Here is a 57,671-nt window from a genome sequence, read left to right on the forward strand (position 1 = left end):
TCCCAATTCAATAAATAAGCCCCTCTCGTAAGAGCTGGGGCTTTTTTATTGGCTGTGCAATGTTAGTACTACGCTAAAAGGCCCGCTCAAGCGTTTTAGTCGTTATACACATCTGAGTATTAAACAGCTTTGGTCTATGTTAAGTTATTAAAACAATCTTCGTTACGTACGTTTTATATGCATTTGAACTGTCTTATTCATATTTTTGCTTTACCTTTAAACAGTCTTTTGTATAATGACGCCTCAAACGTTAGGGGCATAGTTCCAATTGGTAGAACAGCGGTCTCCAAAACCGATGGTTGGGGGTTCGAATCCCTCTGCCCCTGCCACTTCTTTATATTATGAAAATAACTTCAAACCAGTCACAATTGCTCAAACAACTCAATATCAGGCCATTGCAGAGCAGGCCAGAGTTTTTTGTACAGTCAATTAGCCAACCAGATACTATTGCTACAGATCCTGCACGAATACCTGAACCGCATAATGCGTTATTAAGTCATGACATTTCGCTGCTGCTGGCGCAATCTAGTATAAAAAATTGGTTAATTGACCCCGCTACTGAACACTGTCGGTTTGAACATAATAACAACTTACTAATAACACCCAACCTGGTTTTTTTAAAGCAACCCGAATTAAAGCAACAGCTTTGGGCGCTGGTTCAACAGCAGCTAGCAGATAATGCAAATTAGACGCTTATTGGTAAGTGATATACCGGCTTTACTTGCAATTGAAGCGGTGGCCAATCTATACCCTTGGTCAGAGGGAGTAGTTAATTCCTGTTTTGGTAATCAGTATTTTAACTATGGCTTATTTGTTGATGCGCAATTGCTAGGTTTCTATTTTGGACAATTCATCACAGTAGAAAGCCAGTTATTTAATATATGTGTTCACAGTAAACATCATGGCAGGGGGCTTGGTGGAACGTTGTTAACGCACTTTATTGAACAATCAGCCAATCGTAGTGCGGCAGAAGCTTGGTTAGAGGTGAGGGCGTCGAATGCTGCCGCCATTCATTTGTATGAAAAGCATGGCTTTATTGAAGCGGGTCGGCGTCGGAATTATTATTCAAATGCAGCGGGAAAAGAAGATGCTTTGATGATGTGTTTGCCGCTTAGCCTGACTAATTAATCTCACACTGTGCCAGCGGCGGTGATGCTGCTATAATCTCCAGCAATTATTTTTCATCGTTTTTCAGCCAAGTCGCTGGTTGCTAACTAATATTGGATACCATGAATAAAGATAAATTTCTGCATGAAATTGAAAGCAGACGTACTTTCGCTATTATTTCGCACCCGGATGCTGGTAAAACTACCATAACTGAAAAAGTACTGTTGTTTGGAAATTTGATCCAAAGAGCTGGTACAGTGAAAGGCAAAAAGTCCGGACAGTTTGTTACGTCTGACTGGATGGAAATGGAAAAGGAGCGGGGTATTTCGGTTACTACTTCGGTCATGCAATTTCCTTACAACGATTGTCTAGTAAACCTGCTTGATACACCAGGGCATGAAGACTTCTCCGAAGATACTTATCGTACTTTAACCGCTGTCGATTCTTGTTTGATGGTAATTGATGGCGCTAAAGGTGTTGAAGATCGCACCATAAAATTAATGGAGGTTACCCGGCTGCGTGATACGCCTATTGTAACCTTTATTAATAAAATGGATCGTGACATTCGTGATCCGGTAGACCTGCTGGATGAAGTAGAGAGTGTTTTAAAAATAGCCTGTGCCCCTATTACCTGGCCAATAGCTTCGGGCAAGGAATTTAAGGGCGTGTATCACATTTTGCGTGATGAAATTATTTTGTATAAATCGGGAATGGGACACACCATTCAGGATCTGGATATTATTAAAGGGTTGAACAACCCTGAGCTTGATAAACGCATTGGCTACTATGCAGCACAATTGCGTGATGAAATGGAATTAGTTCAAGGTGCCAGCAACGAATTTGATCAAGACTTGTTCTTAAAGGGTAAGTTAACGCCAGTATTTTTCGGTACTGCCTTGGGTAATTTCGGGGTTGACCATATGCTTGATGGTTTGACCGAGTGGGCACCAAAGCCACAATCGCGAGATACTAATGTGCGCAAAGTTGAACCAGCTGAAAGTGGTTTTACTGGTTTTGTCTTCAAAATTCAAGCCAATATGGATCCAAAGCATCGGGATCGGGTGGCTTTTTTACGAATTGTTTCAGGTAAATACCAAAAAGGCATGAAAGTACGGCATGTCCGCATCGGTAAAGAGGTGTTGTTCCCACAAGCGTTAACATTCCTAGCTGGCGATCGCGAGCATCTGGACGAAGCCTACCCAGGGGATATCATTGGCTTACATAACCACGGCACCATTAAAATTGGTGATACCTTCACTACTGGTGAAGATATGCAGTTTAGTGGTATTCCAAACTTTGCGCCTGAGCTGTTCCGGCGCATTCGGTTGCGTGATCCGCTCAAACAAAAGCAATTACTTAAAGGGCTGGTCCAACTGTCGGAGGAAGGTGCCGTGCAAGTTTTCCGGCCGCTAGATACCAATGATTTAATTGTTGGTGCTGTTGGGGTATTACAGTTTGATGTAGTGGTAAGTCGTCTAAAGTCAGAATATAACGTTGATGCATTATATGAAAGTGTCAATGTTGCTACTGCACGTTGGGTGTATAGCGCTGATGCTAAAGCATTACAGGAATTTCAAAATAAAGCCAGTACCAATCTGGCATTAGATGGCGGCGACAACCTGACTTACATTGCGCCAACCATGGTCAATTTGAATTTGGCTATCGAGCGTTATCCTAAAATCTCTTTCCATAAGACCCGTGAACATTAACAGGCTGGCGAAATGAATATTAAGCAACTTCTTACGGACAAAACATTAGCGGCATTTAGTGTACTTGGTTTACCTGAAGGTACAAACCCAGCCGTTACTCAAAGTACCAGGCCAGAATTTGGTGAGTATCAAATTAATGGCGCTATGGCAGCTGCCAAGCTTTTGAAAACTAATCCAAGACAATTGGCTGAGCAATTGCTATCGACACTAGAACTAACCGATATAGCCGATAAAGTAACAATTGCTGGCCCTGGTTTTATTAACGTGTCTTTAAATGTAAATTGGTTAGCGCGGCAGTTAGCACAAGCTGCTGAAGACCCGCGTCTGGGGGTTAGCATTAACCAACAGCCTCAAACTGTTGTGGTTGATTACTCCGCCCCTAATCTGGCTAAAGAAATGCATGTTGGGCACTTACGTTCCACTATTATTGGTGATGCTGTAGTGCGTACGCTGGAGTTTTGGGGTGATAACGTCATCCGGCAAAACCATATGGGAGATTGGGGTACTCAGTTTGGTATGTTAATTGCGCATTTAGAGGATAAGTTGAGCGAGGGTGTTGATTTAGAGCACGTTGCGCTGGCTGATCTGGAAGACTTTTACCGTGAAGCGAAAAAACGCTTTGATGATGAAACAGGCTTTGCCGATAAGTCACGCCAGTATGTGGTAAAACTGCAAAGTGGTGACAGCCATTGCCAGAAACTATGGCAACTGTTTATTGATACCTCAATTAAGCACAGTGCTGAAGTTTATCAAAAATTGAATGTTACCCTAAAGCATACTGATATTAAGCCAGAAAGTGCTTACAACAGCATGCTAAATGGTATTGTCGCTGATTTAAAACAGCAAAAACTGGCCGTGCAGAGCATGGGCGCGTTGGTAGTGTTTTTAACTGAGCTTGCCGATAAAGAGGGTAACCCATCACCGTTTATTGTGCAGAAAACCGGAGGTGGATTTTTATATTCCACTACCGATTTAGCCGCTTGCCAATATCGAAGCCATGACTTAGCTGCTGACCGAGTTATTATTTTTACCGATGCCCGCCAGGGATTGCATTTTAAACAAGTTGAATTAGTCGCTCGTAAAGCGGGTTATTTGCGCGACAACACCGCTTACGATCATTGTCCGTTTGGAACCATGATGGGCGAAGATGGCACACCTTTTAAAACGCGGGCCGGTGGCACGGTAAAACTGATTGATTTACTGGACGAAGCTATAGTTCGAGCTAAGTCGGTGGTGCAGGAAAAAGCTACCGATTTAAATGAAGCAGAAATTGCCGACGTTGCCAATAAGGTCGGTATAGGAGCGGTTAAGTTCGCTGATTTATCCAAGAACAGAACCAGTGATTATATCTTCAGTTGGGATGCAATGCTTAGCTTTGAAGGTGCCACTGCTCCTTATTTACAATACGCCTATACCCGGGTACGCAGCATTTTACGTCGGGCACAGCTTGTCGAAAACTTTAGTGCGGATATTGTAATTGGCTCTGCGCCGGAGAAGCTGTTAGCAGTGAAGCTGTTGCGTTTTGAAGAAACGCTACATACGGTAATAAAAGACGCTCAGCCTAATTTACTTTGTAATTATCTGTACGAGTTAGCCAGTTTATACATGAGTTTCTATGAGGCATGCCCTATATTAAAAGAGAACGTTGAACCAGAGCTGCGCGATAGCCGTTTAATGCTTAGTATTTTAGCTTCACGGATACTTCAACAAGGCTTGGACTTGTTAGGTATAGACGTAATGGAACGGATGTAATGTATGAAAATCGACGCGATACGCCGCAGTTATACCAAAGATAACCTGGATTTAGATAAACTACATACTGATCCTATCATGCAGTTTGAGTTGTGGTTGAAAGATGCCATTGCGGCAGAGTTACCCGACCCTACTGCGATGTGTGTTGCCAGTGTCGATAAAGAGGGGCAGCCGTCGCAGCGACTGGTACTGCTAAAAGATGTCAGTCAGGAGGGTTACACCTTCTACACCAATCTTGGTAGTCGTAAAGCGACTGAGCTAAGTGCTAACCCAAAAGTGTGTTTACATTTCCCTTGGCATCCGCTGGAGCGTCAAGTTATTGTTTACGGTACGGCAGAACGTGTGTCCAATACGCAGGTGATGAAATACTTTTTATCACGTCCAAAGGAAAGTCAGTTAGCCGCCTGGGCATCAGAGCAAAGCCGGCCGGTATCAACACGTCAGGCGTTGCTGCAGAAATTTTCCGAAATTAAACATAAGTTTGCCCAAGGCGAAGTGCCTTTACCCTCATTTTGGGGCGGTTTCTTAGTGAAACCGTCTAAAATTGAGTTTTGGCAAGGTGGTGAGCACCGGTTACACGATCGCTTTATGTATTCAAAACAACCCGACAATAGCTGGTTTATTGAACGGTTATGCCCCTAAGCTGCGATAGGGCAGTTGCGCATAAGTTATTTGATACCCATTGCCATCTGGACTTGCCTGAGTTGTCAGCGTTGCAACAACAACATTGGCAACAAGCGCAACACAACGGTGTCGCTGCTTTACTTATCCCCGCAGTAGAACCTGCTGCCTGGTTAAATCTGCTGAATTTACGTCAACAGCAATCGAGTTGGTACATTGCTTTGGGTATTCACCCTTGGTGGGTTGCGGGTTGTTCGCTTGCAGCTATTGCTGAGCTTCAGCGTTTGTTAACAACACATGGCGCTGATATTGCCGCTGTAGGCGAGATTGGGCTGGATTTTGGCTTACCTGAAGCTACTTTTGCTCTGCAGCAGCAATTATTTACTGAGCAACTTTCGCTGGCAAAATTGCATAGAAAGCCGGTGATATTGCACCATCGGAAAAGCCAACCGCAGCTATTGGCCGAGCTTAAACGGCAGCAATTTACTGAAGGTGGTATCTTGCATGCCTTTTCCGGTAGTTCGCAACAAGCGCAGGCTTTTTTAGACCTGGGTTTTAAATTGGGGATTGGTGGCACCATTACGTATAATCGTGCTGAAAAAACCCGTAAAACGGTGCAGAAGCTGCCGCTGAGTAGTTTTGTGTTAGAAACTGACGCGCCGGCAATGCCCTTGGCTGGAGCGCAGGGCAAACCTAATAGCCCGGCGCAATTAGCAAAAATTTTTAAGGTGTTCTGTCAACTTCGTCATGAGAGCCCACAACATCTTAGTGAAGGGCTATGGCAGAATAGTTTAACCATTTTAAGACTTGTTGTTTAAGCGGATACTTTGTCTGGAAAAGCGTGAAAAACTGCGGCGTAGTAAATAGCCAATAGCGCCCGTTATGAGTAGTAACAGCATAAGGTGTTGCATTAGTTGCTGCCATCTGGCAAAACTGGGGTTAAGCTTGGTATCTAACTGCAAACTAATTTTTATATAACCGAGTATTTGTTGCTGACGACGAATTTCTTGAACCATCGGTACTAAAGGTCGTGTCGCAAACTTGCCATACATCAATCTGGCCGCCGAGCTGGCCTCTGACCAGCTTATTCGCACTCCGTTACTGTCGTAAATCACCACATCATACAAATAAGGGCTGGCAGCAATACTTTGGGTTAATTGCTCCAGACCATCAAGTTGATCATTTTCAATCAGGTACGCCGCAGCCTGAGATAAGGTAATTAAATTTTCCCGCATCAATTGTGTTGCCTGGCTTTGCAAAATTGCTTGGCCCTGGTTACTGGTGCTTACCCAGCTATGCAGTACAAACCAAATACCCACAACGGCAATAGTGAGTTGAATCAGTTTAATAACACTTGAAGTGGAGCTTGGTATTGCGATATTGTTCTGCATATTTTATGTCTAAACAAACAACTGCTACTGGCCCCTGATACTCTCAGCATGCCATGGTATTAACTTTAAGTATAGGTTGCCCAGTGTCGTTTTCTATTTCTGCCAGCCCAATGCAGCTGGCCAGTGCTGATATTATTGCGTTATTAACCGAGCAACAGGTATGTTGGGTAAAATCTGATACTGCAGGTCTTTGCCTGCAGTTTTTGCAGCCATCCTCTTTGCTTTCCAACGCTAAAAGCACTAGTTTTACCCCCCCGCGGCTTAATGGCAGCTCAATCCGGCTTTTTGGCAAGCCCGTTAATTGGTTATTACTGAATACTCTTAGTCAGTTACTATCTGACGGTAGCTGGCTAAAATTATCGCTGTTAGCACCACATCCGCAATTACCATTAGCACTGCTTATTCAGCTTAGTGATGTGTTTAGCACTGAGCAGCAACGTCAGTTGGACGGGGTTGCAGCTGAACAACATATCGAGATGGTCTATCTGGCCGCTAAGTCGGTGCAGCTTAACAAGCCAGGCTTGTTAGTAATGGATATGGATTCAACAGCAATTAGTATTGAATGTATTGATGAGATTGCCACGCTTGCTGGTGTTGGCACGCAGGTAGCTGCCATTACCGCCAGAGCAATGAATGGCGAGCTCGACTTTGCTGCCAGTCTACAAGAGCGAGTGGCCGCACTTAAAGGTACGCCGCAGTCTGTGTTACAACATGTCGCCGCGAACTTGCCGTTAATGCCAGGTTTAACAGAGCTGGTTAGCAGCTTGCAGCAACGGCAGTGGCGGGTAGCTATCGCTTCAGGCGGCTTTACCTTTTTTACCACTATACTGCAACAACAGTTATCATTAAGCGCTAGCTTTGCTAATGTGTTGGAAATAACAAACGGTTTACTAACAGGTAAGCTGGTTGGCGATATGGTTGATGCCAACGTTAAAGCCCGTGTGGTAACTGAGCTAGCTGCACGTTTTGCTATTGCACCAGAGCAAACTGTTGCTATTGGTGATGGCGCCAACGATATTCCTATGTTAAAAACTGCGGCACTTGGTGTGGCATTTCATGCTAAACCTAGTGTACAGGCAGCGGTAGCCGCCAGAATAAATCAAGGGTCACTATTGCAGCTATTATATTTATTGGATCCAGTATGAAGCATCAACAAAATTCCATTTTTGTTGATTTACAACAGTACCAGCTGCATTTGCGACGGTTAACACCGCTACAAAATACTGTTAGCCCTATTTTATTTTTACATGGTGCTATAGAAAATGGTCGTATTTTTTACAGTCACTCTGGCAAAGGTCTGGCCTGTTATCTGGCCGATCAGGGGTTTATTGGCTACTGTGCTGATTTCGCTGGTCGGGGCTTATCGCAGCCATCACTAAGCAGTGGTTTTAATCAGAGTCAAAATCAGGTTATTACTAAAGATATTCCTGCATTAATTAACTATGTTTATCAGCAACATCAACAAGCATTGACGGTAGTTGCTCATTCTTGGGGGGGCGTGTTGTTAGCGGCTACCTTAGCGCGTTTTCCAGAGTTAATGGTCAAAGTTAACGCTAAAATTTGCTTTGGTACCAAGCGGGTTATTAGTGTACAGAGTATTGAACGGAAAATGAAAATTGATTGGCTGTGGAATCGTTTTGCGCCATGGCTTGGCCGCAAGTATGGCTATATTCCAGCCAAAAAGTGGCGTTTTGGTGCCGATGATGAACCTACAGAATTCTTACTTGATACTGTTAACTGGATCAAGGGGGCACCATTTACTGATTTAACGGATGGTTTTGATTATGCTGCGGCCAGTCAGCAAGTCAATTGGCCTCCAAGCTGGCACTTTGCTGCAATTAACGATCGCATTTTGGGTAACCCGGCTGATGTGCAGCAGTTTATTCAGGAAACCAGCCAGCAACAGGCTAAATATACGTTACTTGGGCGTCAGCATGGGCATCTGCAAGATTACAATCACATATCAATGTTAACCTCTTCCAGCGCTAACAATGATCATTTTGTTCAAATCAGTGATTGGCTTGCCAGCTTAGCGATAAATTAACGTTGGCAGTAAATTCAGCTGCCTTGCAGCACCTGCTGGCGGCGTTTATCAGGCGCAGTATGGTCTAAATAGCGATAGCGCCAGGCGAGTTCTTTACTAATATTAACTGCATCGCCCACCCCAGCTACACTCCACAGTTCTTCTTCCAGCGTTTTTGCACGATGCAGAGCATAAACGCTTATATAGCTAATTTCTTTGGCAATATAATCGGTATCCGGTCGGCCGGTACGGGATAAAAATAACCGAAAAGCGAACAGTGTTGCGTCGCGAAGTGAAGAGGTAATAAACGCCTGTTTTTGCTGCTCATCAGTAAATTCATAATCATAATAACTTTCTAAAGTGGTCATCGATGCCACCTTGTGGCGCGGCACTTTAATATACAACTCATAGCTTTTAGGTGGGTCGAACCGCTTCATTGCTTTCAGTTGCTGGGCAAATTGCAAATTTGCTGTACTATTTTTTAATAAAGGTTCTAAATCTAATGGGCCATTATTACTGTGTTGTAACAGCAGGGTATGCAAGGCATTCGGCGTAGCGCCCTGGGCAATGACATTTAATTCATAACGGATGCCTTTACGATGCAAATAAAAAGCAAAGTTATTAAGCGCTTTTAAGTACATACTGCGTAATGCTTCAGACAATCCGGGATACTTAGGTGTTTCTTCTGCCAGGGTTAGTTTGGCCCGGTTATTCTGAATTAATTGTTGAAAAAATGGCTTACCGGCATGGCCGTTCTCAGTAGCAGCAACCCGTAAGTTCATAATGGTCTGACTTTTACTTACCGCCATCACTTCGTAGGGCAATTGAATGAGTTGGTGTTTAGTGGTTATTTTCTGCAGATCGACTAAATCTAATTGGATCACGTCACCCTTGCTGTACTTTACCGGCTCTACAGTTTCAATTTGTAATCCACCAGAGGAAAAATCGCGACTAAAACCGGCGATCATCTGGTTATTATGCTGCAATTGAACCGACGTTTTATATAAATAGCGCGACTCTGCTCGTAAGTTAATGTAATGCACCGGAATGGCTTCGCATGGTGGCGTTTGTGCAAGTTTACGGTGACCAAATTGGTTTAGCTGGCTGAGTTGTTCTGGTTTAAAAGTATATTGCTGGTAATAGCTGGCATTGTTGCTACTGATATCAGTTAGATTGACAATATAGCGCAGATTTTTTATCACGCTTTGAATCAATGGCGTGATACTGGCTTTTGCTACTTCAGGCTGATCTTTTTGTGATGTCACTGGCAGTATAAATTGCTCTATAGCATGTTGCGCTGACGTTTTAACTAGGTTTAAGTGGAATACCCGCCAGCTTGGTTTAGCAGAGCCAAAACCAAAAAAGGCATCACGTAATTCTGCTGCGTCAAGTAATTCTTCAGATGTTGCCGAGTAATAATATAATTTTCCTTTGGCGGCATGGGTAAAACAATACAGAATGGTCGAGCGTTCTGGCCCGGGTAGTGCTAAGAGTTGCTTTAAACGCTTAACCGCTAGCAAATTAACCAATACTGACTGCTGCAACTCATCCTGAAAGTAATGCCAGACACTTTTATTATAATCTGTGGTCATAGCAAAACGCGGACTTACCGTACCATCATTAACATTCAGATAGACTGGCAAACTGTTTAATCGTGGTAAGTAAAATTGCTCATAACCTTTAGTGGTGACGGCGTCTGTCGTATTATCTAAATTGACTTTATAACGCCGTTTATTGCCGTGAATAAATTTTTGCAAAAAAAGACTAAAGCCATTGTCTTGCTCTGAGGGTAACTTTTTTAAACGCCAGTAATTTACTTTTTCAAGTTGCTCAATATCAACCAGTTGATATTGAATGCCTTGTGGTATGTCGAGGGTAAACTCCTGCTCTAAACTTGTAAAGTTGATAGTAAGAATATCGCCTGCGCTGGCTAAGCGGCCTTTAGGTATTTTTAACTTACATCCCGAGATTGACAAATCACTTGTCGTTGCAATAAAGCGGCTGCCATTAACGTTCACTTCAACATCGATACCAAAATTCATGCGCTCTTCAGTACGATTAACGTAGTGGCCGAACGTAATGAGTTTGGCACCCTGTTGCTCATTTTGTGAGCTGACTGGATTGTCTTGGCTCGGCTCTTTGCCTTGTACTACTGATTTAACCCGTTGTGCGGTTTCTCTTTTATGGATTACCCGAAAATTGTTGTCGGTATTCATGACTTCTTCATAAACACCTAAGGTGTAATCACCGTACTCTTTTATGGCTGATTCAAAAATCTGGATGGCATTATCATCCATGAAGTGCGTTTTTTCCTGGTAATTAAACGGGCGAACTTCGCCATCGACGTGACCACGCAAGTCAATAAAATAGTTACATGGCTGAGCCAGGCGTCGTAATTCCATTTTTAATAAAAATTGTTTTGATTTGGGTAAATTAGCGGTTAGCGAACTAAAAACCTGATCAAACTCTGCCGAGTTAATCAGGCTTTTTATACGCTCAATAATACCGGCATACTCTTTAAAATCTTCAGCAGTCATAGTTTCGTTATTCAGATGCCAAAATTCAGGCGTCTTCTGGTTATAATCTGTAGTACGCTACGTTGTTATAAAATGAAAAGCAATATTTATGCCTTTCTTTCAAATTAGGATTTTTGGCAATGGCAAAAGTAAAAACGGCTTATGTCTGCAATGAATGTGGTGCGGACTTTATGCGCTGGCAAGGGCAGTGTAATGAATGCGGTGCCTGGAATAGTATTACTGAAATCCGACTGGGTGCGGTGAAGACTACTGGTACCCGTCAGGGCTATGCTGGTGCTGTGCAAGCAAGTGTTATGCGACTTGATCAGGTTGATTTACAGGAAGTGCCGCGCTTTAGCTCTGGTTTTGCTGAGTTTGACCGGGTATTAGGTGGCGGTATAGTCCCTGGTTCAGCCATCCTGATCGGTGGCGCGCCTGGCGCTGGTAAAAGTACATTATTATTGCAGCTTATGTGTGGTTTGGCTGAGCAGGGCAGCGCCTTGTATGTTACCGGCGAAGAATCATTACAGCAAGTTGCCATGCGTGCCCAACGGCTGGGACTGCCGACAGCGCAGTTAAATATGCTGGCAGAGACGAATGTCGAAACGGTTTGTTTATTGGCTCAGCAAGAAAAACCGCGGGTCATGGTGATCGATTCTATTCAGGTAATGCATCTTGCAGACATTCAGTCGGCACCTGGCAGTGTGTCACAAGTGCGAGAAAGCGCCGCTTTTTTAACCCGGTTTGCCAAACAATATAATATTGCCATTATTATGGTGGGTCATGTCACTAAAGATGGCTCGCTCGCAGGACCTAAGGTGTTGGAACATTGCATTGACTGCTCGGTAATGCTTGAAGGTGATACCGACAGTCGTTATCGCACCTTGCGTGGTAATAAAAACCGTTTTGGCCCGGTTAACGAGTTAGGCGTGTTTGCCATGACTAGCCAGGGCATGAAAGAGGTTAAGAACCCGTCCGCTATTTTCCTGACCCGAGGCAAAGAAGATCAGTCTGGTAGCATTGTGATGGTGCTGTGGGAAGGAACCCGGCCCTTACTGGTTGAGATCCAGGGGCTGGTTGACCATTCGCCACTCAATAATCCACGTCGGGTTACGCTGGGCATGGATCAAAATCGTATATCAATGTTATTGGCGGTAATGCATCGCCATGCCGGCATTCAGATGGCTGATCAGGATGTGTTTGTTAATGTGGTGGGTGGCGTTAAAGTTAACGAAACCAGCGCAGATTTAGCTACCTTGCTAGCATTGGTATCCAGTTTTCGGGATAAACCATTACCTAACGATTTGGTCGTGTTTGGTGAAGTAGGGTTGGCTGGCGAAATTCGGCCGGTGCCCAGTGGTTTTGAGCGTTTAAGAGAAGCCGCTAAGCATGGTTTTAAGCGAGCAATAATTCCACTTGGAAATAAACCAAAAGAACAGATTGCTGGTATGGAGGTAATTGCAGTTGCCAAACTGGCAGATGCTTTAGAAGCCATTTAATACAGGTTAAAGCACCCCGGCATTAGCCGGGGCAATTCAGCTTAAAAACGGTTATTAGCGGGGAAGTTATGTTTTAACACTTTATAAGTATCGGTTTGTAGCTTTTCTAAGCCAAGTTGTTGATAACTTTCTACCATCAATTCCAATGCCTGCTCAACATGCGGTGAGTCACGATAATATTCAACTACATATTTACCACGGTTAGCAGCAGCTAAATAAGCACCCCGGCGTAAATAATAGTCGGCAATCAGTAACTCATGCCGAGCCAAAGTATCTTTAATCTGCACCATGCGCTTTTTTGCTTCTGCGCTGTATTTGCTGTCGGGATAATTACTGACCAGAATTTTAAAATCATCAAATGATTGACGGGTACTGCTTAAATCACGATCGGCCCGGTCAACGCCAAAAAATTCTTGAAAGCTGTTCTGATCCGCTTTTAAGTTAGCTAAACCTCGCATGTAATACACGTAATCTAAATCGGGTTGGTTTGGATTTAGTCGAATAAAACGGTCGATACTGGCAAGGGCTTGTGGCAAATTACCCGCCTTATAATAAGCGAAAATTAAATCTAACTGTACCTGGCGTGCCAGTGGGCCAAAAGGGTAACGTGACTCGACTGCTTGTAATAATTCAACTGCTCTGTTGTATAAGCCGTTATCTAATACTCCTTTTGCCTGCTGATACATGGCTTGGGCGGTCTGACTACTTGGATCAGGCTGTGAAGGCTTGCCAGCACAGGCGCTTAAGGCTAAACATACAATGGTTATCAGTAAAAAATTCGCTTTCATGTAAAAATCCGTAACTACTTGGCTAAATGGCTGTCTAGTCGTGAGTAAAATCGCTAAAATAAACGCTATTGCAATTCTACCCCAGATAAGTTGGGGTTGCACACAGGATAACTGCTTCCGTCATGACAAAACAGATAAAACTTTCACAAATTGTTCCTGACCATTCTTATGGTATGCGCTTAGATCAGGTTTTAGCAGAAATGTTCCCGGATTATTCACGTTCACGCTTAAAAGAGTGGATCCTGGCCGATGCGGTGCAATTAGATCAATGCGTGCAGAACCTGCCAAAGTTTAAAGTCGTTGGTGGTGAACAAGTTGATATTGTTGCAGATATTGTAGAAGACCAACGTTTTAGTGCCGAGCCGATTGCCTTAAATATACTGTACGAAGATGAACATATTTTGGTAATAAATAAACCTGCTGGCTTAGTTGTTCACCCTGGTGCAGGCAATGCCGACGGCACTTTACTTAATGCCTTGTTACATCATTGCCCTACTATTGCTGCAGTGCCTCGCGCTGGCATTATTCATCGATTAGATAAAGACACCACAGGCTTAATGGTGGTGGCAAAAACCATTCCGGCTCAAACTCACTTGGTCGAAGCGATGCTGGCACGGGAAATTACCCGTGAATATGAAGCAATATGTTATGGCAAAATGACCGGCGGTGGTTTTGTTGACCAGCCAATTGGGCGTCATCAGACCAAACGTACCCAAATGGCCGTTATTGATGGCGGCAAGCCTGCGGTAACACATTATAGAGTGATGGAAAAATACCGTGGTCACACCCGCTTGCGTTTGCGGCTGGAAACCGGCCGCACTCATCAAATTCGGGTACATATGGCGTTTATTAACCACTCATTGGTCGGTGATCCGGTCTACGGTGGCCGGCCCAGACCGCCAAGAAAAGCCGCCGAAAGTTTATTAGTGATGATGCGTAATTTTAAACGTCAGGCTTTGCATGCGGCGATGTTGCGTCTGGCTCATCCGATCACTAGCGAAATTTTAGAGTGGCATGCGCCGTTACCGGATGACCTAGTTGAGCTAAATGCCGCCTTGCGCGCTGATACCTTGCTACATGGTATGGAAGACGTCTGAGTTGATTACACCATGTTGGCCGGCACCCCCAGGGGTTAAAGCAGTATGCTCAACCCGTGAGGGAGGTTATTCAGAACAGCCTTACCATAGTTTAAATTTGGGTGCGCATGTCGGTGATAACCCCGAGCGGGTTAAACATAACCGTCTGCAGTTTCAGCAAATGGCGGCAATGCCTAGCCAGCCGGTATGGCTTGAGCAGGTACATGGCACACGCTGTTTGACATTAACGCATAACATTGCTGCAGGTGTTCAGGCAGATGCCTGTTTTAGTCGCCAGCCTGGGGTAGTTTGCAGTGTAATGACTGCCGACTGTTTACCGTTGTTATTATGTAATCGGGCGGGTACCGAAGTTGCTGCAGTGCATGCTGGTTGGCGCGGATTATGTAACGGCATTATTGAAAATACTCTGCAATTATTTAGTCAGCCGTCAGATTGTATCGCCTGGTTGGGCCCCGCAATTAGCCAGCAGGCCTTTGAAGTGGGCCCGGAAGTACGTGACGCCTTTATCAAACATGCTCCTTTAGCCACATCTGCTTTTATTGCCGGGCAAAAAGGCAAATGGTTGGCAGATCTTTACATGTTAGCGCGTCAGCGCTTAGAGCACTGTGGGATTAATGCCATATTTGGTGGTGAGTTTTGTACTTATCAGCAATCTGAAACCTTCTTTTCATATCGTCGTGATGGTCAAACTGGCCGTATGGCTAGTGCCATCTGGCGCCAATAAGTCGTTTACTGTTAACACAAAAACGGTTTTGCTGATCTAAGTCAATTTTTTGACGTTTGTTGCTTGATATTTCACCAGAGTCACCCAATCTTATTACACATCTAGGTTACATGATGTGGAGTTACCCATGCGTTTAGAAAAATTTACCAGTAAATTTCAGGAAGCTATCGCTGATGCGCAATCATTAGCTTTGGGCCGTGATCAGCAATATATTGAGCCGGTTCACCTTATGTTTGCTTTGCTAAATCAGGAAGGCGGCACCGTCCGTGAGTTACTGAACAAAATTGCTATTAATTTTAACGAGTTGCGCTCTAAAATTAGCAAAGCGATTGAACAGCTACCGCGGGTAGAAGGCGAGGGTACCAATCTGCAACTATCAACGGCTACTGCCCAGTTGCTGCAACAATGCGACAAGTTTGCCCAAAAGCGTAAAGATCAATTTATTTCCAGTGAGTTGTTTGTATTGGCCGCTACCGAGGATAAAACCGAATTGGGTAATATCTTGCGGTTACTCGGGGTCAGTAAAGATAAAATAAATGTTGCAATAGACGATATTCGTGGCGGGCAAAAGGTAGATGATCCAAATGCAGAAGACAGCCGGCAAGCCTTAACAAAATACACTATCGATTTAACGGCCCGCGCCGAAGCCGGTAAGCTTGATCCGGTAATTGGCCGCGACGAAGAAATACGCCGTTGTATTCAGGTGTTACAGCGTAGAACGAAAAACAACCCGGTATTGATCGGTGAGCCTGGTGTTGGTAAAACAGCAATTGTTGAAGGACTTGCACTGCGGATTATTAATAAAGAAGTGCCGGAAGGATTAAAAAATAAACGGGTGCTGTCGCTGGATATGGGGTCGTTGCTAGCCGGAGCAAAATACCGTGGCGAATTTGAAGAGCGGCTCAAAGCGGTATTAAATGAACTGGCAAAAGAAGAAGGCCAGGTTATTCTGTTTATTGATGAAATTCATACTATGGTTGGTGCCGGTAAAGCTGAAGGCGCAATGGATGCGGGCAATATGTTAAAGCCTGCGCTGGCTCGTGGCGAATTGCATTGTCTGGGCGCAACCACGTTAGACGAATACCGAAAATATATTGAAAAGGATGCTGCGCTGGAACGACGTTTTCAAAAGGTATTAGTTGAAGAGCCGAGTGTGGAAGACACTATTGCTATTTTGCGTGGTTTAAAAGAGCGCTATGAGCTACATCACGCGGTTGAAATTACCGATCCGGCAATCGTGGCGGCAGCAACCCTGTCACATCGTTATGTCAGTGACCGACAACTCCCCGATAAAGCCATCGATTTAATTGACGAAGCCGCGTCCAGTATCCGGATGCAAATGGACTCTAAACCAGAAGAGCTGGATAGACTGGAGCGGCGGATTATTCAGTTAAAATTGGAAGATAACGCACTGGCGAAAGAGTCGGATGACGGTAGTAAAAAACGCCGGGATATTATTCAAGAACAAATTCAAGAGCTAGAGATTAATTACAACGAGTTAGATGAAGTGTGGGAGTCAGAAAAGGCGGCGCTGCAAGGTACTCAGAATATTAAAACTGAGCTTGAACAGGCAAGGTTAGACTTAGAAGTCGCCCGCCGGGTAAGTGATTTACAGCGGATGTCGGAGCTGCAATATGGCCGAATTCCGGCACTGGAAAAACGCCTCGACTTAGCCAGCCAGGCTGAAATGCAGGAAATGACCTTACTGCGTCATAAAGTTACTGAGCATGAAATTGCCGACGTGTTGTCGAAAGCTACCGGTATTCCGGTGAGTAAAATGCTCGAAGGTGAACGCGACAAGCTGTTGAAAATGGAAGATGCCCTGCACAATAGCGTAGTAGGCCAGCATGAAGCGGTAACGGCAGTTTCTAATGCGATACGTCGTTCGCGTGCCGGTTTAGCCGACCCGAATAAACCCATTGGCTCCTTTCTATTTTTAGGGCCAACGGGTGTGGGTAAAACCGAGTTAACCAAGTCACTAGCGAAATTCTTATTTGACAGCCCTGATTCGATGATTCGGATTGATATGTCGGAGTTTATGGAAAAACATGCGGTATCCCGCTTAGTAGGTGCTCCGCCCGGCTATGTTGGGTACGAAGAAGGCGGCTATTTAACTGAAGCTGTGCGGCGTAAGCCTTATTCAGTGGTGTTGTTGGACGAAGTAGAAAAAGCACATCCCGATGTGTTTAACATTTTGCTGCAAGTGCTGGATGACGGCCGTTTAACCGATGGGCATGGCCGGACTGTCGACTTTAAAAATACCGTGATCATTATGACGTCTAATTTAGGGTCGGACTTAATTCAGGAACACTATCAGGAGCATAGCTACCAGCAAATGAAAGATATGCTAATGGGGGTGCTTAGCAAACAATTCAGGCCAGAGTTTTTAAACCGGCTGGATGAAGCGGTAGTGTTTCATCCGCTTGATACCGTACAAATTAAGCAAATTGCCCGTATTCAACTTGCGCGGCTGGAAAAAAGACTGCAGGAGCGTCAGTTTGAGTTGAACGTTAGCGATGCGGCACTAGAGAAACTGGCGGCGGTTGGGTTTGACCCGCTATTTGGCGCCAGGCCTTTAAAACGTGCTATTCAGCAGCATCTTGAAAATCCGCTGGCGCAAGCGTTATTGCAAGGCAGTATAGTGCCGGGTTCGACTATCCGGGTAGACCATGATGGCGAGCAGTTTATTATTACCAGTTGACTGAGCAATAACACGTTTTCATCCATATTAGTGCAGCAGAGGCTGCACTAATATGGTTTGGGTACGACAGCCAGCCATAACTTTTTCTCTGGTCCTATCCATGTTAAGGTAAGTCCCTTATAATCAGTTAAGTTTCAATCAGAAAAGTTGCTTATGAACGAGTCAAATAGTTCCGACGCCAGCCCGCGTAAAGGCATATACTTGCTACCTAATCTACTTACTACCGGTGGTTTATTCGCAGGTTTTTTTGCTATCGTCTCGTCAATGAATGGCCGGTTTGAAGCCGCCGCTGTTGCCATCTTTGTCGCGATGATTTTTGATGGTTTAGATGGCCGCGTTGCCAGATTAACCAACACGCAAAGTGAGTTTGGTGCGCAGTACGACAGTATGTCAGACATGTTGTCTTTTGGCGTGGCTCCAGCGCTAGTGGCTTATAATTGGGGTTTGGCTGATCTAGGTAAATTCGGCTGGTTAGCGGCTTTCATTTATGTCGCTTGCGCTGCACTGCGACTTGCCCGCTTTAATGCTAACTTGAGTGTCACTGATGGCCGATTTTTTCAAGGGTTAGCGAGTCCGGCTGCTGCGGCAATTATTGCCGGTATGGTATGGACCGGCTCAATCTATGAGATTAATGGCGATAATATTGGTTATTTGGTTGGTTTATTGACTATTATTACCGGCTTATTGATGGTTAGTAATTTTCGTTATCATTCTTTTAAAGACGTTAATTGGCGTGATAGGGTGTCGTTTTTGGCGATACTCTGTGTGGTAATGGTATTTGTGGTTATTGCCGCCCGCCCGGCAGAAATGCTGTTTGGCATCTTCTTTATTTATGCTTTTTCAGGACCGGTAACCACCATTCGCAGTGTTCGTAAATTAAAGCTTGAACACGTAGTTGGCGACACCAGTGACGCAGATTTTACTGATGAGGCACCTGCGAAAACTGATACAACTAAGGTTAAGCACCCTGATACTGAATAAACTGCATAGTTAACCTGTTCTCGCTATCATCATCCATTGTGCCGGTACTTTATTTGCAGTGCCGGCCAAGTCAACGTTAGTTAGTCAAATCGCTTATTTCATCTTATTAACCCGACCGTTCAGCCGATTGCTGCTGAAGTGGATGGAAAGAGATTGTTGATTTCCCTTCTGCGCGGTAAATTAGTTACTATGCTTGAGATTTCGTGCATGCCACCCCATGTTGAATGGCACAATGTAATACTAAGGATCCCACTTGGCTGATATCCTGCAACAACGTCTGCAAGCGCTGGCGAGTAATGAAAATAAAGATGTAATAGTTGGCATAAAGCGTGGTATTGAACGTGAAACGCTGCGCATTAACAACGATGGCACTTTAGCAATGACGCCTCATCCTATAACACTAGGTTCTGCGTTAACACATCCGTTAATTACCACCGATTTTTCAGAGTCGCTGCTGGAATTTATTACCCCGGCAACCGATAGCGTTGATACCACTCTGGCGCAGTTAGCTGATATTCATCGTTATACCGCTAAGCAGCTTGATGCCCAGTGGTTATGGCCAGCCAGCATGCCGTGCTTTATCGATCAAGATACCACGATACCGCTGGCTGATTATGGTCGTTCTAACGTCGGCCGGATGAAAACATTGTATCGGCAAGGGCTGCATAATCGTTATGGCAGCATGATGCAGGCAATAAGTGGGGTGCATTATAATTTTTCATTACCAGAACGGTTTTGGCAGCTTTATCAGCAGCAACTGAATGATCAGAATCTGCTGCAAGATTTTATCTCCGAGCAGTATCTGGCGCTAATTCGCAATTACAAACGTTATGCCTGGTTAATTGTGTATTTATTTGGTGCTTCGCCAGCCATGTGTAAATCATTTTTGGGCGGTCGCAGTTCACGTTATCCGTTTCAGCAACTTGGCAAAGGTTCGTTATATTTACCTTACGCCACGTCCTTGCGAATGAGTGATTTGGGCTATACCAATAGTGCGCAATCAAGCTTAAGTATTACCTACAACAGCTTGCCAGAATATATAGCTGGCTTGCACGGTGCGGTTAGCCAACCGTCAGCTGAGTATCAGAATATTGGTATTAAAGTTAATGGCGAATATCAGCAGCTGAATGGCAATGTGCTGCAAATAGAAAATGAATTTTACTCTACTATTCGACCGAAGCGCACTACTGAGTCGGGCGAGCGCCCAACGTGTGCTTTAGCTAAACGTGGAGTAGAGTATATTGAAGTGCGGGCATTAGACGTTAACCCCTTCAGCAGTATTGGTATTACCGTAGAGCAAACCCGTTTATTGGATATATTTTTATTATATTGTCTGTTGCAAGACAGCCCTACTTTGTCAGATGAGCAGCAAACTATCACCGAGCAAAATTTGCGCAAAGTCGTCACCGACGGCCGGCGTCTTAATCTGGAATTATTACAAGACGGTCATGGCAGGCTAATGCTGGACTGGGCTGAGCAAATTTTTGCCGAAATGATGCCCATTGCAAACTGGCTGGATGCGGCTTATCAAGGCACTGCTTATCAGGCGGCGCTAAAACAGCATTACTTGTGTTTGCTTGATCCGGCCCAAACTTTGTCAGGTCAGTTACTAAATCAGTTGTTGGCAAAGCAGCAAGACAATGGCCACTTTATGTTGGAAAAAGCTGAACAATACCGGGCACAATTGGTTAGTGAGAACTATCAGGTGTATTCAGAAGACTCTTTTGCTAAAGCAGCAGCGGCTTCACTAGTTAAACAACAGCAAATTGAAGCTGAAGATACCGTTAGTTTTGACCATTATATTAAAGAGTACTTTGCCGAGGTGCCTGAGTGCAGTTAGCTGCAGCCAGCGTTGACAGTTGATAGATAAAAAAAACGGCTACCATTGGGTAGCCGTTAAAAAGAGAATCCAGGAGAAAAACAAAAACTTGGTTTGCATCCTTGCATGCTGTTAGAATCATGATGATGAATAAAGTTCACTTTGACAAAAAAAATCTAAAATCTTTTATTGCTCTGTTGTTAGTAGCGACATTAACGGCGTGTAGTTCCGCTCCGCCGCAGAACACCTCAGATCTATGCGAAATTTTCCGTGAGAACCGCTCTTGGTACAAAGATGCTGCTGCTGCCAGTGAAAAATGGGGTATGCCAATCGCTTTGCCAATGAGTATTATGTATCAGGAAAGCAGTTTTAAGCATAACGCCAGACCACCAATGCGTTGGTTCATTGGTTTTATTCCTTATGGCAGAGGCAGCTCGGCTTACGGTTATTCACAAGCAAAGACCGTAACCTGGGATGAATATGTTAAAGAAGCTGATCGCTTCTGGGCCAGTCGGGACGATTTTGCTGATGCTATCGATTTTATCGGATGGTATATCGACAAAACACAACGCTTAAACAACGTATCGAAGTGGGACGGCTATAAACAATATCTTAATTACCATGAAGGTTGGGGCGGTTACCGGCGTGGCAGTTATAAGAATAAAGCCTGGTTGCAAACTATAGCGCGGCGGGTGGATGACCGGGCAAAAATTTACAGTAGCCAGCTAAAAAAATGTGAGAAAGAACTGCAACGCGGCTGGTTATGGCGATTATTATTCAGTTAAACAAAATCTAACCAGCTAACGTCAACGTGCCCTAGCCAGATAGTATTATCTGGCTATTATTTAAACGTGTTTTTGGCGTTGGTTAACAGCCTGACAGTTTTGATCATATTGTCTTGTACATCGACAATTTCTAATGGGTAACCTGCTAGTTTAACGCTTAACCGGCCTTGTGGTATTTCTTCCAGATATTCCAGAATTAATCCGTTTAATGTTTTTGGGCCATCGGTTGGCAGGGCCATTTTCATTTCGCGATTTAAATCGCGTAAATTAATACTGCCATCAATTAAAAAGCTGCCATCGGGTTGTACAATAATGTCGTCGTTGCTATCTTCAGCGATGTCAGTGGTAAACTCGCCGACCACTTCTTCTAAAATATCTGCCAGCGTTACCAGCCCCTGAATGTCGCCATATTCATCGACTACCAGACCACTACGGTCCTTGGCATGCTGAAATTTCAACAGTTGCACATTCAAAGGTGTGCCCTCAGGAATAAAGTAAATTTCGTTTGTAGCCCGCAGTAGCGATGCTTTGGTGAGCTGCTCTTTCAACAGTAAGCGCATCAGTTCCCGCGGATGAGCAAAGCCAATAGCGTCATCAATATTATCCCGATAGAGTAAGATCCGACTGTATTGAAAGTTAGCCAGTTGCCGTTCAATGTCTTTCCACTCGTCATTGATATCAATACCGACAATTTCATTACGCGGGATCATAATATCTTCAACAGTCGCGTTTTCCAGATCCAATACGCCCACCAGCATACTCTGGTGTTGTTCAGGAATAAGGGCGCCAGCTTCATGCACAACGGTGCGCAGCTCTTCCGCGCTTAAGCTATTACCCTGATGCTTCTCAGGGCTGACCCCCATTAAATTAAGCAGGCCATTTGTAATCCCGTTAATTAACCAGACCAGCGGGTAAAATATTTTAAGTAACGGAGACAATAGAGCGGAGCTGGGAAAGGCAATTCGTTCCGGATGCAGCGCTGCAAGAGTTTTCGGGGTAACTTCAGCAAATATCAAGACCACCAGAGTAAGAATGACAGTGGCGATAGCGATACCTAAATCGCCATACAGCCGCATACCGATAATGGTGGCAATAGCGGAGGCGGCAATATTAACCAGGTTGTTACCTATCAGGATTAAACCTATTAAGCGGTCTGGCCGTTTTAATAAGCGGCTAACCCGAATGGCGCCCTTGTTTTTTTGGTTGGTAAGGTGCTTTAAACGGTAGGGGTTAACAGACATCATGCCTGTCTCAGAGCCAGAAAAATAGGCCGATATAAACAGTAGTACGCCTAAGATTATAAACAGCGTACTAGTCGATATGTCGTTCAAGAGCTAAATACCTTTATTGCTAAACATCGCTTTGCATCTTAACAGCAGAGTAGCGCCAGACGCTATTAAAAACAGTTTAATTAAACCAAGGGCCGTCGATAATAACTTCTTTAACAAAACGACTGCCAAAATAGGCCAGGGTTAGCAAGGCAGTGCCAATAACGGTTAAGGTAATTGCAGTGCGCCCACGCCAGCCTTTACGGGCATGACCCCAGCATAGGCTTAGAAAAACCAGAAATGCGATAGCACTTAATATGGTTTTATGTAAATTGGCTTTGCCAAGCCAGTTATCAATAAAGAGCACCCCTATTAGCAACGCAAGCCCTAGCAGTAAAGTGCCCGCCATTAATAATCTGAATTGAATAGCTTCTGCTTGCATTAAGGGAGGCAGGTGCTGAGTAACCGGGGTGAAGTCTTTTTGTTTTAGTTTAGCGCTAATATAGCTTACCTGAAACGAGTACAGCGTTGCCATGGTGAGTAATACATAAGCCAGGAATGCCAGCGTAATATGCACCAGCAAACTAAGATTTTGTTCAACATGTTGCAGTTGCATATCCTGCGGCGCTAACAACGTAGCAATTTGCATTAAGGCTGCAAAGCCATATACCACAGGTAGTAATAAAATGGTTGGCGTACGCAGTGCGGTTAGGGTTACTGCAACCGTCACGAGCCAACAGACTAATGAGCTGACATTAATTAAACTAAAGTTTTGACCGGCAACGGTAAACAGTGATTGCGTAAGAGCCAGCATGTGTAATACCAGGCCAATAATGCCGGCACTGAACATAAATTTGAAATGTGGGCCTTTTGGGTGAAATAACCGAACCAAGACCGAGCCTGTGGCCAGCAAATACGCCACTAATGCAAAATATGGAAGCAGTCCGCTCATTGTTAACTATCCTGTAAATTAGCTGTCAGGTTATTGTATGGTAACTGCTTAAGTATGCCCAGTAGTTACCTGTTGCAACTTTAGCACGTGATAAGCGGCTGACGTAACCGTCTGGCTGCGTTATAATCGATGAATTAGTGTAATTCGGGTAAAAAACATGTTTGAGAACCTGTCCGATAGGTTAAGTAAAACCTTAAAGAATATAAGCGGCCGTGGACGGCTGACTGAAGATAATATTAAAGAAACCTTGCGTGAAGTGCGAATGGCGTTGTTAGAGGCCGACGTAGCGTTGCCGGTTGTGCGCGATTTTGTTGCCAACGTAAAAGAGCGTTCAGTTGGCCTGGAGGTAAGCAAAAGCCTGACACCAGGCCAGGAATTTCTGAAAATTGTCCGTAAAGCTTTAGAAGAAGCAATGGGCGAGGCAAATGAAGAGCTGGCATTAAATACTCAGCCACCTGCAGTGGTATTAATGGCCGGTTTACAGGGCGCGGGTAAAACCACCTCTGTGGCCAAACTGGCAAAGTTTTTAAAAGAACGTAAGAAGAAAAAAGTGTTGGTGGTGTCGGCTGATATCTATCGGCCTGCGGCAATTAAGCAGTTAGAAACCCTGGCAGCCGATGTAGGCGTCGACTTTTTCCCCAGCGACTTAAGCCAACGGCCAGTCGATATCGTTAATGCGGCTATCGCGCATGCCCGCACCAGAATGTTCGATGTGCTGCTGGTCGATACGGCCGGCCGTTTGCATATTGACAGCAACATGATGGATGAAATTAAAGCGCTTCATGCTGCAGTTAAACCGATAGAGACGTTGTTCGTGGTTGACGCAATGACCGGGCAGGATGCCGCTAATACTGCTAAAGCGTTTAACGAAGCGCTACCATTAACCGGGGTTATCTTAACCAAAACTGACGGTGATGCCCGTGGCGGTGCAGCATTGTCTATCCGACATATTACCGGCAAACCAATTAAATTTATGGGTACCGGTGAAAAAACCGATGCTTTAGAGCCCTTTCACCCTGATCGAGTTGCATCGCGCATTCTCGGTATGGGCGATGTGCTGAGTTTAATTGAGGATCTGGAACAGAAAGTCGATAAAGACAAAGCCGCCAAAATGGCTCAGAAGATGATGAAAGGCAAAGGCTTTTCGTTGGAAGACTTTCGCGACCAGTTAGTACAAATGCGCGGCATGGGCGGCATGATGTCGTTAATGGATAAACTGCCAGGTATGAAAAACATGCCCGCTGGTGCAGCCAATCAATTGGATGACAAGCAGTTTGTGCGAATGGAAGCTATTATTAACTCGATGACCCCGAAAGAACGTAACTTTCCTGATCTGATTAAAGGTTCGCGCAAAAAACGGATTGCCGCTGGCTCAGGTAGCCAGGTGCAGGACATCAATAAACTGCTAAAACAATTTATGCAAATGCAAAAAATGATGAAGCAGATGTCGGGTAAAGGCGGCTTAATGAAAATGATGCGCGGTATGGGCGGCAAACTGCCGCCGGGTATGTTGCCGCCGCGCTGAATCTAATAACGGACCTGCTGTACAGCCTGAAATGCCTTGCATTTGCAGCAGTAATCCGTACAATGCGGCAGCCCTTCAGTCTGACTGGGGGCTTTATTATTTTTTAAAACCTGAACGATTATATATTAGAGGACGGTATGGTAACTATTCGTTTACAACGTGGTGGCGCGAAAAAGCGTCCATTTTACCAAGTTGTGGTAGCGGACAGCCGTTTTGCTCGTGACGGCCGCTTTATTGAGCGCGTGGGTTTCTTTAACCCAATCGCTGGCGGTACTGAAGAGAAACTGCGTCTGGACCTGGAGCGTGTTGATCACTGGGTAGCACAAGGTGCTGCATTAAGTGACCGCGTTGCAAACTTGGTAAAAACCGCTAAAAAAGCAACTGCTTAATTAGCAATTTGGTGTGGAGTAGTAACCTTGAGTGACAAAGACTTAGTTGTCCTTGGTAAGTTTGGTGCCGTTTACGGTATCAACGGTTGGCTTAAGGTCGTTGCTTATACCGATATCCCGGAAGGGATTTTTGACTACACACCCTGGCAAATTAAACTGCAGGGTAACTGGCTACCATTGCAGGTTGCAAGCTGGAAGCGCCATAGTAATGGCCTGATAGCGAAACTGGACGGCGTTAATGACCGTGACTTAGCCCAGCGTTATGTTAATGCTGAAATAGCGGTAACTCCGCAGGCGCTACCTTCGTTAGAAGAGGGCGATTATTACTGGAAAGACCTGATGGGTTTAGCGGTAATTAACCAAACGGGTTATCACTTAGGTGAAGTATCGGACATGATGGAAACGGGCTCAAACGACGTGATCGTGGTAAAAGCCAACCGGACAGATGCATTTGGTAAAAAAGAGCGTTTGTTGCCATTTTTAACCGAGACAGTGGTTAAAAGCGTTAACTTGGCTGAAAAGCAAATTATTGTTGACTGGGACCCAGCGTTTTAATGCAGGAAAACACTAAACTCTGGCTTGGCGTAGTAACGTTATTTCCAGAGATGTTTAATGCAATAACGCAATATGGGGTTACCGGCAGGGCAGTAAAGCAGGGCATTATGCAGTTACAGTGCTGGAACCCGCGGGATTTTACCTCGGACAAGCATCGAACTGTTGATGACCGGCCTTACGGCGGTGGTCCTGGCATGTTAATGATGGTTCAGCCTCTGACCGAAGCAATTCGGGCGGCGAAACACGCCGCTGGAGGTAAGGTTCACACCATTTACTTATCGCCGCAAGGCCGTAAGTTAGATCAACAAGGTGTGGCCGAGCTTGCCGCGCACGACAAGCTACTATTGGTAGCTGGCCGTTACGAAGGCATAGATGAGCGCGTAATAGAAAGCGAAATTGACGAAGAATGGTCAGTGGGTGATTACGTGTTAAGTGGTGGCGAGTTGCCCGCGATGACACTGATTGATGCAGTTTCTCGCTTAGTACCTGGTGTACTTGGGCACGACTTATCCGCAGCGCAGGATTCATTTTCTGCAGGCTTGCTGGATTGTCCGCATTATACCCGGCCTGAGGTGTTAGCCAATAAACAGGTGCCGTCAGTATTACTGAGCGGTAACCATGAAGAAATCAGACGCTGGCGTTTAAAGCAGGCTCTAGCTAGAACCTGGTTAAGACGGCCAGATATATTAAAACTCCTGGCTCTGACTAAGGAGCAACGCACATTACTGGCAGAGTTTCAACAGGAACACCAGGCGTTGCAGCAGCAAGATAGTTAATTCCAGGTAAAGTGAGATTGTAATGAGCAAAGTTAGCCAAAACATCATCAAACAACTTGAAGATGAACAGTTAAAGCAAGACATTCCCGCGTTCGCGCCGGGTGACACTGTTGTCGTTCAGGTAAAAGTAACAGAAGGCGACAAAAGCCGTCTGCAGGCGTTTGAAGGCGTAGTTATCGCCAAGCGTAACCGTGGTCTGCATTCAGCCTTCACCGTCCGTAAAATCTCTAATGGCGAAGGTGTTGAGCGTGTATTCCAGACGCACAGCCCGCTGGTAGACAGCATCACCGTTAAACGTCGTGGTGCGGTTCGCCGTGCTAAGCTTTACTACTTACGCGATCGTTCAGGTAAATCAGCGCGTATCCGCGAAAAGCTTAACTAAGCAAACCAAAAAGGCCGGCATTTGCCGGCCTTTTTCTTATGACGCTAAGCCAACCGCCACTTACCAAGCCAGTATTACAGCTGTTACAAAACCAGCTAAGCAGCTTGATCCTCTCTGCAATACCTGTTGCTACAGATCAAAGCCTGACTGAGCAGTATTTACTGTCCCGCTTAGGGCTGAAGCTGACGATGGATACCGAGCTTAATCCAGACTTACAACGCTATCAGCAACATTTCGTGCTATACCATTTATTGTATAGGCTGCAAACAGAATGGCTTATTACAGGCGAAGGTTTTCTGAGTATTGGTCTGGCTAAGGTAACATTGCTGACAACAGATTCTCCTGCTTCTCACGAGCTAGCAGAGCAAAATGACAATAGTAGTCGGCGTGAATACTATACTAACTGGCAAAACTTTTATGCAATGAGCGAACAGCTGCTAGATGATTACCTGCAGCAGTTCTGGCAGCGTTACAGCAAAGGTGAAGTGAATACCGCGCTGCTATCTGCTGAGCAAGCGCAACAATGCCTACAACTCAATCCCTGCTTTACCCTGACAGAGTTGAAAAAGGCTTATCGTCGCCAGGCTTTGCTGCTACACCCGGATCGGGCTAGTGGCGATGCTAAAAAGTTCAGGCAAATCCAGCAGGCTTATCAGCAGTTATTAAAGGCGTGCCGATAACCACACGCTGCTTGTATAAAAAAGTTTACGTTTATTTTTCTGTCAGAAAATCCGATATTTCATGAATTTATTGGCTTGTAGCGGGTTGACGCTGCCGTTCAAGATCTTTAGTATGCCTAAATCGTATTTAATTACTTACGTGCTGTACAATTTAGTTTACATAGAGGCGTCAGACCAGTTATTTCGTCGTTTTTATCTATGCTTAATCATCAGCACCGTGTCCTACCTATGGAGTTAGCATGAGCCAGATTGTTGATGATTTAAGAATAGTGGCCACTAAGCCACTAAGCCCACCTGCAGTAATGAAAAAAGCCTTGCCAATATCGGAACAAGGCGCTGACTTTGTTGCGCAGGCGCGAACCGATATAGCCAATATTGTGCATGGCCGCGATAAGCGCCTGTTAGTGGTCACCGGTCCTTGTTCTATCCATGACCCGCTTGCGGCAATCGAATATGCTACTAAGCTTAAAGCGTTGCAGCAGCAATACATTGACAGTTTATATATTGTGATGCGGGTATATTTCGAAAAGCCACGTACTACGGTAGGCTGGAAAGGTTTTATTAACGATCCGCATCTAGATGACTCCTTCGACTTGGAAACCGGTCTAACCTGGGGCCGTCAGCTATTGTTAAAAATGGTTGAAATGAAACTGCCTACTGCCACTGAAGCACTGGATCCGATCAGCCCACAATATTTATCGGATCTGATCAGCTGGGCGGCCATTGGCGCCCGTACAGTGGAGTCGCAAACGCACCGTGAAATGGCCAGTGGCTTATCAATGCCAGTTGGTTTTAAGAATGGTACCGACGGTAATTTAAATGTGGCGCTGAACGGCTTGCAGTCGGCGGCCAGTGGCCATAGTTTTATTGGAATAAATCAGCGGGGTGAAGTAAGTTTAGTGCAAACTGCCGGTAACCCGGATGGCCATATTATTCTTCGTGGCGGTGTAAAACCTAACTATGACGTCGACAGTATTAACGGCGCATTAGCGCAACTGAATAAATTAAAATTACCACACGGTATTGTGGTTGATTGCAGCCATGGTAACTCAAATAAAGATCATAATCGCCAGCCAGAAGTTGCTCAGGCGGTATTGTCACAACGGCTGGCTGGTACTGAAGCGATTATTGGCATTATGTTGGAAAGTCACTTGTTTGGTGGCCGGCAGAACTTAACCAATGGTAAAGCAGAGCATTATGGTGTTTCGGTAACTGATGCCTGTATTGACTGGCAAACCACCACAGACCTGTTAGCCAGCTTACACAAACAAATGCAAACTCTGGTCGTGGCGGCAGCTTAAGATGGATAAACAACATCAGGCACAACAACAGCTGGCACCACTTCGAGAGCAAATTGATAGTATCGATAGCCAGCTGGTGCAGTTATTAGCTGAGCGTGCCAAAGTGACGGCGCTGGTAGGCAAGGTAAAACAACATTTTGCGCTTGCGGTATATGTGCCTGAACGAGAGCAGGTGCTACTTGCTGCCAGACGCGAGCAAGCACTAGCACAGCAGGTTTCACCTGATTTGGTAGAAGATGTACTGCGCCGGATTATGCGCGAATCTTATGCCACGCAAGAAAATCATTTTGTTTGTTGTCGTGCTGGTGGCGGTAAAGTGGTAGTAGTGGGCGGAGCCGGTGCACTGGGCCAGCGTTTCGTCAGCTTATTTCAACGTTCTGGTTATGACGTTGTGGTTTTAGATCAAGCCGACTGGCCACAAGCGGTCGCGATATGCGCCAATGCTGCATTGGTACTGTTGGCAGTACCCATTACCTTAACTGAACAGCTCATCAATCAGCTGCCAGTATTAGCTGCTAATTGTATACTGGCTGATATTACCAGTATTAAGCAGCAGCCGTTAGGGGCTATGCTAGCTAAACACGCCGGCCCGGTAGTCGGTTTGCACCCAATGTTTGGGCCTGATATTACCAATTTGGTCAAGCAGGTGGTGGTGGTGTGTGAAGGGCGTGATGCAGAACATTGCCAGTGGCTATTGCAGCAACTTACCGTTTGGGGCGCCGAACTGGTAAGGAAAACTGCCAGCGAACATGATAAAGCTATGCAATTAATCCAGGCAATGCGTCACTTTTCATCCTTAGTGTACGGTACGCACTTAGCCGAGGAAAAAGCCGATTTAAACCAATTATTGCAGTTAAGCTCACCCATTTACCGGCTGGAATTGGCAATGGTGGGACGCTTATTTGCCCAAAATGCTGAGTTGTATGCCGATATTATGTTGTCATCGGCTGACGTTGCTGCGTTGTTAGAGCGTTACCAGCAACGTTTTAGCGAACTGTTGCAGTTGCTAAAAAGCCAAGACAAAACCGGGTTAATGGCGCAGTTTGGCAAAGGCCAGCAGTTTTTTGGTGAGCTCGCCGGTCAGTTTCTGCAGGAAAGTAAGCAACTGTTACAAAAAGCGGCGGATAGCCGCAGTTAAGCTTGCGTTATGTATTGTTCCTGCATCTACTCATGGTGCAGTTGGCGGTGTCTGGTTCAGTTGGTAGTAATCGTAAATTAGCTGCCAGGCATGTTCTGGTGTGTCGGCAAATTGGATTAGCTCTAAATCCTGCGGGCTAATTAAACCCTCTTCTGCCAGCATCTCAAAGTTAATCAGTTTCTGCCAAAACGCTTTATCGTACAAAATCACCGGGACCCGCTCGGCTTTTTTAGTTTGAATAAGGGTTAAGGTTTCAAATAACTCGTCTAAGGTGCCAAAACCGCCTGGAAAAGCCACCAAGGCGCGGGCGCGTTGTAAAAAATGCATTTTTCGAATCGCAAAGTAGTGAAACTGAAAGCAAAAATGCGGGGTGATATAAGGGTTGGGTTGCTGCTCTTTGGGTAGCACTATATTCAGCCCAATACTCTCACCACCTGCTGCCATAGCGCCGCGGTTAGCTGCTTCCATAACGCCAGGCCCGCCGCCACTGATAATCATTAAGGCGCTGTCCTGATGTTTATTGCTATGCTCGGTAACCAGCTGCGAAAAATGCTGCGAAGCTAAGTAGTACTCACTATTTTTAAAATTACGTTTGGCTTGCTTAACCGCCAGTTGTAACGTGGCATCATCGGGTTGCGCGGCGAGCTCTTGTTCGGCCTGCTCCAGCCGGGCTTTAGCCTGTTCGGGGGCAAGAAAGCGGGCACTGCCAAACACTACAATGGTCGCCTTAACACCATGCTGCTCCAATACTAATTGTGGTTTCAGGTATTCCAGTTGTAGCCGGACATGACGTAAGTCGTCCTGCATTAAAAAATCGTTATCGGCAAATGCCAGCTTGTAAGAGTCGTGATCCTGCAGTCTGGCAATCGCTGCCTGCGATTCTTCAGCTGAGGTGAAATGGCGTTTATATAAGCTATGGGCGTCTGACATATATTCCCCTTGCAGCGCGCCGCTGCTGAATAAACTAAGAGATTGTTTGATATAGACTAATATCAATAAGCTTAAGTTGCGATATAAATTATCAAAAGCAGAAGGAATACTAATGTGGACTGACACGCTGATGGCCTTTGGTGCCCTCGGTTTAATTTTACTGGGAATGGACTGGATGAGTCGTGGCCTGAAAACCGCAGCAGGTCCCAGCTTAATGCAGTTTTTACAGCGCTGGACCGGCAAACCGCTGCACGGGGTGCTGTTTGGCGGCATAGCGACGGTAGCGGTGCAATCGTCCAGTGCCGTAACAGTAACCACTATCGGCTTTGTTAACGCCGGTATTTTATCCCTGCAAAATGCCGCCTTTGTTATTTATGGCAGCAATGTTGGCACCTCGGTTACCGGCTGGTTTATTGCATTAATAGGCTTACAATTTAAGATTGATAGCTTAGCGCTGCCGGTAATTGGCGCAGGCGCGTTGCTGCAGTTATTTAGTAAGTCGATGCGGCGCAAGGGTATTGGCGAGGGCTTAATTGGCTTTGGCATGCTGTTTCTGGGGCTGAGCTTTTTAAAGCAAAGCTTTGATTCGGCCTTTATTGATATTCAATTTTCAGCGCTAAGCCAGTTGGGGTTATGGGGTATTCTGCTGGGGGTATTACTGGGTACGCTGCTTAGCACCTTGATGCAAGCCTCTATTGCAGTGATTGCCCTGGTGATTACTGCAGTATCTGCAGGCGCTTTACCGTTGCCCCTGGCCGCGGCTTTTGTGATTGGCGCTAACCTGGGTACTACCTCTACCGCCATCATGTCGACCTTAGCAGCTACTGCAAAAGCGAAACGGCTGGCGATGCTGCATGTGATCTTTAATGTGCTAACCGGGCTGGTGGCGTTAATACTGCTAAGTCCACTATTGGCGCTGATTTCATTGCTGCAGCACTGGTTATTTCACGAGCCACAAGCGGCGGTTAGTCTGGCACTTTTTCATACGCTGTTTAACGTGCTGGGGGTGCTATTAATGTGGCCTATTACCTCCCGGTTGGTGTTGTATCTGAATGGCCGTTTTCGTCGCCAGGCTATCGGTCAGTTGCGTACACTGGATGCATCCAGCCTGACTATTCCGGCACTGGCGATTAAAACCCTGAGTATGGAAACCTTAAGGATAGGCCAGTTATTAGCTGCACAGGCGCTGGCGATTAGTCGTGGCAAGGGAAGCGACAGTGAGACATTGGACTCTATTCGCCAATTACAAAATGAGCTGACGCACTACATGCTGCAATTAAGCAAGCAACCGCTGGCCGAGCAGGAAGCGCAAGCACTCAGTGAGTTGGTGCAAAATCAGTTGCGGTTGGAAATGACTTTGCAGTTGTTGCCCGCTTTAACCCGGCAACTGGCCGCCGATGTTAATGGCTTGCTGCCCGAGCAGCAATTATGGCTGCAGTTAGTTGCCGCACATTGGCCGCAAGATGCCGCAGCAGTACGCAGTTGTTACCGGGAGCTAATGAAACAACGCCAACAGCTTAAAAAGCAGCTATACCAGTTAGTACTTGCCGATCAACTCAGCAATGATTCAGGGGGTGATCTGCTGCTGCGTTTTGCAGAGCTGCGTCGCTTTAACCAGCAACTTACCAAAGCGATGTTGGCGCTGGGCAATTTACAAAGTCAATATCAGGTGGCTGAGCCTGCAGTGGATAACATTGCTGCCAAGGCTAACCCGAATGAGTTTAACCAAGAGGACAATAATAATGCCAGTTAATGCTAACTTAACGTTTTTAGGAGCCGCCGGTCAGGTAACCGGCTCTTGCTATCTGATAGAGCACAATAAGCAAAAAATTCTGCTGGACTGCGGGATGACCCAGGGTGCAGATCAGGTGCGGGAGTGGCATAAATTCCGCTTTGCTTTTAAACCGAAGGAAATCGATTTAGTTATTTTATCTCACGCCCATATCGATCATAGTGGCTTACTGCCATTGCTGGTTGCTAAAGGCTTTAAAGGCAAAATAATTTGCACACCAGGTACCGCAGAGTTATTGCCGGTGTTACTGAAAGACTCGGTAGGGTTGTATTTAAAAGATTTAGAATGGCAGAACAAAAAAGCCGCCCGTAGCGGTAAAAAGCAGCAAGACCCGGTGATGACGGTAGCTAATGCCGAACGGGTCAGTGAGCTGGTGCAGTCTTTGCCTTATCGTAAGCGGCAGGTGCCACTGCCGGGGTTAGAGCTGGAATTTGCCGATGCTGGTCATATTCTGGGGTCGGCTATTATTGAACTATGGATAAAGGGCAGTCAGGCGATGCGTAAGCTGGTATTTTCCGGCGATCTTGGTAATCCGGCCACTGTGCTAATGCACGACCCGACCGAAATTAGCCAAGCAGATGTAGTACTACTGGAAAGTACTTACGGTAACCGTAACCATCAAACCCTGGACAATACGGTGGAGGAGTTCGCCAATGCACTGGAGCAGGCCTATAAGGATGGCGGCAACGTGTTTATTCCGGCTTTTGCCCTGGGGCGCTCGCAAGAGGTACTGTATTATCTGGCATTGCTGCATCATCAGGGGCGATTAAAGCAGCGTGCAATTTTTCTGGACAGCCCAATGGCCATCAGTATCACCAAAATTTATGATGATTACTTGCATGCTCTGGATCAGGCTGATTTAAATAAGATTGGTGCAGGGCGCAGCTTGCAACAATTGTTACCGATGTTAAAACTAACGCCAAAAGTGGAAGATTCGATGGCGATTAACCGGGTGACGAATGGCGCCATTATTATTGCCGGTAGTGGAATGTGTAATGGTGGCCGCATTGTGCATCACTTTAAACATAATCTATGGAAAAATACCAATCATGTTATTTTTGTTGGCTTTCAAGCTCGGGGCACCCTGGGGCGGCGGCTGGTTGACGGTGAAAAACGGGTTAAAATGTTTGGCCAGGATATCGTGGTAAAAGCCCGGGTGCACACGATTGGTGGCTTTTCAGCGCATGCCGGACAGAGCGAACTGTTAGACTGGGCCAAAGCCATTGGCGGTCAGCCGCAATTTTACTTGGTACATGGTGAGCCCGAAGCGCAGCAAGTACTGCAAGAAAAATTGCAGCAGCAGGGTATTGCTGCACTGATCCCAGCCAAGGGTGACAGTATTAAGTTGTAACCGGATATATTTTGGCATTGGCAAATGGCTGTCAGGGAGTACAATTCCGGATATACTAATACCGGATATACAAATGCCGGATAAACAGCAAACAAAGGACCGTCATGAAACTTATCACCTTAGCAGCACTGCTGCTTAGCTTTGGGTTGAATGCTACACCTACCCAATCAACTGCAGCGCGAACCGTCCAGCAAACTGAACTGGAACAAAAAGTCGCCGAGTTGTGGCAGCAGCAAGACTACGCCGCAGCCAAAGTGCTGTTAGCCGACAAGGTCAACCGAAAAACCAGTGATGCCTGGTTGCTGGCAGCGCTGGGGCGCAGTGAACTGGAGCTGGGGCAAGCCGAAGCTGCTGAAGCATTACTGGCCAGAGCAATAAAAATTGCACCTGCCACAGCCAGTTACCAGTTTTGGTTTGGCAGAGCCAGTTGTGATCGCGCTCAGCAAGCCGGCATGTTAAGTGCGTTGGGTTATGCCAAACGCTGTCGCAAGGCGTTTGAACAAGCCGTTGCGTTGGCACCTTCAGAGGCCCGCTATTTAAAAGCGCTGGGTAAATACTATGCGCAGGCACCGGGAATTGCTGGTGGTGATCAAACTCAGGCCCTGCTTATAGCAGACACCTTAGCACAACAAGACCCGTTACAAGGCCAGCTATTAAAACTAGACGTGTTGTTTAGTGCTGAAGATATCACCGCAGCAGAACAAGTCGTCGCGGGCAGTGAGCTATTACAAAGCCGGCCTGAGCCCTATTTTATGCGAGGCATTCATATGGCGCAAAATCGCAACTATAAAGCGGCGATGGAGGCGTTTGCTAAAGCCAGCGAAAAAACTGTTGCAGATACTGATGGCAAGCGCAGCCGCTTACTGGCGCTATACCAGTTAGGCCGTGCCAGTGTCTTGGCCAAAGCTGATTATCCACAAGGAATTGCGGCTCTAACGGAATTCCTGGCTGATGGTAGTATGGAAAGCTTTAATGAATGGGCGCAATTTCGACTAAGTCAATTATATCTGGCGCAAGAACAGCGGGCTGAAGCAGAGGCGATTTTAATGCCATTGTTAGCAACAACGGACGATGCTAACCTTAAATCTGAAATTAAAAAAATACTCTAAATCAGTAGAGTAAAAGCTTTGGAGCTAAAGTAGTGACCGCAAAACTTGGCGGGATCCATCATGTGGCAATTATTTGCAGCGATTATTCGCGGAGCAAAGATTTTTACAGCAAGCTATTAGGGTTGCAAATCGTTGCCGAAAATTACCGGCCGGCACGTGACTCCTGGAAGCTTGACTTACAGCTGCCAGATGGCAGTAAGTTGGAACTGTTTAGCTTCCCAAACCCACCTGTGAGGCCAAGCCAACCGGAAGCGCAGGGGCTGCGACATCTGGCCTTTAACGTCGCCAATCTGGCGGATTATGCCGCCTATTTAATTGCTAATGGTATTGCCGTAGAGCCGGTACGTATCGATGAATTTACCGGCAAGCAATATAGTTTTTTTCAGGATCCGGATGGTCTGCCCTTAGAACTTTATCAGCAATAACATAGGTGAATGTATGGCATTACAGCTTATTCCGTTAATCAAAGTGTTGGGGCCCTATCTGACCACTATTGCCACATCTGCTATACCCGCTTTTACTGCTAAGTCGGCCGCAGCAAAGACCGATCCGCTGCTTGTTCAACAAATTAGCGAATTGCAGGATGCTGTAACCAAAAATGCTCAGTCTTTGCATGTGCTGGCCGAGCAACTGCAAAAAGTAATTGCTTCAGCAGAGCTGGCTTCTGCGGTAGCCGAGCGGCAAATTGCCACCTATAAATTGTTAGTTATTGGCAGTGCTATAACGTCGGTAGCCGCCATCACGTTAGCAGCGCTCAGCCTGCTCTGAGCGAGCTGCTGCGGCATTATACGAACTGTTAACCAGTACTCACCTGAGTTGGGGTAATATCTTCGCTGGGGTAACACCCTAATACTTTGACGAATTTGGTTATATTATTCAGCTCTTCCAGCGCCCGGGTCATGGCGTAATCTGCCAAATTAGCAAATACGTCGACGTAAAACATTTCTTCCCACGGGTTACCGGGAATTGGCCGCGACTCTAGTTTTGCCATGCTAATACCGTGTTGTTTTAATACGATTAGCGCTTCAACCAGAGCGCCGGGTTGCTGGCCGGTATACATAATAAAAGTGGTTTTCGCCGGTATCGCTTTAGCTACGGCTACCGGCTTACGGGCTACTACAATAAAACGGCTAATATTGTCTTTTTGGTTAGCTAAATCTCGTGCCAGCACTTTTAGGCCATATAACTGACCTCCCTCTTCACCACCAATAGCAATAATGCCAGGGTCTTGCAGTGCTTTTACTTTAGTGAATGCGGCTGATGAACTGTCACAATAATCAATTTTTACATTTGATAAACCCAGTAAAAACTGACTGCACTGGGCAATTACCTGCGGGTGGGCGCAAACCTGACGCACTTTGCTCAGCTCTGCGCCAGTTATACCTAGCAGGCAATGCGCTATGGGGTGTGTTAGTTCGCCAACAATCGATAAACGGGTATGTTGTAATAAGTCAAACACTTCATTAATGGAACCTGACGAAGTGTTTTCTATCGGCAGTAGGGCATAATCAGCATGGCCGGTTTCTACTGCCTGTACTATTTCATTAAAGCTGTCACAGCCTAGCTCGATGATTCGCTCAGCCCGGCGGGTAAAATATTTTTGGGTAGCCCAGTAACTATAAGAACCTTGTCCGCCAAGAAAGGCAACTCGCACGCTGGGGCCGTTTTCACCATTTAACAGGCCTTGAACCTTGGCTTGTTGTTGCAGGACGGAGTCTTCAATAATGACATGATAAATACGGGTAACATATTGTGCGTCGATGCCCAGTATTTTACCTTGTGCTATTAGCGATAACAGCAACTCTTGCTCGCGCCTTTGATCACGAATAGGTTTATTTTGGCTCAGTTTGGCATCAGCTACCGCCAAGGCGAGCTGGCGTCGGGTTGCCAGTAATTGTAATAGTTGCTGGTCGGTACTGCTGATTGCCTGGCGAATATCGTCAAGTTCCATGGTTTTTCCTTTGTAAAGCACGTAATAGTCTTATGCTTAAATACCAATCATTAAGCGCAAAAAAAAAACCTCCCAGAGGGAGGTTTCTTGCCATTTGTGCACGCACGGCCAGTTACCTCCCCTAAAGGGTGGTAAAGCTAAAAAGTCTGAGTGTGTGAATAATTGTTTTCATGTTAAGCACCATAATCCGTCTGGATGGCTAAAGTCAAGCGTCGGGTACTAACCGTAACTGATATTTTTTTGGACCCGGTAAAAAAGGTAACGCAACATCATGTAACCAATATTGATGATCGGCCCGATAAAAAGGTGACAACGGATGACCAGACTGGCCCGCAGGGATGGTAAGAATGCCATCTTGCTCCTGACCTGGCGCTACTACCATGCGTTGTGACTGTCCAAATGCGGGTAATTGCACCCGTGGCATATGACGATCCCCGGCAAACTCCGTGGTGGGCATATTCAACCAGCCACCAATTACCGGAATGGCACTACTTAGCGTATGATGGATATTAGCCTGATTATGTTGTCCCCAGCGGCTGTTCGCAATACTGCCATGTTGCTGCTCTAGTTGCCGCTTGCTGTCGAGTACGGCTTGAACTAATAAATCTGACCAAGCACTGAAACTGTCGGGCAGGGTATCTAGCCTGCGTGCTGATAACATGGCCCAGGTCGGTGTTTCCAATGGGTATTTTAAATCTGCGCTGCGGCTACCTGCTTGCTCTAGCATAGCTGACAGTGGGCTAAACAACAGCGCGATGGTTTGCTGCCGAAATTGCTGCACCAGGGTATAACCAATATCGTCACTGGCGGCATAGTGGCCACTTTCACTTAACAAGGTCCGGTATTCGGTTAATTGATGAGCTGTAGTAACGTCCGGTGTTAGTACTTCAAGTAACAGCTGGCGCCAACGGTTTAAAAACAGAGCGCGGTTATCAAGCTGAATTCGGTGCAGTGCCTGCTCATTCAGCTGGCCGCTGTTAAGCAAGCTATCCCGAATTTGTTGGCCTCTAGCGCCTAAATCATAACCGCCATTACCCAATAATTGATAGGCTTCGCCACCTACACTACGGGCATTAGCGGTCCATAATACACCCGTTTCAGGGTTGTAAACACGTGGATAGTCAGTCGCATTATGGTTAGCGAACCATTGGTTTTTACCATCGCTCCAGTCTTGTGCCGTATCCCAATCACTGAGTTGACGCTGTGGTAAAGGCCCCAGTGGTGTCCAGCCAATATTACCGTCTTTATCAGCAACCAGCATATTTTGGGTTGGCACACCGGTTATGGCACCCAGTGCCAGAGCTGCTTGGGTGCTTTTAGTGGTTTCCAGTTTCAACAGGTTAAAGTTTACCGCATTACTGTCGTATGCGACCCAGCGCAAGGCAAAATTGCGCTCACCATAACGTATAATCGGCCCCCATTGTGTTTCCTGTAACTGCAATGGGTAATCGTCAGCACCTTTTACTTTTATAGTTTGATAGTGATTTTGTAGCGGTTGCCAGCCAGTCGGGCTTAAATAGCGGTTACCATCATCAGAAAACTGCAGGCTGATTAAGTCGTGCCAGTCGGCGGTGCTATTAGTAAACCCCCAGGCAATGTGGCCATTACTACCCACTACTATAGCGGGTGCGCCAGCCAAGCTTAAGCCGGTTACTTGCTGCCACTCACTGCCATCACGCCAGTTTAGTTGTACTTTATACCAGGTGCCTGGTGCTCTAATGGTTAAGTGCATATCATTGGCAACAATAGCACTTCCGTGGCCGGTAAGCCGGCCCATAACCGCCATGTTATTACTGCCTAGGTCAGCACTGTCTTTAGGATTACATTCAATACAAGCCGGACCTGTTTTTAGTATTTGCGGATAAGGGCTGTCAGGCATGAGTACCGGGGAAATTTCTGAACTGTCAATAGCGGCTTGCCAGTCACTACTATGTTGTTGTAAAAAATCATACCAGGGGGCAGGTATGGCCTGATGTAACAGCGTCATAGCGTAGTCATTTCGGCCCAATTTACCTTGTAATTCCAAGTACATATTGTAAATAACCAGAATAGAATCTGTTTCCTGCCAAGCGATAGGCTTGGTGCCAAGCAGGTAGTATTCAAAAGGGGCCGAATTAAGCGACGCCAGGCCGTCATTAACACCGCGGCTGTAAGCACTGAGAATTTGTAAGTCTGCCGTGATAAATTGGCCTAAAGTAATTTCTGCGCGCTCGGCAAAGCGGTGGCGGCGGCGCGCAATATCTGTGGCCAGTGCGCGTTCGCCAAATAATTCAGCCAGCGTGCCGGCAGCACTGCGTCTTGCTAGGTCCATCTGGAAAAAACGTTCTTGCGCATGCCCAAAACCCATACCATAGGCTGCATCGTTTCGATCTGCTGCCGTTACGCTTAGATAACCCAAAGCATCACGGTCCAGATTGACCGGATTGGCAACTGCCGCGGCTAATTCGCCGTGATACTGCGGCAAACTTAGCCTTAGCCAAAAGTAACCAGCTGCAGCTGCTACAACTGTCAGCAAAACGGTGGTTAGCAACAGCCATTTAATTCCTTTCATCAACATGATCCGTTATTATAAAATCAGCAGGTTAGCATAGCAGGGGTAATCCATATGGTGCAAAAAATTAAAGTATGGGATGGCGCAGTGCGGTTTTTCCACTGGACTATGGTGCTGCTGGTTGCCGGGTTGTGGTATAGCGGTAGCGAGGGATATATCGCGCTGCACCAACTACTGGCCTACAGCTTAGCGGCGTTGTTGTTAGCACGTATTGGCTGGGGGATCTGGGGTAGCCAAACCGCCAAATTTAGCCAGTTTGCCGCCACCCCTAAGGCAGCCGTGCAATACTTGCGAAATAGCAAACCGGTGATAGGGCATAACCCTGCGTCATCGTACATGATTTTTACTTTACTGAGTTTACTGTTGCTGCAAATTGGCAGTGGCCTGGCCACGTTTGATAATAGCTACATGAGTGACGGTCCACTGGTAGCCTTATTACCAGAAGCCTGGGTTGAGCTGGCATCGGCCATCCATAAACGTAATATCGATGTTATATTGATTCTGGTCGCTGTGCATATTGGGTTTGCGCTATGGCACAGCTGGCGTCATGACAATGTCATAAAAACTTTAATAACGGGTAATACTGATCGTGTAAATGCGCCCCAGCTTCTGTTTCGCAAAAGCTGGAGCTTTTTTGTAATACTTGCAGTATTACTGGCTACTCTCTATTACTGGCAAGGGCGCCCATTGCTGCCGCTGTTGTAACTACGCCATACGTTCTGGCTACTGTTTGTAATTATCGTGGCATGCTTTACAGTTACGAGCAAAATTACCGAAAGCCTGGCGCAGCTCGTTTTTATCGCCAGTTCTGGCCGCTACCTGCAAGGCACTGGCATCGGCTGCCAGCTTTTCGCCGCGCTGCAGAAAATCGTCTAAATTTGTCCAGATATCGGCTTTGGCATCACCACCACCTTGTTCGGTGCCGGCCACCTGAAATGCTTCCCATGGTAGGGTTGTAACCATTACCAAAGCGTCGGCACGCTTTTGCACCCGTGCCGCATCAAAAACGACTTCACCTTTGATCATTTCATTAATATCGCCCATATTATGGCGTATAAGCTGAAAAGCGGATTGACGATACTTAACCGCGTCATTAGCGTCAGTAAACGCGGTAGCAGCGGTTAACGGGGTTGAAACTATTATGGCTGCAAGGCCGGCAAGCAAGGCTTTTTTCATTTGTTCATTCTCTTTTATTGGTTTTGCATGCAATAATGCTAAGGTGTTAACAATATGCATGGCCTATGACAGTTTTACCAGACTGAATTTATTATAACAATAGCAAGGTCGCTTCATTGAAGGATGTAATTAAGACTAGACCAACAGGGATGAACTCGCTTGGGATCAAATTCTCGGCTGTAGTCTTTGCTGCCATTGTAGCTGCCGGCTTGTTGTTTGCCTATACGGTTATCTTGTTACAAGAGCAGTCCTTGACCCAGCAGCAGCAGGCGGCAGTTAGCCGCACGGCAAAAAATTATGCTGTGCAACTAGACCGGCGTTTAGCAGACAAACAACAAACTGCGATTATTGCCAGTCAAATAATTAGCCGTTATTTAACTGAGCAAACCCGGCCTGAATCGTTAACGCTTCGGCCAGATAGCAATGGATTAATTCGCCAGCAAGACCTCTACTCTGCGGCAGTTTTACCCGCTACTAATCTTAACTCTGCTACTGCCGGTCTATTTTCGCAAAGCCAAGTGTTGTGGCAGCAATTGTCGCCGCTTATGCTGCAAGACTTTTACAGCTTCTATTTTATCAGTAAACAACAGTTTATCAGGGTAGCGCCGGCAGAGTTAAACCAGCTGTTTAGTCCGGGCCATGTTGTTACTGACGACTTGTTTTACCAACTGGCTACACCAGAAAATAATCCGGCAAAATTACCGCGCTGGACACCTGTCTATTTTCACCCACTCTGGCAAAAGTGGGTTAGCACTATTTTGGTACCGATATACGTTAAAGAGCAGTTTATTGGCGTTAGTGCTGCCGATATTGAATTGACTGAATTAACCCGTAACATTAACAATATTGGGCATTGGAATACCCATACCCGCATCTTGCTGTTTGACGATAACGGCAACGCCATTATAACACCCGTTCCGCTTATGCCTGATATTGCGGGTAATACTCTGTACTCAGGAGAGGTGGTTACCGAGCCAGCGTTGCATTCTCATATTAGCCAAACACTGCAACGTTCTGGTTATAACGCCGCTGAGGCAGCTACTTATTTATTTGCCGCCGCACCGATAACGCATCTGAACTGGCATGTGGCTATTTATTTAGATACTGCTGCAGTAATGGCCACCCTTAAACCATTTCGTGGCAGGTTAGTTGTAGTGTTTATAGCGGTTGCGGTGTTGTTGGCCGTGTTGCTGCACTTGTTCAGCTACCAGTTGGTATTAAAGCGCTTGAACCGTTTGTCTGGTGCCGTAGTGAAACTGAGTCGCGGTGACATTCAGCAGGTTAAGTTAGATAACAAAAAAGACGAAATTGGCCAGTTAAACCGAGCATTTACCGGTATGTCTGCCGAAATAGCTCAGCTGGTAACCGGCCTAAATGACCGCATTGCTGAGAAAGAACAAGCCGAAAGGTCTGCCAGAAAGTTAAGTAAAGCGGTATCGTTTTCCAGCTCCGGGATCCTGTTAACCGATCAGCATCTGATTATTGAATACCTCAATCCATTTTTGACCGATTTGCTTGGTTGTGATGAGCGTAGCGTAGTTGATCAGCCATTACATATGTTACTGGCAGATGAAATGGAGCAGTTAAGCGCTGAAATTACCCAAACGCTGCACGAACGTCAGCATTGGCAGGGCGATATTTTATTGCAACATCAAAAGCTACCCGCGCGGCAGTTTTGGGTATCGCTGGCCATTGCCCCCATACGCGATGAAATGGGAAGTTTGCTTAATTATGTTTGCGCCATGCAGGACATTTCATTTATTAAGCAAAGTCAAAAAAAAATGGAGCAGTTGGCCTACTACGACGTATTAACCGGGCTGGCGAACCGCGGTTATTTCCGGGACCAACTTCGTAAAGCCATTGCCATGGCGCACCGCGGTTATTTTAACTTCGCCTTATTGTATTTTGATTTGGATGAGTTTAAGCGAATAAACGATACGCTGGGGCATGATGCCGGTGACGAGTTGTTAAAAGAAGTGGCGAAGCGCCTTACTTCGCGTTTACGCGAGGAAGATACGATAGCACGGCTGGGCGGTGATGAGTTTGCGGTTATTTTAAGTGGTATTAAAGATCGACAACAAGCCGCAATGATCGCCACTAACCTGCAGCAAGCATTTGATGAGCCGGTTAAGTTGGGGCAGCACGACGTTGCTATTAGTGCCAGTATTGGTATTACCATGGCACCGGAAGATGCCTCTGAAGAAGAATTACTGTTAAAACATGCTGATTTGGCCATGTATGAAGCTAAAGCACGTGGCAAGAATACCTTTCACTTTTTTAGTCAAGATTTAAATGATGCGGCCAATGATCGACTGCAAATTGAAAATCAGCTACGGGTAGCGATCCGCGAACATCAGTTTTTGTTATATTACCAGCCGAAAATTGATATCCGTACTGAAGTGATTACCGGTTATGAAACACTGATCCGCTGGCTACGTCCGGATAACACCTTAATACCACCACTGCGGTTTATTCCGGTGGCAGAAAGCACAGGCTTGATTGTGCAAATTGGCGAATGGGTAATCTGGGAAGCGTGTCGATTTTTAGCACGTCAACAAAGTCGTGGTTATGACGTTACGTTGTCGATTAACTTATCAGTGCGCCAGTTTACTGAGCAGGATTTGCCGGAGATGGTCGAGCGTATTTTAAAACGTACCGGCGTCAAACCACAGGCAATAATCTTCGAAATTACGGAAAGTATGCTAATGGGCGACACCGATGCGGCTATTGACCAGTTAAATCAGTTAAAGCGTCTCGGGGTCTCTTTATCTATTGATGACTTTGGTACAGGCTATTCGTCGTTAAGTTATTTAAAACGCTTTCCGGTGGATGAACTAAAAATAGACCAGTCTTTTGTCAAAGATATCCCAGAAGATCGGAACGATATGGACATCGTGGCCGCCATTATTGCTATGGCGCAGAAAATGAATCTGCGGGTAGTGGCTGAGGGCGTAGAAACCGCTCAACAGGTTGAGTTTTTACGACAAAATGGCTGTTTTGAAGTACAGGGTTACTTCTACAGCATGCCATTGGCTGAGCAGGAGCTTAGCCAACTTAATTACACGGTTAATACCTAATTATAATAACATCAGGAAACTTCTATGACACCAGCTCGCTTGTCCATGTTTAGCATGGCTCTGCTTGGTGCTTTTAGCACGGGTAGTATTGCCGATCAAACTTCGCCGCAACTTGGGATCCGCGATAAAACGCCAAACCTAATTGCTCTTATTAATGCCACTGTTGTTACTGAGCCAGGTAAAACCTTGCCCTCTGCCATGGTATTGATCCGCGACGGTAAAATTGAAGCCGTCAGCAGTAATAACGAGGTACCGCAGGGGTATCAGACTATTGATTTAGCTGGTTATCATTTATATGCCGGTTTTATTGACCCCTACAGCCAGTATGGTGTGCCGGCTGCCCCTAAGGGCGAGGAGTTCAGTTTTGGTGGCAAACCAGTTTATGAAAATGAGCGAATAGGTGGCAATGCTGCCAACGCGGCTATTCATGCTGAACAACGCTGGGTTAACCAGTTTAAGCCTGATGCCACAGCAGCAGCAGAGCTGATAAAGCAGGGTTTTACGGTGGTGCAAACTGCCCGGCATGACGGTGTGTTCCGCGGTAGCGGTTTTGTTGCCTCGCTGGCACAGGGCCTGCCAAACGATTTGGTCCTTAAGCCAGAAAGCCAGCACTTTATGTCTTTTAGTAAAGGTAGTTCGAAACAAAGCTACCCGTCGTCGCTAATGGGCAGTATTGCGCTTATTCGTCAAACTTTTGCCGATGCTAACTGGTATCAGGCAGCAGAAAAAAAGCAAGATTTTCGCTTTATCAGTGGCGGTGTTGAATATAATGCAGCGTTGGCGGGGGTGGCTAAAGCCGCCAGTCAGGGTGTGTTGTTTGATACCAGTGATGAACGTGCCTTGTTAAGAGCAGATAGCATACTGGCCGAGTTTAATATTAGTAATGTAGCTATCTTAGGGTCGGGGCATGAATATTCCCGCTTGGCTGAAGTGAAGGCAACCGGGCGCACTTTGGTGCTGCCACTGGCGTTTCCTGCGGCGCCTAAGGTTACTCTGCCAGATCAGCATATTGATATTAACCTGGCTGATTTACGGCATTGGGAAAGGGCGCCAGCTAATCCTGGGGTTCTTGAAGCCGCGGGTATAACCTTTGCTTTTACCAGCCATGGTTTAAAGAATAAAACGGATTTTTTACCTAATCTGCGTAAAGCCGTGCAGTATGGCCTGAGCAAAGAGCAAGCTTTAGCTTCGTTAACCACGGTTCCGGCGGCGATAGTTGGGCTAGAACAACAACTAGGCAAAATTGCCAGTGGCTATCAAGCCGATTTAGTGGTGAGCCGGGGTGACTTATTCGCTGATGGTGAAATTGTCGCCAGCTGGCTGCGTGGTCAGTTGCAGGAGTTTAGTCCGCTAAACGCTCCCCAGTTTGCCGGGCAATATAACCTGTCTGTAGCAGGCAATAGTTATAACCTGAGCTTAACTGGCCATGCGCCAACAATAAAAGGTGAGCTTAGTCTGGGCGAGCAAAAGGTAGAACTAACCCATGTTGTGCAACAAGGCCAAAATCTGCAATTTAGTGTGCCACTGGAAAAACTGATCGGTAAGTCTGAAGTGGCCCAGTTTAGTGGTGTACTGCGTAATGCAAGCTTAACGGGGCAATGGCAACAAGCTGATGGCAGTTTATTGGCGCTAACGTCTGAACGCACTGCAGCAGTTGCAAGCGATGTTAAAGCAGATAAACCGGCCAGCCAAATGCTGTCAAAACTTACCTACCCGAATCGGGCCTTTGGTAAGTCAGCATTACCAGAGCAGCAAAACCTGCATATTAAAAACGCTACCTTGTGGACTGCAACCGAGCAAGGTGTGCTGGTGAATACTGATATTATTGTCCGCGATGGCAAAATTAGCCGTATAGGGGAAAAACTTAGTACACCTGGCGGCTATACCGTTATTGATGGTGCTAATTTGCATATTACCCCCGGCATTATTGACGAGCACTCGCATATTGCTACCGAACAAGGTGTGAATGAAGGCAGCCATGCCAATACCGCAGAAGTGCATCTTGGCGACGTGGTCAACCCAGACGATATAAATATTTATCGTGGTCTGGCGGGCGGCGTTACCACCGTGCAATTATTGCATGGCAGTGCTAATCCGATCGGTGGCCGGGCCCAGGTAATCAGTTTACGCTGGGGTGAGTCAGCAGAGGGCATGAAGTTTGTCGGTGCGCCAGGCAGTATTAAATTTGCTCTGGGTGAAAACGTTAAACAATCAAACTGGGGTGATGATTTTAGCAGTCGTTATCCGCAAACCCGTATTGGCGTTGATACTTTTATCAGGGATAACTTTCAGGCGGCCAAAGAATATCAAGCCAATTGGCAGGCTTATAATAAGTTATCAAAACGGCAACAAAGCAAGATACAAGCACCACGGCGAGACTATCAACTTGAAACACTGGTCGAAATTCTCGACGGCAAACGTCATATTCATACCCACTCTTATGTTGCTTCAGAAATTTTGATGCTGATTGATGTGGCGGAGGAAATGGGTTTTAAAATTCAAACCTTCACCCATATTCTTGAGGGTTATAAAGTGGCCAGCGAGATGCAAGTTCATGGTGCCAGTGTGTCAACTTTTGCCGATTGGTGGGGCTTTAAAATGGAAGTAAACGATGCCATTCCAACCAACACCTGTTTAATGCATGAGCAGGGGCTACTGGTGAGTGTCAATTCAGATGATCCGGGCTTGTTACGCCGGCTTAATCAGGAAGCGGCAAAATCGCCGATGTATTGCGGTATGGATGAGCATGAAGCGTTAAAAATGGTCACCATTAATCCGGCAAAGCAGCTGAAAATTGACGATAAAGTCGGTTCGCTTGCCGAAGGTAAGCAAGCCGATCTGGTGGTATGGGATAGTCACCCGTTGTCGGTTTATGCTCAGGTGCAGCAAACCTGGATTGGCGGCACTCGCTATTTCGACCGTAACGATGATATCGCGCTGCGCGCTTCTCAGGCGGAAGAAAAGCAGCAACTTATTCAGAAAATCCTGACTGCCGGTGAGTCAGCTCAAAATGGTGTTGAAAACGGCTATAAGCAAGACGACCCCATTTGGCACTGTGCCGACAAAGCAGACTGGTTACAACTGCGCTTTGCAGATCATGCAGACCAAGCGAGTAATAACCATCAGCATCTGCAGCACTAGGAGACATAATAGCAATGAACAAATTAACTAAGGTTTTAATGCTGGCAACAGCCCTGGTATCTGCAACTGCCGCCGCGGTAAACCCAGTGCCCGGGGCGAAACAGCAACAACCGCTGCTACTACAAAATGCAACTGTGCATAGTGTTAGTTCAGCACCGGCCATTCAAGATGTCTTACTGGTAGAGGGCAAGATTGCTGCGATTGGCACTAATCTGGCGGTACCGGCTGCTGCGAAGCAGCTTGATTTAACCGGTAAACATTTATATCCGGGGTTAATCGCCTTGATTAATCAATTAGGGTTAATTGAAGTAGAAGCGGTTCGTGCTACACGGGATGATCGTGAAACCAGCTCCACCAATCCGGACTTGCAAGTACAGGTAGCCTATAACGCTGATTCTGTGGTGATCCCAACCATACGAAGTAATGGCTTTAGCCACAGTCTGATTTACCCTGATGGCGCCATGCTAACCGGCCGCTCAGCACTGATGCAGCTGGATGCCTGGAACTGGCAGGATGCGACAGTGCAAGCCAATGTAGGCTTACATGTACGCTGGCCGCGAATGAGCATACAAACGGGTTGGTGGGTGCGTGACAGTGCTGAAAAACAACTGGAAAATCAACAAAAGCAACTGAGTGAACTGCAACACTATTTCGAGCAGGCGCAGGCTTATTATTTAGCTGAGCAAGCCGGTTTAAATAGCGGTAAAGACTCGCGCTGGCATGCCATGCTAACGTTCTTCGAGGGTGAGCTGCCATTATTTGTCCATGCTGATGATCCGCGGCAAATTCGTCAGGCCATGTTACTGGCTGAAAAATATCAGGTGCGTTTGGTGATTGTTGGTGGTCGTGACAGCTGGCGTTTAGCGGATGAGCTGGCTAAAGCCAAGATAGATGTTATTTATACTGCGCCCTATGGCCTGCCAACACGCGGTGATGAAGCCTACGATCAGGCTTTTGCTGCGCCTGGTCAACTGCGGGCGGCCGGGGTGCGTTTAGCCTTATCGCTTGATGGTTTCTGGGATACCCGTAATTTGGTGTTCGCAGCTGGCCATGTTACCCGTTATGGCCTGAGTAGCGAAGATGCACTGCGAGCATTAACGTTAGATGCAGCGGCTATTGCCGGTGTTGCCGATCGCTTGGGCAGTATTGAGGTGGGTAAAAGTGCCAGTTTAGTGGTGTCTGATGGTGATATTTTTGATTACCGCGGCCATAAGATTGAACATTTATGGATTGACGGCCGTGCAGTCGATTTAAATAATCACCATAAACAACTGCATCAGCGGTTTAAGCAGCGTTATAACAACGCTAATTAACAATATGCCCATTATTAATAGTGCTAGTAACTGCTGATAGTTTACTTGATAGCGAAAACAGGTTTGCCCTAAGCCGACCGTTGAAGCCCTAGACGGGCGGAAACGAGCCCCCATGGATGGGTTCACGGCGTGTCGGCGTGGGTAAACTTGATTGAGCAAAACCCACTCTAGTTCAATAATTAAATGCCGTTTTATTTCGGAGAAACTATGTTGTATAAATTAGCCATCGGCGTCATCTTGGCGTTGTTATTAAACGGCTGCTCTACCAGCAAAGTGCCTGAGCAACGGCTTAATGCCCGCCCGGCAGCCATTGAGGCACATTTGAAGTTTTTAGCCAGCGACGAGCTGGAAGGCCGTGATACCGGCAGCCAAGGTCATCAAATTGCTTCTAATTATATCGCCAGCCAATTTCAGGCACTGGGTTTAGCACCCGCCGGTGACAACAACAGTTATTTTCAGCAGGTACCACTGCGTTCGTCACAATTACAGCAAGCCAGTGTAAAACTGGGTTTTCGACGTGGCGAAGAGCAGTGGCAGCTTAGCTATCCACAACAGTTTTTCAGTGGTGCTTCCCTTAATGAAACTGCGGTAGATGTGCAGGCGCCACTGGTGTTTGTTAGCTATGGTCTGGTATCGGAAGAGTTTGGCTTAGACGATTATGCCGGGCTGGATGTCAGGGGCAAAATTGTGGTGCAATTAGCGGGTTTACCCGCATCGTTGCCGAGCGAAGAGCGGGCTTACCTTGGTAGTATTAAAAGCCAGCAGGCAGCAGAGCGTGGAGCTATTGGCGTGATTACTATCCACACACCACAGCAAGAGAAAACCCGGCCTTACGCTAACAGCTTATTGTATTTAAATACGCCACGCTTAGCCTGGCTTAATGCTGCTGGTGAGCCTGGCGATAACACCAGTCAATTAAAAGGTACTGCTTATTTGCACCCGGATGCCGCCGCCAGTTTGTTTGAAAATGAGCAAAAAAGCCTGGGTGAAATTTTCAGTATGTTAGAGGCGCAGCAGCATCCTGGTGGTTTTGTACTTAGCAGCGAAGCCAGCCTGAGTTCTGTCAGTGTGCATCAACAAATCAGTAGCCCAAACGTGCTGGCAGTGCTTGAAGGCAGCGATCCGCAGCTACGCAATGAGTATGTGCTGATCACTGCGCATTCTGACCACATTGGCTTTAGTAATGATTTGCGTTCTGTGGATAAAATTAATAACGGTGCCATGGATAATGCCGCCGGTATGGCTATTTTATTAGAAACCGCCCGCATGTTCAGTGAACTGGCGATTAAACCGAAGCGTTCAATATTATTTGCGGTAGTCACTGCTGAAGAAAAAGGCTTATTAGGCGCCGATTATTTTGCCCGTAACCCAACGCGGCCACTGAGCAGTCTGGTGGCTAATGTTAATTTAGATATGCCGGTATTACTTTACCCCTTTGCCGATTTAATTGCTTTTGGCGCTAATCATTCGACGTTAGGCGGGGTCGTCGCCGCAGCTGCAGCAAAAGAAGGTATAGCGCTTAGTGACGATCCAATGCCAGAGCAAGCTATTTTTACCCGTTCTGATCACTTTACCTTGGTAAAACAAGGCGTGCCGGCTGTATTTTTAATGACCGGTTTTACGTCTAAGGATCCGACACAGGATGGCGGCAAAATATGGGGCAGTTTTTTTGCCAAGCATTATCATAAGCCGTCAGATGATATTGCCAGCTTAACAAAAGAATATGGCCCAATCCGTTATGACGCGGGTGCAGTGTTTGCTGATATAAACTTTAATATTGCGCTGGATATTGCCAATACGCCACAGCGGCCATTATGGAAGAAAGAAAGCTTTTTCAATAAGGTATTTGGTAAAGACTATAATCGGCAGTAATTTGCTTTACACTAAGGCAGCCAGTGTACTGGCTGCCTGTATCATTGCACTACTCTTGCTAAAAGTTATTGCTCAAGCAATTTAAACAGTAAGGCTTTAACCAATTCAGGTTCGAACGGTTTATCACACATGGCATTAACACCGGACTGGGCGATATTACTTAAATGGGTATCATTAGCTTCACTGGTCACCATTAACACCGGTATGTGCGATTGCTGGCTATTTTCCCGGATATATTGCGTTAGTTCCTGGCCATTTACTTCGGGCATATTGTAATCGGTTACCACTAAATCAAACATTTGTTGCTGCAAAATGGTTATGGCTTGCTGGCCATCTTCGGCTTCGGTTAAATGCTGAATACCTAAATTGGTTAGTACCCGTTTTATATGGTTACGCGCTAGCCGGCTGTCATCTACTACCAGTACTCTTATATCGTGCACATCGAATAACGACAGCTCTAACTCACTGGGGCTGAGTAAATCAATGGCGGCATTTAGGGCTTTACCTAAATGCGCGGTGGTAAAGGGTTTAGGTAAAATAGCCACCACACCTGATTGCTTAAATTCTTCTAAGGTGGCTTTGCGTGTTTCGCTGGAAACCAGCATAAAAGGAATATCAGCCAGCGCCGGTTGCTGTTTAATCTGTTTCAGCAGATCCAATGCGGTACCATCGGCAAAGTGTAAAGCACAGGCAATCAAATCGGGCTGATGCAGTTTAAGTTGCGACAGCGCCGTACTGACCGAATCGGCTTCGCTGATATGTTGCACCAGTTCTTGTTTTAGGTGGCGGCTAATAATTTTACGTTGGGTATCGGAAGGTTCAACTAATAGAATATGTAGATCGGCCGGTGACAGTTGTTGCATAGCGCATCCTTTAACGTGTTTAAGACTAAGTGGTGCTGGCTCAACCGCCTGCCCATTTTACAATAAAGCCTAGCTGGCTTAAGTGTTGCTCTATAAGTTGGCGTTTATCGGCCTGAATTTCTATCACGCCGGCTTTTACCGCACCACCGCAGGCACACTTTTTTTTCAATGCCGCACACAGCTCAACTAACTCAGCCTCTGGTTTAGCAATACCGCTGATGGTCAGAACTGTTTTACCACCACGACCTTTTTTTTCCCGTTTTAGCCGCACTGTACCATCCGGGTAAGCTGTGCCTGCCATGTGGGTGGTGGGTGCTTTTTGCACCGTGCCGGTGTCGGTGCGATACACCAGGCTATCGTCGGCTGCGGTAACTGGTGCGTCGCTGCTGCGGCCCCGTTGCTGTTGCCAATCCGTCAGAGAAATTTTCTGTGCCATAACGCTCGCTATTATACTACGAAATGTTGTTAACTTAGCGCCAGCTTACCGAGCGAAACTAAAGCCCGCAAGTTTTTCGCTGCCTTGCTTGGCTTTTTAAAAGCTTCTGCTAAAATAGTTCATCTTTTAGAAATCTGGATGGCTAAGGCCAGGGTGTTATGCAAGCATTTGACTATTTACAGCGTAGTGGATTATTGGCTGAGTTTGGTGATATCAGTGCTGAGGTGAATACCCAGTACCAATTGCTAAACGACTATTTACAGACGGCCACCAGTCAGGTGATTTGGCAATTCCAAGTACCGGAACTTGCTGAGGGCGGGGCCTGCAGTTTATTTGGCCAGCTGGCTGCTGAACCTTATTCGTTGCTGCCAATATTAGGCGGCCAAACCGCTGAAAACCAGCAAGCATTAAGCAAGCTCAGTGCCATAGCCAGCTATTATCAGCAGCACAGTTCTCAGGATTGGTTTGGTATATATCAAGCCCGGCTTAACCCACAGCATGCGCCAGTATTAGTTAAGCTGGCGTATTATGGTGCGGCGTCGCGGGCTGAGTTTCCACTCAATAGTGATTTTGCCAAAATCAGTAATAACAGCACCGTAGGGCTTAGCGGCAATGCCCGGATAATTAACAATGTAGCAAGTTACTTAGCGGCTGGTGGTGAGTATTATACCTGCGATCCGAAAGTTCAGGCTGAAGCCTGTTTGCCTCTGTTTGACCAATCAGGCAAAATAGCCGGTATTGTCGATGCCGAGCATTTTCAACAAGCCATATTTACCCCTGCTGCCATGGCATTATTGGTAGCGGTATGTTTGGTTGTACCAGACTATTTACCCTAGCCAGTGAGCTCGCCGCTTACTGATATTGCAATATATTAACCAGGTAGAGTCTTATGTTTTCTCAGTTACAAATGGTTGCCACGGATCCTATTTTAGGATTGATGGCCGAATACAAAGCCGATCCAAATCCTTATAAAGTTGACTTAGGGGTAGGCGTGTATAAAGACGAGCAGGGACATACTGCGGTACTTAAATGCGTAAAAGCAGCCGAAGCTTTGCGTTTAAAGCAAGAAGATAGCAAAACCTACATTGGTATGGCAGGCGATCTGGGTTTTAATGCTCATATTGAAAAATTAGCGTTTGGTCCGTCTCACCAGGTGTTGTTGGCAAATAGGGTTACGACCGCCCATACTCCGGGCGGAACTGGTGCACTGCGCGTGGCTGCCGAGTTTATAAAACGGGCCAATCCCAATGCGACTATCTGGGTTACTACGCCAACCTGGGCTAACCATATTTCATTGTTTCAAGCCGCTGGTCTGAAAGTTAAAGAATATGCTTACTACGACTACAGCACAAAAGGTTTGCAAACCGAGCAAATGTTTGCTGATTTAAATACTATTCCTGCTGGTGATGTAGTGCTGGTACACGCCTGCTGCCATAACCCAAGTGGTATGGATTTAAACGTTGAGCAATGGCAACGTTTTACCGCTATTGCTCAAGAGCGGGGTTTTACCCCGTTAGTTGACATGGCTTATCAGGGTTTTGGCAGTGGTTTAGCTGAAGATGCTGCCGGTTTACGTTACTTAGCTGGCAATGTGCCGGAGTTACTGTTATGCAGTTCTTGTTCAAAAAACTTTGGTTTATATCGTGAGCGAATTGGTGCAGTCAGTATTGTCACTCAGGATAGTAAGGTAACTGAAATTGCCCGCGTTAATTTGTTAAGTGTGGTGCGTAGTATTTATTCTATGCCACCAGCGCATGGTGCCATTATTGTTAGCCATATTCTGGATAGTCAGGAACTTACGGCTATGTGGCATCAGGAATTAGCCGAGATGCGCAACAGAATTAACGATTACCGCCAACTGATTATTGATAAACTGATTGCTGAAGGCGTAACCGACGACTTCAGCTTTATTACCCGCCAGCATGGTATGTTTAGTTTTCTTGGCATTAATAAAGCACAAATTGACCGCTTAAAAGCCGAGTTTAGTATTTATATGGTGGGTTCTAGCCGAGTCAGTATTGCGGGTTTAAACCATAATAATATTGATTATTTTGCGAAAGCCGTGGCCACGGTACTGAAGGGCTAAGCCCTGCTGTTGATACTCTGGCTGATTGAAAAAACCATATGTGCTAACCCATCAGCACGTGTGGTTTTTTCATTTTAGCAGGCTGGTAAGCAGCTGACATGGCCCGCCTTATAACCGTTGGTGTATACCTAACGCCTGTAAGTTTGATCTGACACACTACGGCTTAACGTACCAAACGCCATTCTGGTTGATAAAATAATGGTTTACTTACTAACGGAGCTTTTATGCCAATAGCAGTAATCGGCGCCGGCATGGCAGGGGCGGCGGCTGCGCGGACCTTAGTCAACGTGGGTTTGAAGGTTGAGGTGTTCGATAAAGGCCGCAGTGTGGGTGGCAGAATGAGCTCAAAGCGCACCGAACATGGCTATCTGGATTTGGGTGCGCAGTATTTTACGGCGCGCAGCGAGCGATTTAGCCAGCAAGTAAGCCGTTGGTTGGCTTCTGGAGTAGTAAATTACTGGCCAGCAAATTGCTATCGTTTTGAACAAGCAACATTAAGTTTATCTACCGATAAAACGGCGCGCTTTGTCGGTAGCCCGGCAATGCAGGAACCGGTAAAAGCGCTGCTGGCGGCTATTCCAACCCATTTAAATTGCCGGATCAGCAGGCTTAACTATCTGGCTAATGCCGCTGACAGCAGCGTAAATAATAGTAAAACTGGCTGGTATTTGTATGATGACCAACAGCAGCGTTTTGGCCCTTATCAGGCACTGATCATTACCTTACCTCCGGTGCAGTTGCACGCTTTACTCCTCACGGTTAACCAAGTTGACTTACCCGATGCATCAGTACTGCAACAGATTACCACTGAACTACAGCAACAGGCATTACTCCCGTGCTGGGCGGTAAACTTACAGCTGGCCCAACCGTTAAATACTGCAGCCGATGCAGTGTTTGTAAAAGAGGGTAACCTGAGCTGGCTGGCACGGCAACACAGCAAGCCGGGGAGGGTAAGTGAGTCTGATAATTGGCTTGTGCATTTTAGCCCGCAGTGCTCAGCGCTGCATATAAACGTGGAGCCAGAGCAAATAACGGCATTGGCGAAAGCCGAGCTGGAACTGATTTTTGAGCAGCCTGTTACCGTGGTAAGTGCGCTGCCCCATCGCTGGTTATATGCTCAGATTAATTCTGCAATAACACAACAAGTATTGCCTGCCTGTCCTGAACTTAAGTTGGCATTTGCCGGCGACTGGTTACTGGGAGGTCGGGTCGAAAATGCCTGGCTAAGTGGTGTGGCAGCAGCAACAGAGGTAATGACTAATGACCGTTGAGCAAATTCTTATTATTGGTGCCGGTAGTGGCATTGGTCGGGGTATGGTTGAATATTACTTACAGCAGGGAGCGCCAGTGCAGGCAATCAGTCGGGGACCTTGTCCTGACGACTTAAAGCAGGCCGCGTTAAGTTGGCTGCAAGTAACCACCAGTGTTGCGGTAGACCAGGAAGAGGCCACAGAACAGGCTATTAATCGGGTAGTGGCGCAAGCTACTGTAGCGCAACCAACCACTATTTTTATTTGCCAGGGTTGGCTGCATGATAGTCAGCATGGTCCGGAGAAAACACTGCGCCAGCTTAGTGCAGCACAAATGCGCCAAAGCTTTGCCATTAATGTGCAGTTACCGGCAATGTATTTAAAGGGCCTGTTTACTTATTTAACGAAACAACCACAAGCAAAGGTGCTGGTGCTCAGTGCTAAAGTAGGCAGTATTACCGAAAACCAGTTAGGCGGTTGGTACAGTTATCGGATGAGTAAAGCGGCACTTAATATGCTGATTAAAACCAGTAGTATTGAACTTAACCGTTACAATAAAACAGCGGCAGTGGTTAGTTTACATCCAGGTACTACCGACACCGCCTTATCAGCACCCTTTCAAACGAATATTCCCGCTAGTCAGTTGCAAACCACTGCCGCCACTGCACTGCGTCTGGCTGCAGTTGCAGCCAGTTTGCGCGCAGAGCATAGCGGTTGTTTGCTTAACTGGGACGGCGAGGTGTTACCGTTTTAGTTATTTAGGTGTTGCCTCATCAGCGGCATGTTCATCTGGTGCTTGCCGCTCTAACTGCTCAAGTTTGTGGCTAAGCGCCTTCGGTGAGCTGGTATTCCGAGCAATAGCAATATAGGTTACCGGCACAACATACAACGTTAACAAGGTTGCCAGCGCTACACCGCAGAAAATAACCATACCAATCACCATCCGGCTTTCCGACCCTGGGCCACTGGCAATTATCAGCGGTAAGCTGCTCATAATAGTGGTAAAGCAGGTCATGGTTATTGGTCGTAAACGTTGGATAGCGGCCCGGCGAACTGAGTCTTCAAAAGCCACACCGGCATCACGTAACTGGTTCGCAAACTCGACGATAAGAATACCGTTTTTAGCCACCAATCCAATTAGCATAACCAAACCAATCTGGCTGTAGATATTTAATGACATATCAAAGAAATACAAACCGGATAAAGCGCCCACCAGTCCTAATGGTACCGTTATCATAATTACCAGCGGATGGATAAAACTTTCAAACTGAGCGGCTAATACCAAGTAGGTTATTATTAGCGCTAGCATAAACACCAATAAGGTTGAATCAGCACTTTCTTGAAAAAGCAGTGATTCACCCTTGTAATCAATGCCTACTGTATCCTGAATTTCAGTTTTTACTATGGTTTCCAGGTACTCAAGTGCTTCACCCAGGCTATATCCAGGTGCAAGACTTGCTGAAATAGTAATAGAGCGCATGCGGTTATACCGGTTTAACGCCGCTGCAGTGGCTTCTTCACGCAGCGTTATCAGGTTATCCAGCGGAATCAGCTGACCAGAACTCTCAGAACGAATAAAAACCTCTTTAATGGTATCAGGAGCTCTGAAGTCATCATCCCAGCCCTCGAGAATGACATCATACTCTCGACCTCGGTCTATAAAAGTGGTTACTCGCCGGCCACCTAACATCGCTTCTAAGGCCCTGCCAATAGCACCGACTGACACGCCAAGGTCGCCGGCTCGTTCAGTGTTTATTTCTACCAGTACTTGCGGCACAGTTTCTTTGTAGTCGTGATCCAGCATCAGTAAGTTAGGGTTTTCACTGGCCTTGTTAATGACGGTATCGCGCCATCTGGCCAGTTCTTCATAAGTATTGCCTTGCAACACAAATTCTACTGGCCGACTGCTTCCACCGCCACCGCCCAAGCCACTTCGCATAAAGGTAAAAGCGCGGACATCGGGTAGTTGGTTAATTTTAGCGGCAACTTCTGGCATCAGCTCGGTGGTGCGTCTTTTACCGTTATTCCAGTTTTCCGCGCCGACAATAGCAATACCACCACTACCGCCCCAGCCTGGAACGCGAATAAGTAGTCGGTTAAACTCACCATTCTCGTAATAAGGCATTAAAATATCTTCAATAAGTCGCATATTGCGGCTGTTACTCTGATAACTCGCACCTTCGGCTGGTGTCATCGAGATAAAGAAGGTACCGCGATCTTCAGTAGGGGCCAGTTCAGACGGCAACATAGTAATCAGTTGATAACTGCCAGCAAAACAGAGCACCACGACCACT

General features: G+C 46.2%; 48 protein-coding genes and 1 tRNA gene (1 of these 49 running past the window's edge). 37 read left to right on the plus strand and 12 right to left on the minus strand.

Annotation, left to right across the window (positions count from 1 at the left end):
* Nucleotides 1-252 precede the first annotated feature (252 nt).
* The 6 genes from VT06_RS09525 to VT06_RS09555 all read left to right on the plus strand — a co-directional run bounded on the left by VT06_RS09525 (nt 253) and on the right by VT06_RS09555 (nt 6,007).
* A tRNA-Trp gene (locus VT06_RS09525) sits at nt 253-329 on the plus strand.
* 349 nt (nt 330-678) lie between these two features.
* Nucleotides 679-1,128 carry a ribosomal protein S18-alanine N-acetyltransferase gene (gene rimI, locus VT06_RS09535; protein WP_152659005.1) on the plus strand — a complete coding sequence of 150 codons (450 nt, stop codon included), beginning with the start codon at nt 679-681 and terminating at the stop codon, nt 1,126-1,128.
* 101 nt (nt 1,129-1,229) lie between these two features.
* On the plus strand, nt 1,230-2,816 hold the full coding sequence (prfC, locus tag VT06_RS09540) for a peptide chain release factor 3 (protein WP_046554079.1): 1,587 nt from the start codon (nt 1,230-1,232) through the stop codon (nt 2,814-2,816).
* Nucleotides 2,817-2,828: 12 nt separating this feature from the next.
* Nucleotides 2,829-4,568: an arginine--tRNA ligase gene (argS, locus tag VT06_RS09545; protein WP_046554080.1), complete on the plus strand. Its 1,740-nt coding sequence runs from the start codon at nt 2,829-2,831 to the stop codon at nt 4,566-4,568.
* A gap of 3 nt (nt 4,569-4,571) precedes the next feature.
* Entirely contained in the window at nt 4,572-5,210 is a 639-nt protein-coding gene (gene pdxH / locus VT06_RS09550) for a pyridoxamine 5'-phosphate oxidase (protein ID WP_046554081.1), read from the plus strand.
* Complete coding sequence (locus VT06_RS09555) at nt 5,201-6,007, plus strand: TatD family hydrolase (RefSeq protein ID WP_046554082.1); 807 nt, start codon at nt 5,201-5,203, stop codon at nt 6,005-6,007. The genes pdxH and VT06_RS09555 overlap by 10 nt, the downstream gene beginning before the upstream one ends.
* Here the strand turns inward: VT06_RS09555 and VT06_RS09560 are convergent.
* Nucleotides 5,990-6,580, minus strand: a complete 591-nt coding sequence (locus VT06_RS09560) for an AhpA/YtjB family protein (protein WP_046554083.1) — start codon at nt 6,578-6,580, stop codon at nt 5,990-5,992. The two genes, VT06_RS09555 and VT06_RS09560, sit on opposite strands and share 18 nt — an antisense overlap.
* Nucleotides 6,581-6,663: 83 nt before the next feature.
* Between VT06_RS09560 and serB the strand changes: the two genes are divergently transcribed.
* The gene (gene serB / locus VT06_RS09565) at nt 6,664-7,725 is read left to right on the plus strand and encodes a phosphoserine phosphatase SerB (protein ID WP_235357404.1); all 1,062 of its coding nucleotides are present in this window, start codon (nt 6,664-6,666) and stop codon (nt 7,723-7,725) included.
* Nucleotides 7,722-8,624: an alpha/beta fold hydrolase gene (locus tag VT06_RS09570; protein WP_046554084.1), complete on the plus strand. Its 903-nt coding sequence runs from the start codon at nt 7,722-7,724 to the stop codon at nt 8,622-8,624. Before serB ends, VT06_RS09570 begins: the two co-directional genes overlap by 4 nt.
* A gap of 14 nt (nt 8,625-8,638) precedes the next feature.
* Here the strand turns inward: VT06_RS09570 and VT06_RS09575 are convergent, their stop codons facing one another.
* Nucleotides 8,639-11,140: a PilZ domain-containing protein gene (locus tag VT06_RS09575; protein ID WP_046554085.1), complete on the minus strand. Its 2,502-nt coding sequence runs from the start codon at nt 11,138-11,140 to the stop codon at nt 8,639-8,641.
* Between the two features lie 119 nt (nt 11,141-11,259).
* Between VT06_RS09575 and radA the strand changes: the two genes are divergently transcribed.
* The gene (gene radA, locus VT06_RS09580) at nt 11,260-12,618 is read left to right on the plus strand and encodes a DNA repair protein RadA (protein WP_046554086.1); all 1,359 of its coding nucleotides are present in this window, start codon (nt 11,260-11,262) and stop codon (nt 12,616-12,618) included.
* Nucleotides 12,619-12,659: 41 nt separating this feature from the next.
* Here the strand turns inward: radA and VT06_RS09585 are convergent, their stop codons facing one another.
* Nucleotides 12,660-13,406 (minus strand): outer membrane protein assembly factor BamD, encoded by a 747-nt coding sequence (locus VT06_RS09585; RefSeq protein ID WP_046554087.1) that lies wholly within the window; start codon nt 13,404-13,406, stop codon nt 12,660-12,662.
* A 122-nt stretch (nt 13,407-13,528) separates the two neighbouring features.
* Between VT06_RS09585 and rluD the strand changes: the two genes are divergently transcribed.
* The 6 genes from rluD to VT06_RS09615 all read left to right on the plus strand — a co-directional run bounded on the left by rluD (nt 13,529) and on the right by VT06_RS09615 (nt 21,513).
* The gene (rluD, locus tag VT06_RS09590) at nt 13,529-14,503 is read left to right on the plus strand and encodes a 23S rRNA pseudouridine(1911/1915/1917) synthase RluD (RefSeq protein ID WP_046554088.1); all 975 of its coding nucleotides are present in this window, start codon (nt 13,529-13,531) and stop codon (nt 14,501-14,503) included.
* 1 nt (nt 14,504) lies between these two features.
* Complete coding sequence (gene pgeF, locus VT06_RS09595) at nt 14,505-15,227, plus strand: peptidoglycan editing factor PgeF (RefSeq protein WP_235357405.1); 723 nt, start codon at nt 14,505-14,507, stop codon at nt 15,225-15,227.
* Nucleotides 15,228-15,354: 127 nt separating this feature from the next.
* A complete protein-coding gene (gene clpB, locus VT06_RS09600; protein WP_046554090.1) occupies nt 15,355-17,928 on the plus strand; it encodes an ATP-dependent chaperone ClpB in 2,574 nt (857 codons plus the stop codon).
* A 153-nt stretch (nt 17,929-18,081) separates the two neighbouring features.
* Nucleotides 18,082-18,909 (plus strand): CDP-diacylglycerol--serine O-phosphatidyltransferase, encoded by an 828-nt coding sequence (gene pssA, locus VT06_RS09605; RefSeq protein ID WP_046554091.1) that lies wholly within the window; start codon nt 18,082-18,084, stop codon nt 18,907-18,909.
* 253 nt (nt 18,910-19,162) lie between these two features.
* On the plus strand, nt 19,163-20,749 hold the full coding sequence (gshA, locus tag VT06_RS09610) for a glutamate--cysteine ligase (RefSeq protein WP_046554092.1): 1,587 nt from the start codon (nt 19,163-19,165) through the stop codon (nt 20,747-20,749).
* 125 nt (nt 20,750-20,874) lie between these two features.
* Nucleotides 20,875-21,513 (plus strand): lipoprotein, encoded by a 639-nt coding sequence (locus VT06_RS09615; protein ID WP_046554178.1) that lies wholly within the window; start codon nt 20,875-20,877, stop codon nt 21,511-21,513.
* 56 nt (nt 21,514-21,569) lie between these two features.
* On the opposite strand, the gene VT06_RS09620 is transcribed toward VT06_RS09615, so the two are convergent.
* On the minus strand, nt 21,570-22,844 hold the full coding sequence (locus VT06_RS09620) for an HlyC/CorC family transporter (RefSeq protein ID WP_046554093.1): 1,275 nt from the start codon (nt 22,842-22,844) through the stop codon (nt 21,570-21,572).
* Between the two features lie 76 nt (nt 22,845-22,920).
* Complete coding sequence (locus VT06_RS09625) at nt 22,921-23,733, minus strand: inner membrane protein YpjD (RefSeq protein ID WP_046554094.1); 813 nt, start codon at nt 23,731-23,733, stop codon at nt 22,921-22,923.
* A 157-nt stretch (nt 23,734-23,890) separates the two neighbouring features.
* Here VT06_RS09625 and ffh point away from each other — a divergent pair, with 157 nt between their 5' ends.
* The 8 genes from ffh (at nt 23,891) to tyrA (ending at nt 30,479) form a co-directional block, all read left to right on the plus strand.
* Nucleotides 23,891-25,258 (plus strand): signal recognition particle protein, encoded by a 1,368-nt coding sequence (ffh, locus tag VT06_RS09630; RefSeq protein WP_046554095.1) that lies wholly within the window; start codon nt 23,891-23,893, stop codon nt 25,256-25,258.
* Between the two features lie 137 nt (nt 25,259-25,395).
* Complete coding sequence (rpsP, locus tag VT06_RS09635) at nt 25,396-25,647, plus strand: 30S ribosomal protein S16 (protein WP_046554096.1); 252 nt, start codon at nt 25,396-25,398, stop codon at nt 25,645-25,647.
* Between the two features lie 27 nt (nt 25,648-25,674).
* Entirely contained in the window at nt 25,675-26,202 is a 528-nt protein-coding gene (gene rimM / locus VT06_RS09640; RefSeq protein ID WP_046554097.1) for a ribosome maturation factor RimM, read from the plus strand.
* Nucleotides 26,202-26,978, plus strand: coding sequence for a tRNA (guanosine(37)-N1)-methyltransferase TrmD (trmD, locus tag VT06_RS09645; protein ID WP_046554098.1), 777 nt, complete (start codon nt 26,202-26,204; stop codon nt 26,976-26,978). Before rimM ends, trmD begins: the two co-directional genes overlap by 1 nt.
* A gap of 22 nt (nt 26,979-27,000) precedes the next feature.
* On the plus strand, nt 27,001-27,360 hold the full coding sequence (gene rplS / locus VT06_RS09650) for a 50S ribosomal protein L19 (RefSeq protein WP_046554099.1): 360 nt from the start codon (nt 27,001-27,003) through the stop codon (nt 27,358-27,360).
* 38 nt (nt 27,361-27,398) lie between these two features.
* The gene (locus VT06_RS09655) at nt 27,399-28,040 is read left to right on the plus strand and encodes a DNA-J related domain-containing protein (protein WP_082122488.1); all 642 of its coding nucleotides are present in this window, start codon (nt 27,399-27,401) and stop codon (nt 28,038-28,040) included.
* Between the two features lie 239 nt (nt 28,041-28,279).
* Entirely contained in the window at nt 28,280-29,341 is a 1,062-nt protein-coding gene (locus tag VT06_RS09660) for a 3-deoxy-7-phosphoheptulonate synthase (RefSeq protein ID WP_046554100.1), read from the plus strand.
* 1 nt (nt 29,342) lies between these two features.
* Nucleotides 29,343-30,479 (plus strand): bifunctional chorismate mutase/prephenate dehydrogenase, encoded by a 1,137-nt coding sequence (tyrA, locus tag VT06_RS09665; protein ID WP_046554101.1) that lies wholly within the window; start codon nt 29,343-29,345, stop codon nt 30,477-30,479.
* A 30-nt stretch (nt 30,480-30,509) separates the two neighbouring features.
* Here the strand turns inward: tyrA and VT06_RS09670 are convergent, their stop codons facing one another.
* Complete coding sequence (locus tag VT06_RS09670) at nt 30,510-31,409, minus strand: TIGR00730 family Rossman fold protein (protein WP_046554180.1); 900 nt, start codon at nt 31,407-31,409, stop codon at nt 30,510-30,512.
* Between the two features lie 112 nt (nt 31,410-31,521).
* On the opposite strand from VT06_RS09670, the gene VT06_RS09675 reads away from it, so the two are divergent.
* The 5 genes from VT06_RS09675 to VT06_RS09695 all read left to right on the plus strand — a co-directional run bounded on the left by VT06_RS09675 (nt 31,522) and on the right by VT06_RS09695 (nt 36,429).
* The gene (locus VT06_RS09675; protein ID WP_046554102.1) at nt 31,522-33,162 is read left to right on the plus strand and encodes a Na/Pi cotransporter family protein; all 1,641 of its coding nucleotides are present in this window, start codon (nt 31,522-31,524) and stop codon (nt 33,160-33,162) included.
* A complete protein-coding gene (locus tag VT06_RS09680; RefSeq protein WP_046554103.1) occupies nt 33,152-34,552 on the plus strand; it encodes an MBL fold metallo-hydrolase RNA specificity domain-containing protein in 1,401 nt (466 codons plus the stop codon). The genes VT06_RS09675 and VT06_RS09680 overlap by 11 nt, the downstream gene beginning before the upstream one ends.
* 104 nt (nt 34,553-34,656) lie before the next feature.
* Entirely contained in the window at nt 34,657-35,661 is a 1,005-nt protein-coding gene (locus VT06_RS09685; RefSeq protein ID WP_046554104.1) for a hypothetical protein, read from the plus strand.
* A 32-nt stretch (nt 35,662-35,693) separates the two neighbouring features.
* Nucleotides 35,694-36,086: a VOC family protein gene (locus tag VT06_RS09690; protein WP_046554105.1), complete on the plus strand. Its 393-nt coding sequence runs from the start codon at nt 35,694-35,696 to the stop codon at nt 36,084-36,086.
* A 13-nt stretch (nt 36,087-36,099) separates the two neighbouring features.
* On the plus strand, nt 36,100-36,429 hold the full coding sequence (locus tag VT06_RS09695; RefSeq protein ID WP_046554106.1) for a hypothetical protein: 330 nt from the start codon (nt 36,100-36,102) through the stop codon (nt 36,427-36,429).
* A 28-nt stretch (nt 36,430-36,457) separates the two neighbouring features.
* Here the strand turns inward: VT06_RS09695 and VT06_RS09700 are convergent, their stop codons facing one another.
* Both VT06_RS09700 and VT06_RS09705 read right to left on the minus strand, forming a co-directional pair.
* Nucleotides 36,458-37,612, minus strand: coding sequence for a chorismate mutase (locus VT06_RS09700; RefSeq protein ID WP_046554107.1), 1,155 nt, complete (start codon nt 37,610-37,612; stop codon nt 36,458-36,460).
* Between the two features lie 205 nt (nt 37,613-37,817).
* Nucleotides 37,818-40,163 carry a penicillin acylase family protein gene (locus VT06_RS09705; RefSeq protein ID WP_046554108.1) on the minus strand — a complete coding sequence of 782 codons (2,346 nt, stop codon included), beginning with the start codon at nt 40,161-40,163 and terminating at the stop codon, nt 37,818-37,820.
* A gap of 54 nt (nt 40,164-40,217) precedes the next feature.
* On the opposite strand from VT06_RS09705, the gene VT06_RS09710 reads away from it, so the two are divergent.
* Nucleotides 40,218-40,868, plus strand: coding sequence for a cytochrome b/b6 domain-containing protein (locus VT06_RS09710; protein WP_046554109.1), 651 nt, complete (start codon nt 40,218-40,220; stop codon nt 40,866-40,868).
* An 18-nt stretch (nt 40,869-40,886) separates the two neighbouring features.
* On the opposite strand, the gene VT06_RS09715 is transcribed toward VT06_RS09710, so the two are convergent.
* A complete protein-coding gene (locus VT06_RS09715; RefSeq protein ID WP_046554181.1) occupies nt 40,887-41,339 on the minus strand; it encodes a cytochrome c in 453 nt (150 codons plus the stop codon).
* A gap of 149 nt (nt 41,340-41,488) precedes the next feature.
* Here VT06_RS09715 and VT06_RS09720 point away from each other — a divergent pair, with 149 nt between their 5' ends.
* From VT06_RS09720 to VT06_RS09735, 4 genes are all read left to right on the plus strand, one after another.
* Complete coding sequence (locus VT06_RS09720; RefSeq protein WP_046554110.1) at nt 41,489-44,416, plus strand: EAL domain-containing protein; 2,928 nt, start codon at nt 41,489-41,491, stop codon at nt 44,414-44,416.
* A 24-nt stretch (nt 44,417-44,440) separates the two neighbouring features.
* Complete coding sequence (locus VT06_RS09725; RefSeq protein ID WP_046554111.1) at nt 44,441-47,557, plus strand: amidohydrolase family protein; 3,117 nt, start codon at nt 44,441-44,443, stop codon at nt 47,555-47,557.
* A gap of 14 nt (nt 47,558-47,571) precedes the next feature.
* Complete coding sequence (locus VT06_RS09730; protein ID WP_046554112.1) at nt 47,572-48,870, plus strand: amidohydrolase family protein; 1,299 nt, start codon at nt 47,572-47,574, stop codon at nt 48,868-48,870.
* Between the two features lie 207 nt (nt 48,871-49,077).
* Nucleotides 49,078-50,742 carry a M28 family metallopeptidase gene (locus VT06_RS09735; protein WP_046554113.1) on the plus strand — a complete coding sequence of 555 codons (1,665 nt, stop codon included), beginning with the start codon at nt 49,078-49,080 and terminating at the stop codon, nt 50,740-50,742.
* A 65-nt stretch (nt 50,743-50,807) separates the two neighbouring features.
* Here the strand turns inward: VT06_RS09735 and VT06_RS09740 are convergent, their stop codons facing one another.
* Nucleotides 50,808-51,605: a response regulator gene (locus VT06_RS09740; RefSeq protein WP_046554114.1), complete on the minus strand. Its 798-nt coding sequence runs from the start codon at nt 51,603-51,605 to the stop codon at nt 50,808-50,810.
* Nucleotides 51,606-51,645: 40 nt separating this feature from the next.
* On the minus strand, nt 51,646-52,041 hold the full coding sequence (locus VT06_RS09745; RefSeq protein WP_082122489.1) for a translation initiation factor: 396 nt from the start codon (nt 52,039-52,041) through the stop codon (nt 51,646-51,648).
* Nucleotides 52,042-52,199: 158 nt separating this feature from the next.
* Here VT06_RS09745 and VT06_RS09750 point away from each other — a divergent pair, with 158 nt between their 5' ends.
* From VT06_RS09750 to VT06_RS09765, 4 genes are all read left to right on the plus strand, one after another.
* Nucleotides 52,200-52,877: a GAF domain-containing protein gene (locus tag VT06_RS09750; protein WP_046554115.1), complete on the plus strand. Its 678-nt coding sequence runs from the start codon at nt 52,200-52,202 to the stop codon at nt 52,875-52,877.
* Nucleotides 52,878-52,930: 53 nt separating this feature from the next.
* Nucleotides 52,931-54,127 carry an amino acid aminotransferase gene (locus VT06_RS09755; RefSeq protein ID WP_046554116.1) on the plus strand — a complete coding sequence of 399 codons (1,197 nt, stop codon included), beginning with the start codon at nt 52,931-52,933 and terminating at the stop codon, nt 54,125-54,127.
* Nucleotides 54,128-54,351: 224 nt separating this feature from the next.
* Nucleotides 54,352-55,398, plus strand: a complete 1,047-nt coding sequence (locus tag VT06_RS09760) for an NAD(P)/FAD-dependent oxidoreductase (RefSeq protein ID WP_046554117.1) — start codon at nt 54,352-54,354, stop codon at nt 55,396-55,398.
* A complete protein-coding gene (locus VT06_RS09765) occupies nt 55,388-56,131 on the plus strand; it encodes an SDR family NAD(P)-dependent oxidoreductase (RefSeq protein WP_046554118.1) in 744 nt (247 codons plus the stop codon). Before VT06_RS09760 ends, VT06_RS09765 begins: the two co-directional genes overlap by 11 nt.
* Here the strand turns inward: VT06_RS09765 and VT06_RS09770 are convergent, their stop codons facing one another.
* Nucleotides 56,132-57,671 carry the end of an efflux RND transporter permease subunit gene (locus VT06_RS09770; protein WP_046554119.1) on the minus strand. The gene runs 1,586 nt beyond the window's last position, so only the last 1,540 of its 3,126 coding nucleotides appear in the window; its start codon lies beyond the right edge, outside the window; the stop codon is at nt 56,132-56,134.

The organism is Arsukibacterium sp. MJ3 (assembly GCF_000987765.1).
In the GTDB taxonomy this organism is placed as follows: Bacteria; Pseudomonadota; Gammaproteobacteria; order Enterobacterales; family Alteromonadaceae; genus Alishewanella.

What these genes read in the sequence shown, in the direction of transcription:
- rimI (WP_152659005.1), top strand. Translation starts at nt 679, where the DNA reads ATGCAAATTAGACGCTTATTGGTAAGTGATATACCGGCTTTACTTGCA.
- prfC (WP_046554079.1), top strand. Translation starts at nt 1,230, where the DNA reads ATGAATAAAGATAAATTTCTGCATGAAATTGAAAGCAGACGTACTTTC.
- argS (WP_046554080.1), top strand. Translation starts at nt 2,829, where the DNA reads ATGAATATTAAGCAACTTCTTACGGACAAAACATTAGCGGCATTTAGT.
- pdxH (WP_046554081.1), top strand. Translation starts at nt 4,572, where the DNA reads ATGAAAATCGACGCGATACGCCGCAGTTATACCAAAGATAACCTGGAT.
- VT06_RS09555 (WP_046554082.1), top strand. Translation starts at nt 5,201, where the DNA reads ATGCCCCTAAGCTGCGATAGGGCAGTTGCGCATAAGTTATTTGATACC.
- VT06_RS09560 (WP_046554083.1), bottom strand. Translation starts at nt 6,580, where the DNA reads ATGCAGAACAATATCGCAATACCAAGCTCCACTTCAAGTGTTATTAAA.
- VT06_RS09570 (WP_046554084.1), top strand. Translation starts at nt 7,722, where the DNA reads ATGAAGCATCAACAAAATTCCATTTTTGTTGATTTACAACAGTACCAG.
- VT06_RS09575 (WP_046554085.1), bottom strand. Translation starts at nt 11,140, where the DNA reads ATGACTGCTGAAGATTTTAAAGAGTATGCCGGTATTATTGAGCGTATA.
- radA (WP_046554086.1), top strand. Translation starts at nt 11,260, where the DNA reads ATGGCAAAAGTAAAAACGGCTTATGTCTGCAATGAATGTGGTGCGGAC.
- VT06_RS09585 (WP_046554087.1), bottom strand. Translation starts at nt 13,406, where the DNA reads ATGAAAGCGAATTTTTTACTGATAACCATTGTATGTTTAGCCTTAAGC.
- rluD (WP_046554088.1), top strand. Translation starts at nt 13,529, where the DNA reads ATGACAAAACAGATAAAACTTTCACAAATTGTTCCTGACCATTCTTAT.
- clpB (WP_046554090.1), top strand. Translation starts at nt 15,355, where the DNA reads ATGCGTTTAGAAAAATTTACCAGTAAATTTCAGGAAGCTATCGCTGAT.
- pssA (WP_046554091.1), top strand. Translation starts at nt 18,082, where the DNA reads ATGAACGAGTCAAATAGTTCCGACGCCAGCCCGCGTAAAGGCATATAC.
- VT06_RS09615 (WP_046554178.1), top strand. Translation starts at nt 20,875, where the DNA reads ATGAATAAAGTTCACTTTGACAAAAAAAATCTAAAATCTTTTATTGCT.
- VT06_RS09625 (WP_046554094.1), bottom strand. Translation starts at nt 23,733, where the DNA reads ATGAGCGGACTGCTTCCATATTTTGCATTAGTGGCGTATTTGCTGGCC.
- ffh (WP_046554095.1), top strand. Translation starts at nt 23,891, where the DNA reads ATGTTTGAGAACCTGTCCGATAGGTTAAGTAAAACCTTAAAGAATATA.
- rpsP (WP_046554096.1), top strand. Translation starts at nt 25,396, where the DNA reads ATGGTAACTATTCGTTTACAACGTGGTGGCGCGAAAAAGCGTCCATTT.
- trmD (WP_046554098.1), top strand. Translation starts at nt 26,202, where the DNA reads ATGCAGGAAAACACTAAACTCTGGCTTGGCGTAGTAACGTTATTTCCA.
- rplS (WP_046554099.1), top strand. Translation starts at nt 27,001, where the DNA reads ATGAGCAAAGTTAGCCAAAACATCATCAAACAACTTGAAGATGAACAG.
- VT06_RS09655 (WP_082122488.1), top strand. Translation starts at nt 27,399, where the DNA reads ATGACGCTAAGCCAACCGCCACTTACCAAGCCAGTATTACAGCTGTTA.
- VT06_RS09660 (WP_046554100.1), top strand. Translation starts at nt 28,280, where the DNA reads ATGAGCCAGATTGTTGATGATTTAAGAATAGTGGCCACTAAGCCACTA.
- tyrA (WP_046554101.1), top strand. Translation starts at nt 29,343, where the DNA reads ATGGATAAACAACATCAGGCACAACAACAGCTGGCACCACTTCGAGAG.
- VT06_RS09670 (WP_046554180.1), bottom strand. Translation starts at nt 31,409, where the DNA reads ATGTCAGACGCCCATAGCTTATATAAACGCCATTTCACCTCAGCTGAA.
- VT06_RS09675 (WP_046554102.1), top strand. Translation starts at nt 31,522, where the DNA reads ATGTGGACTGACACGCTGATGGCCTTTGGTGCCCTCGGTTTAATTTTA.
- VT06_RS09680 (WP_046554103.1), top strand. Translation starts at nt 33,152, where the DNA reads ATGCCAGTTAATGCTAACTTAACGTTTTTAGGAGCCGCCGGTCAGGTA.
- VT06_RS09685 (WP_046554104.1), top strand. Translation starts at nt 34,657, where the DNA reads ATGAAACTTATCACCTTAGCAGCACTGCTGCTTAGCTTTGGGTTGAAT.
- VT06_RS09695 (WP_046554106.1), top strand. Translation starts at nt 36,100, where the DNA reads ATGGCATTACAGCTTATTCCGTTAATCAAAGTGTTGGGGCCCTATCTG.
- VT06_RS09700 (WP_046554107.1), bottom strand. Translation starts at nt 37,612, where the DNA reads ATGGAACTTGACGATATTCGCCAGGCAATCAGCAGTACCGACCAGCAA.
- VT06_RS09705 (WP_046554108.1), bottom strand. Translation starts at nt 40,163, where the DNA reads ATGAAAGGAATTAAATGGCTGTTGCTAACCACCGTTTTGCTGACAGTT.
- VT06_RS09710 (WP_046554109.1), top strand. Translation starts at nt 40,218, where the DNA reads ATGGTGCAAAAAATTAAAGTATGGGATGGCGCAGTGCGGTTTTTCCAC.
- VT06_RS09715 (WP_046554181.1), bottom strand. Translation starts at nt 41,339, where the DNA reads ATGAAAAAAGCCTTGCTTGCCGGCCTTGCAGCCATAATAGTTTCAACC.
- VT06_RS09720 (WP_046554110.1), top strand. Translation starts at nt 41,489, where the DNA reads ATGAACTCGCTTGGGATCAAATTCTCGGCTGTAGTCTTTGCTGCCATT.
- VT06_RS09725 (WP_046554111.1), top strand. Translation starts at nt 44,441, where the DNA reads ATGACACCAGCTCGCTTGTCCATGTTTAGCATGGCTCTGCTTGGTGCT.
- VT06_RS09730 (WP_046554112.1), top strand. Translation starts at nt 47,572, where the DNA reads ATGAACAAATTAACTAAGGTTTTAATGCTGGCAACAGCCCTGGTATCT.
- VT06_RS09735 (WP_046554113.1), top strand. Translation starts at nt 49,078, where the DNA reads ATGTTGTATAAATTAGCCATCGGCGTCATCTTGGCGTTGTTATTAAAC.
- VT06_RS09740 (WP_046554114.1), bottom strand. Translation starts at nt 51,605, where the DNA reads ATGCAACAACTGTCACCGGCCGATCTACATATTCTATTAGTTGAACCT.
- VT06_RS09745 (WP_082122489.1), bottom strand. Translation starts at nt 52,041, where the DNA reads ATGGCACAGAAAATTTCTCTGACGGATTGGCAACAGCAACGGGGCCGC.
- VT06_RS09750 (WP_046554115.1), top strand. Translation starts at nt 52,200, where the DNA reads ATGCAAGCATTTGACTATTTACAGCGTAGTGGATTATTGGCTGAGTTT.
- VT06_RS09755 (WP_046554116.1), top strand. Translation starts at nt 52,931, where the DNA reads ATGTTTTCTCAGTTACAAATGGTTGCCACGGATCCTATTTTAGGATTG.
- VT06_RS09760 (WP_046554117.1), top strand. Translation starts at nt 54,352, where the DNA reads ATGCCAATAGCAGTAATCGGCGCCGGCATGGCAGGGGCGGCGGCTGCG.
- VT06_RS09765 (WP_046554118.1), top strand. Translation starts at nt 55,388, where the DNA reads ATGACCGTTGAGCAAATTCTTATTATTGGTGCCGGTAGTGGCATTGGT.